At 73.1% G+C, this 57,671-nt stretch carries 44 protein-coding genes (2 of these 44 running past the window's edge); 19 read left to right on the plus strand and 25 right to left on the minus strand.

Annotation, left to right across the window (positions count from 1 at the left end; genetic code table 11):
- The 3 genes in view from BLV96_RS45115 to BLV96_RS45125 are tightly spaced (at most 23 nt apart) and all read left to right on the plus strand, a layout consistent with a single transcriptional unit that may run on beyond the window.
- On the plus strand, nucleotides 1–89 hold the final stretch of the coding sequence (locus BLV96_RS45115; protein WP_086670748.1) for a dihydrofolate reductase family protein. Its footprint begins 631 nt before the window's first position; 89 of the gene's 720 nt are visible here — the last part of the coding sequence; the start codon falls outside the window, past its left edge; it ends in the stop codon at nucleotides 87–89.
- Nucleotides 90–112: 23 nt separating this feature from the next.
- Nucleotides 113–466 (plus strand): YciI family protein, encoded by a 354-nt coding sequence (locus BLV96_RS45120; RefSeq protein WP_244180960.1) that lies wholly within the window; start codon nucleotides 113–115, stop codon nucleotides 464–466.
- Nucleotides 463–1,665 (plus strand): RNA polymerase sigma factor, encoded by a 1,203-nt coding sequence (locus BLV96_RS45125; RefSeq protein ID WP_086670744.1) that lies wholly within the window; start codon nucleotides 463–465, stop codon nucleotides 1,663–1,665. The genes BLV96_RS45120 and BLV96_RS45125 overlap by 4 nt, the downstream gene beginning before the upstream one ends.
- A gap of 141 nt (nucleotides 1,666–1,806) precedes the next feature.
- Here the strand turns inward: BLV96_RS45125 and BLV96_RS45130 are convergent, their stop codons facing one another.
- Together BLV96_RS45130 and BLV96_RS45135 are read right to left on the minus strand one after the other, a co-directional pair.
- A complete protein-coding gene (locus BLV96_RS45130; protein WP_086670741.1) occupies nucleotides 1,807–2,082 on the minus strand; it encodes an STAS domain-containing protein in 276 nt (91 codons plus the stop codon).
- Between the two features lie 254 nt (nucleotides 2,083–2,336).
- The gene (locus tag BLV96_RS45135; RefSeq protein ID WP_086670739.1) at nucleotides 2,337–2,759 is read right to left on the minus strand and encodes an STAS domain-containing protein; all 423 of its coding nucleotides are present in this window, start codon (nucleotides 2,757–2,759) and stop codon (nucleotides 2,337–2,339) included.
- Between the two features lie 457 nt (nucleotides 2,760–3,216).
- Here BLV96_RS45135 and BLV96_RS45140 point away from each other — a divergent pair, with 457 nt between their 5' ends.
- Entirely contained in the window at nucleotides 3,217–6,201 is a 2,985-nt protein-coding gene (locus BLV96_RS45140; protein WP_086670737.1) for a 3-keto-alpha-glucoside-1,2-lyase-like domain-containing protein, read from the plus strand.
- Between the two features lie 117 nt (nucleotides 6,202–6,318).
- Here BLV96_RS45140 and BLV96_RS45145 read toward each other — a convergent pair whose 3' ends face one another.
- From BLV96_RS45145 to BLV96_RS45160, 4 genes are read right to left on the minus strand one after another with little or no spacing between them, the layout of a single operon-like run.
- A complete protein-coding gene (locus BLV96_RS45145) occupies nucleotides 6,319–8,295 on the minus strand; it encodes a glycosyltransferase family 4 protein (protein ID WP_086670735.1) in 1,977 nt (658 codons plus the stop codon).
- The gene (locus BLV96_RS45150) at nucleotides 8,292–8,957 is read right to left on the minus strand and encodes a DUF998 domain-containing protein (RefSeq protein ID WP_244180956.1); all 666 of its coding nucleotides are present in this window, start codon (nucleotides 8,955–8,957) and stop codon (nucleotides 8,292–8,294) included. Before BLV96_RS45150 ends, BLV96_RS45145 begins: the two co-directional genes overlap by 4 nt.
- Before the next feature lie 56 nt (nucleotides 8,958–9,013).
- Nucleotides 9,014–10,396 (minus strand): HAMP domain-containing sensor histidine kinase, encoded by a 1,383-nt coding sequence (locus BLV96_RS45155; RefSeq protein WP_086670733.1) that lies wholly within the window; start codon nucleotides 10,394–10,396, stop codon nucleotides 9,014–9,016.
- On the minus strand, nucleotides 10,393–11,088 hold the full coding sequence (locus BLV96_RS45160; protein ID WP_086670731.1) for a response regulator transcription factor: 696 nt from the start codon (nucleotides 11,086–11,088) through the stop codon (nucleotides 10,393–10,395). The genes BLV96_RS45155 and BLV96_RS45160 overlap by 4 nt, the downstream gene beginning before the upstream one ends.
- A 145-nt stretch (nucleotides 11,089–11,233) precedes the next feature.
- Between BLV96_RS45160 and BLV96_RS45165 the strand changes: the two genes are divergently transcribed.
- Entirely contained in the window at nucleotides 11,234–11,680 is a 447-nt protein-coding gene (locus BLV96_RS45165; protein ID WP_086670729.1) for a DUF1707 SHOCT-like domain-containing protein, read from the plus strand.
- A 9-nt stretch (nucleotides 11,681–11,689) separates the two neighbouring features.
- Here the strand turns inward: BLV96_RS45165 and BLV96_RS45170 are convergent, their stop codons facing one another.
- The gene (locus BLV96_RS45170; protein WP_158104049.1) at nucleotides 11,690–12,526 is read right to left on the minus strand and encodes an NAD(P)H-binding protein; all 837 of its coding nucleotides are present in this window, start codon (nucleotides 12,524–12,526) and stop codon (nucleotides 11,690–11,692) included.
- A 116-nt stretch (nucleotides 12,527–12,642) separates the two neighbouring features.
- On the opposite strand from BLV96_RS45170, the gene BLV96_RS45175 reads away from it, so the two are divergent.
- From BLV96_RS45175 to BLV96_RS45190, 4 genes are all read left to right on the plus strand, one after another.
- Nucleotides 12,643–13,620: an Lrp/AsnC family transcriptional regulator gene (locus tag BLV96_RS45175; RefSeq protein ID WP_086670724.1), complete on the plus strand. Its 978-nt coding sequence runs from the start codon at nucleotides 12,643–12,645 to the stop codon at nucleotides 13,618–13,620.
- A gap of 106 nt (nucleotides 13,621–13,726) precedes the next feature.
- Nucleotides 13,727–15,187: a helix-turn-helix domain-containing protein gene (locus tag BLV96_RS45180; RefSeq protein WP_208608506.1), complete on the plus strand. Its 1,461-nt coding sequence runs from the start codon at nucleotides 13,727–13,729 to the stop codon at nucleotides 15,185–15,187.
- Nucleotides 15,188–15,327: 140 nt separating this feature from the next.
- On the plus strand, nucleotides 15,328–15,792 hold the full coding sequence (locus BLV96_RS45185) for a hypothetical protein (protein ID WP_143051137.1): 465 nt from the start codon (nucleotides 15,328–15,330) through the stop codon (nucleotides 15,790–15,792).
- Between the two features lie 88 nt (nucleotides 15,793–15,880).
- On the plus strand, nucleotides 15,881–16,273 hold the full coding sequence (locus BLV96_RS45190) for an ATP-binding protein (protein ID WP_086670720.1): 393 nt from the start codon (nucleotides 15,881–15,883) through the stop codon (nucleotides 16,271–16,273).
- Nucleotides 16,274–16,275: 2 nt separating this feature from the next.
- On the opposite strand, the gene BLV96_RS45195 is transcribed toward BLV96_RS45190, so the two are convergent.
- From BLV96_RS45195 to BLV96_RS45215, 5 genes are all read right to left on the minus strand, one after another.
- Entirely contained in the window at nucleotides 16,276–17,535 is a 1,260-nt protein-coding gene (locus BLV96_RS45195; protein WP_086670718.1) for a fatty acid desaturase family protein, read from the minus strand.
- A 17-nt stretch (nucleotides 17,536–17,552) separates the two neighbouring features.
- Nucleotides 17,553–18,650 (minus strand): ferredoxin reductase, encoded by a 1,098-nt coding sequence (locus BLV96_RS45200; protein ID WP_086670716.1) that lies wholly within the window; start codon nucleotides 18,648–18,650, stop codon nucleotides 17,553–17,555.
- A gap of 101 nt (nucleotides 18,651–18,751) precedes the next feature.
- Nucleotides 18,752–21,514 (minus strand): helix-turn-helix transcriptional regulator, encoded by a 2,763-nt coding sequence (locus BLV96_RS45205; RefSeq protein ID WP_091390388.1) that lies wholly within the window; start codon nucleotides 21,512–21,514, stop codon nucleotides 18,752–18,754.
- Between the two features lie 70 nt (nucleotides 21,515–21,584).
- The gene (locus tag BLV96_RS45210) at nucleotides 21,585–22,046 is read right to left on the minus strand and encodes a hypothetical protein (RefSeq protein ID WP_086675801.1); all 462 of its coding nucleotides are present in this window, start codon (nucleotides 22,044–22,046) and stop codon (nucleotides 21,585–21,587) included.
- Between the two features lie 31 nt (nucleotides 22,047–22,077).
- Nucleotides 22,078–22,647 (minus strand): VOC family protein, encoded by a 570-nt coding sequence (locus BLV96_RS45215; protein WP_086675802.1) that lies wholly within the window; start codon nucleotides 22,645–22,647, stop codon nucleotides 22,078–22,080.
- A gap of 206 nt (nucleotides 22,648–22,853) precedes the next feature.
- Here BLV96_RS45215 and BLV96_RS45220 point away from each other — a divergent pair, with 206 nt between their 5' ends.
- On the plus strand, nucleotides 22,854–24,077 hold the full coding sequence (locus BLV96_RS45220; RefSeq protein ID WP_167379940.1) for an FAD-dependent monooxygenase: 1,224 nt from the start codon (nucleotides 22,854–22,856) through the stop codon (nucleotides 24,075–24,077).
- Here the strand turns inward: BLV96_RS45220 and BLV96_RS45225 are convergent.
- On the minus strand, nucleotides 24,043–24,384 hold the full coding sequence (locus BLV96_RS45225; protein ID WP_086675803.1) for a hypothetical protein: 342 nt from the start codon (nucleotides 24,382–24,384) through the stop codon (nucleotides 24,043–24,045). The two genes, BLV96_RS45220 and BLV96_RS45225, sit on opposite strands and share 35 nt — an antisense overlap.
- Nucleotides 24,385–24,467: 83 nt before the next feature.
- Nucleotides 24,468–25,130, minus strand: a complete 663-nt coding sequence (locus BLV96_RS45230) for a GntR family transcriptional regulator (RefSeq protein ID WP_143051138.1) — start codon at nucleotides 25,128–25,130, stop codon at nucleotides 24,468–24,470.
- A gap of 54 nt (nucleotides 25,131–25,184) precedes the next feature.
- On the opposite strand from BLV96_RS45230, the gene BLV96_RS45235 reads away from it, so the two are divergent.
- Nucleotides 25,185–25,925, plus strand: coding sequence for an alpha/beta fold hydrolase (locus BLV96_RS45235; protein ID WP_086675805.1), 741 nt, complete (start codon nucleotides 25,185–25,187; stop codon nucleotides 25,923–25,925).
- A gap of 359 nt (nucleotides 25,926–26,284) precedes the next feature.
- On the opposite strand, the gene BLV96_RS45240 is transcribed toward BLV96_RS45235, so the two are convergent.
- The 4 genes from BLV96_RS45240 to BLV96_RS45255 form a co-directional block, all read right to left on the minus strand.
- Complete coding sequence (locus BLV96_RS45240) at nucleotides 26,285–28,363, minus strand: iron ABC transporter permease (RefSeq protein ID WP_244180957.1); 2,079 nt, start codon at nucleotides 28,361–28,363, stop codon at nucleotides 26,285–26,287.
- Nucleotides 28,363–29,340, minus strand: coding sequence for an ABC transporter substrate-binding protein (locus BLV96_RS45245; RefSeq protein WP_086675807.1), 978 nt, complete (start codon nucleotides 29,338–29,340; stop codon nucleotides 28,363–28,365). The genes BLV96_RS45240 and BLV96_RS45245 overlap by 1 nt, the downstream gene beginning before the upstream one ends.
- 31 nt (nucleotides 29,341–29,371) lie before the next feature.
- Entirely contained in the window at nucleotides 29,372–30,199 is an 828-nt protein-coding gene (locus BLV96_RS45250) for an ABC transporter ATP-binding protein (RefSeq protein WP_086675808.1), read from the minus strand.
- Between the two features lie 212 nt (nucleotides 30,200–30,411).
- Nucleotides 30,412–30,693 (minus strand): hypothetical protein, encoded by a 282-nt coding sequence (locus tag BLV96_RS45255; protein WP_425266222.1) that lies wholly within the window; start codon nucleotides 30,691–30,693, stop codon nucleotides 30,412–30,414.
- Between the two features lie 118 nt (nucleotides 30,694–30,811).
- On the opposite strand from BLV96_RS45255, the gene BLV96_RS45260 reads away from it, so the two are divergent.
- From BLV96_RS45260 to BLV96_RS45275, 4 genes are all read left to right on the plus strand, one after another.
- Nucleotides 30,812–31,249 carry a hypothetical protein gene (locus BLV96_RS45260; RefSeq protein ID WP_086675810.1) on the plus strand — a complete coding sequence of 146 codons (438 nt, stop codon included), beginning with the start codon at nucleotides 30,812–30,814 and terminating at the stop codon, nucleotides 31,247–31,249.
- A gap of 76 nt (nucleotides 31,250–31,325) precedes the next feature.
- Nucleotides 31,326–33,269 (plus strand): NPCBM/NEW2 domain-containing protein, encoded by a 1,944-nt coding sequence (locus BLV96_RS45265; protein WP_086675811.1) that lies wholly within the window; start codon nucleotides 31,326–31,328, stop codon nucleotides 33,267–33,269.
- A 73-nt stretch (nucleotides 33,270–33,342) separates the two neighbouring features.
- Entirely contained in the window at nucleotides 33,343–33,978 is a 636-nt protein-coding gene (locus tag BLV96_RS45270; RefSeq protein WP_086675812.1) for a GntR family transcriptional regulator, read from the plus strand.
- Nucleotides 33,979–34,003: 25 nt separating this feature from the next.
- On the plus strand, nucleotides 34,004–34,726 hold the full coding sequence (locus BLV96_RS45275; RefSeq protein WP_086675813.1) for an HAD-IA family hydrolase: 723 nt from the start codon (nucleotides 34,004–34,006) through the stop codon (nucleotides 34,724–34,726).
- Nucleotides 34,727–34,730: 4 nt separating this feature from the next.
- On the opposite strand, the gene BLV96_RS45280 is transcribed toward BLV96_RS45275, so the two are convergent.
- The 5 genes from BLV96_RS45280 to BLV96_RS45300 form a co-directional block, all read right to left on the minus strand.
- A complete protein-coding gene (locus BLV96_RS45280) occupies nucleotides 34,731–36,299 on the minus strand; it encodes a long-chain-fatty-acid--CoA ligase (RefSeq protein ID WP_086675814.1) in 1,569 nt (522 codons plus the stop codon).
- Nucleotides 36,300–36,450: 151 nt separating this feature from the next.
- The gene (gene mug, locus BLV96_RS45285; protein ID WP_086675815.1) at nucleotides 36,451–37,023 is read right to left on the minus strand and encodes a G/U mismatch-specific DNA glycosylase; all 573 of its coding nucleotides are present in this window, start codon (nucleotides 37,021–37,023) and stop codon (nucleotides 36,451–36,453) included.
- Between the two features lie 21 nt (nucleotides 37,024–37,044).
- Nucleotides 37,045–38,436: an SMP-30/gluconolactonase/LRE family protein gene (locus tag BLV96_RS45290; RefSeq protein WP_086675898.1), complete on the minus strand. Its 1,392-nt coding sequence runs from the start codon at nucleotides 38,434–38,436 to the stop codon at nucleotides 37,045–37,047.
- The gene (locus tag BLV96_RS45295) at nucleotides 38,433–40,232 is read right to left on the minus strand and encodes a ricin-type beta-trefoil lectin domain protein (protein WP_086675816.1); all 1,800 of its coding nucleotides are present in this window, start codon (nucleotides 40,230–40,232) and stop codon (nucleotides 38,433–38,435) included. Before BLV96_RS45295 ends, BLV96_RS45290 begins: the two co-directional genes overlap by 4 nt.
- 105 nt (nucleotides 40,233–40,337) lie before the next feature.
- On the minus strand, nucleotides 40,338–41,534 hold the full coding sequence (locus BLV96_RS45300; RefSeq protein ID WP_086675817.1) for a cytochrome P450: 1,197 nt from the start codon (nucleotides 41,532–41,534) through the stop codon (nucleotides 40,338–40,340).
- Nucleotides 41,535–41,646: 112 nt separating this feature from the next.
- Between BLV96_RS45300 and BLV96_RS45305 the strand changes: the two genes are divergently transcribed.
- Nucleotides 41,647–42,213, plus strand: a complete 567-nt coding sequence (locus BLV96_RS45305) for a TetR/AcrR family transcriptional regulator (protein WP_086675818.1) — start codon at nucleotides 41,647–41,649, stop codon at nucleotides 42,211–42,213.
- Between the two features lie 21 nt (nucleotides 42,214–42,234).
- Here the strand turns inward: BLV96_RS45305 and BLV96_RS51390 are convergent, their stop codons facing one another.
- Nucleotides 42,235–43,086, minus strand: a complete 852-nt coding sequence (locus tag BLV96_RS51390; RefSeq protein WP_086675819.1) for a PaaX family transcriptional regulator — start codon at nucleotides 43,084–43,086, stop codon at nucleotides 42,235–42,237.
- Nucleotides 43,087–43,204: 118 nt separating this feature from the next.
- On the opposite strand from BLV96_RS51390, the gene BLV96_RS45315 reads away from it, so the two are divergent.
- Nucleotides 43,205–44,506 carry an MFS transporter gene (locus BLV96_RS45315; protein ID WP_086675820.1) on the plus strand — a complete coding sequence of 434 codons (1,302 nt, stop codon included), beginning with the start codon at nucleotides 43,205–43,207 and terminating at the stop codon, nucleotides 44,504–44,506.
- Between the two features lie 3 nt (nucleotides 44,507–44,509).
- On the opposite strand, the gene BLV96_RS45320 is transcribed toward BLV96_RS45315, so the two are convergent.
- The gene (locus tag BLV96_RS45320; RefSeq protein ID WP_086675821.1) at nucleotides 44,510–45,052 is read right to left on the minus strand and encodes a cysteine hydrolase family protein; all 543 of its coding nucleotides are present in this window, start codon (nucleotides 45,050–45,052) and stop codon (nucleotides 44,510–44,512) included.
- A 769-nt stretch (nucleotides 45,053–45,821) separates the two neighbouring features.
- On the opposite strand from BLV96_RS45320, the gene BLV96_RS45325 reads away from it, so the two are divergent.
- Both BLV96_RS45325 and BLV96_RS45330 read left to right on the plus strand, forming a co-directional pair.
- Nucleotides 45,822–47,096, plus strand: coding sequence for a serine hydrolase domain-containing protein (locus BLV96_RS45325; protein WP_086675822.1), 1,275 nt, complete (start codon nucleotides 45,822–45,824; stop codon nucleotides 47,094–47,096).
- A 69-nt stretch (nucleotides 47,097–47,165) separates the two neighbouring features.
- A protein-coding gene (locus BLV96_RS45330) for a non-ribosomal peptide synthetase (RefSeq protein WP_086675823.1) crosses the window boundary here: on the plus strand, nucleotides 47,166–57,671 show its 5' portion. It continues 7,077 nt past the right edge of the window; the window shows 10,506 of its 17,583 coding nt (coding positions 1–10,506); its start codon is at nucleotides 47,166–47,168; the stop codon falls past the right edge of the window.

Genomic DNA, 57,671 nt, shown 5'->3' on the forward strand with positions numbered 1-57,671 from the left:
ACATCCGCTATACCGTCAACGGGCGGTCGAAGCTGGTGCTGGACGACCGCGGCGCCAGTGGCGACCTGGTCGCGTCGGCCGGGCAGTGAGAGAGGAACGACCCGTGAAGTACATGCTGCTGATCTACGGCAACGAGGAAGCCTTCACCTCGATCGGCGCGGAGAACCTCGCCGAGCTCATCCGCGAGACCGACGCCCTCAACCAGGAGCTCCACGAGTCCGGCGAGCTGATCGGCGCCTACGGCGTCGCCGACGAGGTGAACACCAAGATGGTCCGGGTCACCGGCGGGACCCCGGTGATCACCGACGGCCCGTACGCCGAGGCCAAGGAGTTCCTCGGCAGCTTCTCGATCGTCGACTGCGACAGCCTGGAGCGGGCCCTGGAGATCGCGGCCCGGGCGCCGTCGGCGCGGTACTGGGGCGTCGAGGTCCGGCCGCTGATGGACGAGGCCGACGTCGCGCCGTGACCGGCTGGCAGGCCGTCCGGCGGCTGGTCCCGGAGGTGCTCGGCGTGCTGGTGCGCCGCTACGGCCTCTTCGACGCCTGCGAGGACGCCGTCCAGGAGGCGCTGGCGGAGGCGGCGGCCCAGTGGCCGGTGCGGGGGTGGCCCGAAAGCCCCCGGGCGTGGCTGGTGACGGTGGCGTCGCGGCGCCTGGCCGACCAGGTGCGCAGCGACGCCGCCCGTCGCCGGCGGGAGGAGGCGGACGCCCTCCGCACCCCGCCCGCCGGCGACGTCGAAGCCGGCGACGACACCCTGACGCTGCTGTTCCTCTGCTGCCACCCGGCGCTGACGGCGTCTTCGCAGGTCGCGCTGACCCTGCGGGCCGTCGGCGGCCTGTCGACCGCAGAGATCGCGCGGGCCTTCCTGGTGCCCGAGGCGACCATGGCGCAGCGCATCAGCCGGGCCAAGCACCGCATCAAGGTGGCCGGGGCCCAGTTCGAGCTGCCGCCGCCGGCCGAGCGGGCGGACCGGCTCGGCGTCGTGCTGCAGGTGATCTACCTCGTGTTCAACGAGGGCTACACCGCCACGGCGGGGGCGCGGCTGGTGCGGGCCGAGCTGACGGCGGAGGCCATCCGGCTGGCCCGTGAGCTGCACCGGCTGGTCCCCGCCGACGGTGAGGTGGCGGGGCTGCTGGCCCTGCTGCTCCTGACCGACGCCCGCCGCGCGGCGCGCACGGCCCCGGACGGCTCGCTGGTGCCGTTGAGCGAGCAGGACCGGACGCGGTGGGACGCCGACGCGATCACCGAGGGCGTGGCTCTGGTGACCGGCGCGCTGCCGCGTGGCCCGGTCGGCCCGTACCAGCTCCAGGCCGCCATCGCCGCCGTCCACGACGAGGCGGCCACCGCCGGCGGCACCGACTGGCCGCAGATCCTGGCGCTGTACACGGTTTTGGAGCGCGTGGCCCCCAACCCGACGGTGACGCTCAACCGGGCGGTGGCGGTGGCCGAGGTGCACGGGCCGGCGGCCGGGCTGGCCGTGCTGGCGGCGCTCTCGGCCGACGAGCGCCTCTCCGCCTCCCACCACCTGGTGTCGGTGCGGGCCCACCTGCAGGAAATGGCGGGCGACCGCGAAGCGGCGCGTGCCGGTTACCGCGAGGCGGCCCGGCGCACGACGAGCGAACCCGAGCGGCGCCACCTGCTGACCCGCGCGGCGCGCCTGGGCTGACGGGATGTCAGGCGGCGGCCAGGGCGTCCGCCAGGGGTAATCCGCGGGCCGCCGAACCGCCCCGACGGTTCGACCGTGGCGTCCGCGCGGCCGGGTCGACTTGCGTGGGGCCTCCTGGGCGGCGGGCGTGTCGCCTCGCGGTCAGCGCAGGCGCGCGACCAGGGACAGCCACGCTTCGGCGTCGGCGCGGTCGCTGTGCAGCGGCAGCACGCGGTCGAGGTGCAGCAGCCGGATCGGGCGGACCACCGCGCGCTGGGTGGCGATGACGGCGCAGGGGATGCCGCGGGCGTGGGCCTCGGTGATGGCGTCGAGCAGGACCGACAGGCCGCCGGAGGAGCAGAACGCGACTTCGGCGAGGTCGAGATCGCCGGTGACCGCGACGGTGGCGGAGGTGGTGGGAGCGACGGTCCGAGTCATGGGTTGGCCTCCTCGTCGACGCGGCAAGCCGGATCGGCGAGCCTCCCCGCGCTGCGGCCGCCCGCGGCGGGTGACCGGAGTTCGGTGGTGGCTGCTGGTCTCAACCGGCCGTCAGCATGTCGGGGCCGGTTTTCGCAGTAGGTGTGCACGTCGCCGTCGGCCACGATCGTCCCTCCCGGAGTCCGCGGAAGCCGCGCCGGGTCGGTGGGAGCCGGCGGGCCGGGCGTTCGGGTAGCTGAAGACGCGCGAAGTGATCAGGAAGCCGGCCGGTGCGGGCCGCTTCCCGCCGGGCAGGGCGGGACGGCCAGCCACGCCAGCGCGTCCGGCAGCCGCTCGTGCAGGGACAACGCCTGCGTCAGCTGGAGGACCTGCACCGGCCGGGTCACGGCGGTGTGGTCCGCGACGACCGCGACCGGGACGCCGCGGACGCGGGCTTCGCCGGTGAAGTTCAGCAGCGCCCGCAGCCCGGCGGCCGCGCAGAACGTGACCCCCGAGAGGTCGACGACGACCGCTCCGCACGAGGGGTGGAGCGTTCCGCCGAGGCAGTCGGCGAACCGGGCCGTCGTGGCGGCGTCCAGTTCTCCGGCCACGGTCACCACCGCGTGCCCGGTGGCCGTCACGGTGACGGCCACCGTGAGCCGCTTCGTGACGGTGACGTGGTTGCTGCTGGTGTCCATGAAGGGTCTCCTGGCCGAAACGAGGAAAACCAGGGCAGCCGGAATGGCCGCGCGGCTCTGCTTCGCCCCGCCGGTTCGCGCGATGCGGTCTGGGGGTTCGATGCCGCGGCTGTCGGTTTCAACCGCAGCGCCTCGACCGTAGCGATCGGGAAGACCGCAGCACAAACCGCGCTGGTTTAATCAACTCATCGAGTTAGGGGTGGAACGGAACAATCATTTCTGTCCCGTGGCAGAAATCCGGACAGGCCACCGAACGGCCAATTTCGAAAGTCGTCGAACCGGCTCTTGCCGCGCCGCGCACCGGACCACTGACGGGCATTGTCTTGACGGTACTTGCGCGTCTGGACGGCGTAATTTCGCTCAAACAGGACATACTTTCGTTGACGAAGTGCAAAAGTTCTCCCTACGCTCGCCGGGCGTCAGGTAGAGACCCTGGCTCTCCCCTCGAGGAGCGAAGATGCTTCTTGCCGTCCGCGCACAATGCCGCCGCGCCCTCTTGGCCGTGACAGTACTGGTCACAGCCCTGTCGACCGTCGTCGCCGTGCCCGCGCACGCCGCCGTGCCGCCTCAGGAGCCCGGGGTGACCCTTCGGGTGTTCGACATGCAGACCGAGCTGAACAAGCTGTGCACCATCAAGCCGGGGTTGACCCCCAACGTCGACAAGCTGATGCCGACGATCAATTGGAGCAGCACCGCCGACTTCGGCGTCGGCGATTTCTTCGTCTCCGAGGTGACCGCCAACATCACCATCGCGACCGCCGGCACCCACCAGTTCCGGCTGACCAGTGACGACGGTTCCCGCCTGCGCATCGACGGGCAGACGGTGATCACCAACGACGGGTTGCACGGTTCGGCCGCGGTGACCGGCTCGGTCCAGCTGGGCACCGGCTACCACGCGCTGCGGATCGAGCACTTCGACAACGCCGGCGAGCAGCAGATCCTGCTCGAATGGCAGCCACCCGGCTCGGCGGCCTTCACGGTCGTGCCGAACTCCGTGCTCAGCACCGACGCCGGGGTCGTCCGGGTGACGTCACCGGGGAAGAAGGAGTGCGAAGGCACCGCCGACTCGCCCGGCGACGGCCTGCCGCTGACCGGCGTCCACCCCGGCTTCACGCTGACCGACCTGCGCCCGGACGGCTTCCAGCCGCAGGTGACCGGCATGGACTGGCTGCCCGACGGCCGGCTCGCCGTCGCGACCTGGGGCGGCTCGAACACCACCGCCGGCGAAGTCCAGCTGGTCAGCGGCGCCACCGGCACCACGGACCCCTCGAAGGTGCGGATTCAGCGGATCGCGAGCGGCCTGAAGGAGCCGATGGGCGTCAAGTACGTCGACGGAAAGCTGTACGTGTCGGAAAAGACGCGGCTCGTCGAACTGAACGACACCAACGGCGACGGCGTGACCGACGTCTACCGGACGGTCGCGACCTGGCCGTTCGGCGGCAACTTCCACGAGTTCGCGTTCGGCCTGCTGTACAAGGACGGCTTCTTCTACGTCAACCTGTCGGTGGCGATCGACCTCGGCGGCGCGACCACCAGCCCGCAGCCCGCGCCGGGGCGTGGTGTCACCATCAAGGTCGACAAGAACACCGGCGCCGTCTCGACGATCGCCGGTGGCCTGCGCACCCCGCACGGCATCGGCTGGGGGCCCGAAGGCGACATCTTCGTCACCGACAACCAGGGCGGCTGGCTGCCCGCGAACAAACTGGTGCGCGTCCAGCAGAACCGGTTCTTCAACCACTACACGAACCCCGCCGGCCCGTTCGACGCGCAGCCGGTGACCGCGCCGGTGGTGTGGCTGCCGCACAACGAAATCGCCAACTCGCCCAGCAACCCGGTCCAGCTGACGCAGGGCACCTTCGCCGGCCAGCTCGTCTACGGCGACGTGACCTACGGCGGCCTGCAGCGGGTCTACCTGGAGAAGGTCAACGGCGAGTACCAGGGCGCGGTGTTCCGGATGACCCAGGGCCTCGAGTCCGGCGTGAGCCGGATCAGCCTCGGCCCGGACGGCGCCCTCTACACCGGCGGCATCGACGGCGGCGGCAACTGGGGACAGCCGGGGAAGCTCGCCTACGGCCTGCAGAAGCTGACTCCCAACGGCACGAACGCCTTCGACATCCTCGCCATGCGAGCCGTGGCCGGCGGCTTCGAACTCGAATACACGCAGCCGGTGTCCGCCACGACCGCGCAGGACTTGGTGTCGAAGTACCAGGTCTCGCAGTGGCGGTACGCGCCGACCGCCGCGTACGGCGGCCCGAAGGTCGACGAACAGACGCTCGGCGTGACCGGAGCGACGGTTTCCGCCGACCGCAAGAAGGTCACGCTGCGGATCGCGGGGCTGCAAGCCGGCCGGGTCGTGCACGTCCGGTCGCCGCGGCCGTTCGCGGCCGAATCCGGCACGGCGTTGTGGAGCACGGAAGCGTGGTACACCCTCAATTCGCTGGTCGACGGGCCGCCGGCCAGTGTGACGTACGAAGCCGAGCGGGCGAGCTTGACCGGTGGCGCGGGCGTCAACACCGACCACCCGGGTTACGAAGCCACCGGGTTCGTCGACGGGTACTGGAACTCCGGCGCCGCGACGACGTTCGCGGTGAACGTGCCCACGGCGGGGACCTACAACGTCGGCCTCCGGTATTCGAACGGCCCGAACCCCAGCGCCGGCACGAAGTCCGTGAGCGTCTACGTCAACGGCACCAAGGTCCGGCAGACCCGGCTGGCCAGTACGACCACGTGGGACAGCTGGGCTCGGCAACCGGAAGCGCTGCCGTTGAACGCGGGCGCGAATGCGATTTCCTACCGGTTCGACAGCGGTGACGCCGGCAACGTCAACCTCGACAACATCACCGTCACCGCGGCCACCCGCGTCCCGTTGTTCACCGGGTCCACTTTGGACGGCTGGGAGCTGCGCTCCGGCGGTGCGGCGCCGTGGCCGGTCGCCGGCGGCTCGATGGAGGCACTCGGCGGGGACATCCGGACCCGGCAGAAGTTCGGCGACTTCAAGCTGCACGTCGAGTGGTACGAGCCGAACTACCCGCCGGAGGTGACCGGGCAGGCCCGCGGCAACAGCGGCGTGTACCTGCAGGACCGGTACGAGCTGCAGGTGCTCGACTCCTACGGCGACACCAGCCTCGCCAACGACGAGGCCGGCGCGATCTACTCGCAGAAAGCGCCGGACGTCAACGCCGCGACCGCGCCGTTGACGTGGCAGAACTACGACATCACGTTCCGGGCGGCGCGGTTCGACAGCGCCGGGACCAAGACCGACAACGCCCGGGTGACCGTCGTCTGGAACGGCGTGACCGTCCACGACGACGTCGCCATCACCGGCTCGACCGGGGGCGGCGATCCGGAAGGCCCCGGTCTCGGCGCGATCCGGCTGCAGGACCACGGTGACGCCGGGGCGAACCCGCGGTTCCGCAACGTCTGGATCGAACCGATCGGCTGACCGCACGGACGGGCGGGCGCGGATCCGCGCCCGTCCGTCCTCAGCCGGCGATCAGTGCCGCTGCCCCGCCCCGATGGGCCGGGACGCGGCGCCGGAAGAGTTTGTCGCTCCCTTCGGTCACGCCGCCCGGTTCACGGCCGCGGCCGCGGGCAGCCCGGTCAGGATCCGGTACTGCGTCTCGAAAGCCGCCAGCGCACCGTCGATGTCGTGCCGGGCGACGATCGCCCGGGACGCCTCGCCCATGCGGGCGCGGACGGCCGGGTCGGCGGCGAGGTCGGCGATCCACCGGGAGATCGTCGTGATCGATCCCGGTGCGAACAGGTAGCCGTTTTCGCCGTGGTGGACCAGGTGCGGCAGGGCGAGCGCGTCGGCCGCGACGACCGGGAGGCCCGCGGCCATCGCCTCCATCGTGGCGAGGCTCTGCAGCTCGGCCGTGCCCGGCATGCAGAACACGTCGGCCGCGGCGTAGCGGTGCACGAGGTCGGCGTCGGGGACGAAGCCGTGGAAGGTCACCCGGTCGCCGATACCCAGGTCGGCGGTGAGTTCCTGGAGTTCGTGGCGGCGGGTGCCGTCGCCGACGAGGTCCGCGCGGACGTGCGGCAGCGGGGCGAGGGCGCGCAGCAGCTGGTCGATGTTCTTCTCCGCGTCGAGGCGGCCGACGAACAGGACCGACATCGGCCGGTCGGCGGGGCGGGGCGGGGCCGCGTAGTGGGTGAGGTCGATGCCGCACGACACGACCTGGACCGGCCGGTCGAGGCCGATGCCGGCCAGGACTTCGGCCGCGCGCGGGGTGGGCGTGGTGACGATGCGGGCGTCGCGGTAGACGCGCTTGAGGTCTCGCCAGGCCCAGCGGGCGAGCGCGTTCTTGACGCGCCGCGGGAACGGCGTGTAGCCGAGGAGGTTGTCCGGCATGAAGTGGTTGGTGGCCATGCCGGGGACATCGCGCGCGGCGGCGGTTTCGAGCAGGGCGCGGCCGACGCCGAAGTGGGCTTGGACGTGCACGACGTCCGGGCGGATCCGGTCCAGGAGCTCGCCGACGGCCGGGCGGGCGCCGCCGGGGGTGCAGAAGCGGTAGTCGCGGTGGAACGGGATGGCGTGCGCGCGGAGCCGGTGGATCGTGTAGCCGTCGCGCTCTTCGGTGCGGGCCGGGCCGTCGTCGGAGGGGCAGACGACGTGGACGTCGTGGCCGCGCTCGGCGAGCCCGCGGGCCAGGCGTGCGGCGAAGAACGCGGCGCCGTTGATGTCGGGCGGGAACGTGTCGGCGCCGATCAGGACGCGAAGGCCGGTCGGGTGCACGGGTTTCTCCTCGGTTTTCGATGGGACGTGCGGGACGGCACCGGCGAGCACGCGCACACCGGCGAGAGCGACGACCGCGGCGAGAGCGGCCGCGGGCCGGGGAACCTCGCCGAAAGCCAGGGCGGCGACGGCGACGGCGGTGAGGGGATCGAGCACGGTCGTGGTGCCGACGACGACGGCGGCCGGCCCGGCGGCGTACGCGCGGTGCAGGATGACGCCGCCGGCGCCGAGCAGCAGCAGCGCCTGGCCGCCGAGGAGGATCGCGGTCGTCGGCGCCTGGGACGCGGCGGCGTGCACGACCGACGAGCCGAGTCCGAAGAGGACGGCCGCGGCGGCGGCGAGCGCGGCGCACCCGGCCCGGGCGAACCAGGCGAGCCCCGCGACGGCGAACCCGGCCACCGCAACGAGTTCGGCCGTCCCCGCGCTGATGGCGGCGGCGGGGGTGGCCGAGGCGGCGAGGGCGACGAACCCGGCCACGCCCGCCACGACGAGCACGACGGCAGTGACGACCCGGCGGGCATTCCGTCCGAAAAGGACGGTCAGGACCAGGCTGAACACGCCGAGCGGCTGGACCACCGGAAGCGGAGCCAGCGCAAGCGCGACGACGTGCAGGAGGCTGCCGCCGACCGCGAGCCCGGTGCCGGCCCACCAGCCCGGGGAGCGCAACAGCCGGGCGAGGGTGCGCAGGCCGGGGGCGCCGTCGACGGCGAGATCGGTGACTTCGGAGTGCTGCCGAACCGCGGCCACCGCGAACAGCGCGGCGGCAACGAGGGCGCAGACGATGGCGAGGGCGGTCATCGGACAGCCCGCCCGGCGTCAGCCGCCGCGGGTTCGAGCGGTGCCTGCGCCGCACCCGCCGCGCGCCGCAACGCCAGTGCCATCGTTGCCACGATCAAAAACTCCGCCAAAAGCGCCGCGCGTTCGAGCAGGCCCGCCGGGAGCCACGGGATCACCTGCGCCGTCCCGAACGCCGCCGCCGTCACGACTCCCGCCAGCGCGCCGCGCCGGATGGTCGGGGCCGCTGCCGCCCATCGGGCTTCGGCTCGCAATCGCGTGCTCAACCTCCACGCCGCCAACGGCAAGCTCGCGAACAGCACCGCCCCGCCCGCGCGGTGGATCCCGCCGGACACCGTGGGTTCCGCCGCGCTGACGTTGCTCCGGAAGACCAGCACCACCACGATCCCGGCCGTCCAGAACAGGAACAGCGTGCTCACCAGCGGGCCGCTGGGCAGGGCCGCCCGCCGCGCGGCGATCGCCAGCGCCGCCGCCGCGGCGAGCAGCAGGAGGATGGCCACCGTGAACAGCGGCCGGCCGCCGCGGTGCCAGGCGTAGTCGCTGACCGGGTCGCGCCAGGGGCTCACGTCGGCGGCGAACCCGAACGTCAGCCCCGCGATGATCGCCTGCGCGGCGGCGGCCATGACCAGCGTCAACGTCGGTGCGAGCGCGGTCCGTGTCGTCACCCTTCAGACAGTGCTGGCCGTCCGTGAGAGTTCGATGAAGATCGCGCGGGGTTTCCTTAAGAAGCGGCCGACGGGAAGACGAGGTCGAAGCGGGCGCCGCCGCTGCCGGCCCGCGAGGCCGTGGCCCGCCCGCCGTGCTGGGTGACGACCTGCTCGACGATCGCCAGCCCGAGTCCGGAACCCGGGAGCGCCCGGGCGGCGTCGGCCCGGTAGAACCGCTCGAACACGTGCGGCAGATCCGCCTCCGGGATGCCCGGCCCCTCGTCGTCGACCCGGACGCGCACCGAGTCGCCCTCGGCCGACATGGTCACCCGGACCCGGCCGCCCGCCGGGGACCACTTGGCGGCGTTGTCGAGCACGTTCAGCACCGCGCGTTCGAGGGCGGCCGGCCGGGCGAGCACGTCGGCCTCGGTCAGCTCGGCTTCGAACGTGACGTTCGGCCACCGCGACCGCGTGCGTTCGACGGCCGCGGTGACGACGTCGGCCAGCGCCAAGCGCTCCTCGGCCTCGCTCGGCCGTTCGCCGGTGGAGAGGTCGACCAGCTCGCCGATCAGCGCGGTCAGCTCGACGGCCTGGGTGTCGAGGTCGGTCAGCAGCCGGGACCGGTCGTCCGCCGAGAGCTGCCGTTCGGGGTTCGCGTCGGCGTGGATCAGCAGCTCGATGTTGTTGCGCAGGCTGGTCAACGGTGTTCGCAGCTCGTGTCCGGCGTCCTCGACCAGCCTCCGCTGCTCGTCGCGGGACCGGCTCAGCGCGCCGAGCATCGCGTTGAACGACGTCGCCAGCCGCCCGATCTCGCCCGACGCGGTGACGTCGATCGCCGCCGACAGCTCTTGCGTGCGAGCGACGTTTTCGGCGGCGGAGGTGAGGTCGTCGACCGGCTGGAGCGCCGAGCGGGCGATCGCCCGGCCGACCACCGTCGCGCCGAGCACCCCGGCGGCGGACACCACGAGCAGCCAGAAACCCAGCCGGCCCAGCGCGTCCTCGACGTCTTCGGAGTCCTGGGCGACCTGGACCGTGCCCCCGTCGGCGCGCGGGGCCGTCCACATGCGGAACCGGTCGCCCTCGACGCGGTGGACGTTGTCCGCCCGGCTGACGGAGAACGGCTCTTCCGGCAGGCGCGGCAGTTCCGGGATCGCGCCCGCGGTGCCGGTGACCGTGCCGGCCGCCGAGGTGAACTGGACGGTCAGGCCGTTGTACCGGTCGGGCCCCGGCTTGGTGGTGGTGGAGCTGAGGGTCGCGAGCGCCTCCTCCGGCGTGGCGGCCTTCGCGGCGAGCTGGGTGTAGGACTGCAGCCGGGCGTCGAACTGGTCGTAGAGGTCGGCCCGCGTGATGCCCCAGGAGATCGACGAAACCGTCACCACGGCGAGCGCGACCGCGGTGGCCACCAGGACGCCGAGCCGGGCGCGCAGGGACAGCGTCTTCCAGCGGGGCCGCCTCACAGCGGCTCCTCGCGCAGCACGTAGCCGACGCCGCGCACCGTGTGCAGCAGCCGGGGCCGGCCGTCGGCCTCCAGCTTGCGGCGCAGGTAGCTGACGTAGACGTCGAGCCCGTTGGACGCGGCCCCGAAGTCGTAACCCCAGACGTTCTCGAACATCACCGAACGGGTGAGCACGATCCGGGGATGACGCAGGAACGTCTCGAGCATCGCGAACTCGGTGCGGGTCAGGTGCAGGGCCCGGTCGCCGCGGAAGACCTCCCGGGTCGCCGGGTCGAGGGTGACGTCGGCGAACCGCAGCGCCGCGGGAGCCTGGGGTGCGGGCGGGAGGTGGTACTCGGTGCGGCGCAGCAGCGCGCGCACCCGGGCCAGCAGTTCCTGCAGGGCGAACGGCTTCACGAGGTAGTCGTCGGCACCCGCGTCGAGGCCGGCCACCCGGTCGGTGACGGCGGTCCGCGCGGTCAGCATCAAGACCGGCACGGTGTTGCCTTCCGCGCGCAGCACCCGGCACACCTCGAGGCCGCCGAGCACCGGCATGGTGACGTCGAGCAGCACGCCGTCGGGGTTCTCGTCGCGGATCAGGGCGAGCCCGGCGGCGCCGTCGCCGGCGATGGAGACGGTGTAGCCCTCGAACCGCAGCGTGCGCGACAGCGAGTCCTGCACGGCCGTCTCGTCGTCGACGATCACCAAGTGCACCCGGTGTCCTTTCCTCCCGATGACTTACCGTGACTGTAGTTGAGGTTCGCGCCGGGCCGCCGAACTCTCATCGAAGATTAACGATTACCGCGGTTTTCCGCGGTTAGCCTCGGAAGAGGTCAGATCGCGAGCGGAAGAGGAAATCATGAGCGAGAACGCGCCGGGTACGACCGCGCCCGAAGGGATCCGTTGTTCGGATGCGGAACGTGAGCAGGTCCGGGCCGCCCTCTACGCGGCGGCCGGCGAAGGCCGGCTGACGATGGCCGAGGTCGAGGAGCGGCTGGGCCGCTTGGAGGAGCTGCGCTACCGGCACGAACTGGCCGCGCTGACCACCGACCTGCCGGTCGTCGAGCAGCGCACTCCCGTGGGGTGGCGGCAGATCGTGACCGCGGCGGGAACGGCGCTGGCCGCCGAGTTCGCGGTCCTGCGCGGCCGGGCACCCGAGCCGACACCCGGCCGGCGCCGGGTGCTGCTGATCATCACCGTCCTCATCGGACTGCTGATCGCCGGGGCGATCGTCGCGAGCGCGGTGCACGGCTTCGGACCGGACGGGTTCGAAGGTCACGGACCGGAAGCCCTCGAACACCGCTGACGTGGGTGATCACGCGAACTCCCCGGCGTGCTCGGCCGCCCACTGCGCGAACGTCAGCGGCTCGCGGCCCAGAACCCGTTGTGCCGTATCGGTTTTCGGCGACTCGCCGCGCGCGGCCGCCGCGATGAACTCGACGATCGACTTCGCGATCTCGGGCGGCCCGAAACGCTCGAAGTGCTCCTGGGCCTGGGCGGGTGTCAGCTCCTCGACCCGGATGGGCTGGCCGGTGGCTTCGGCGAGGACGTCGACCTGACGCCGTTGGGAAATCAGCGCGCCGCCGGTCAGCAGATCGCTGACGCCTTCGCGACCGGGGTCGCGCAGGGCCGCCACCGCGACCGCCGCGATGTCGCGCTCGTGGATCGGCGCCGTGGCCGCTTCCGGGTGCGGCAGCCGGACCACGCCGGCGTCCCGGATCGAGGACGCCCAGCCCAACGCGTTGTTGGCCAGCACCAGCGGCCGGATCGGGGTCCACCGCAGCCCGGACGTCTCGAGGATCCGCTCGACGTCTCGGTGGTGTTCCGCCACCGCGTTCCCGCGGGCCGAGGGCAGCAGCACACTGCCGGAGGACAGCAGCACCACGTGCTCGACTCCGGCCGTCCGCGCAGCTTCGGCGAAGGCCGCGGTGCCGGACGCGGTGGCGTACAAGAACACCTGCCGCACGCCGGCCAGCGCCGCCGGCAGCGTCTCCGGTGCCGCGAGGTCGGCGGCGACCACCGGGACGCCGGCCGGCAGCGCGGCCGAGGCCGGATTCCGGACCGAAGCGCGGACCGGCTCACCCGCCCCGCTCAGCTGGTCCAGAACATGGCGGCCCACACTGCCACGGGCGCCGATCACGAGTGTCGTCACGCGGTTCTCCTTCGTTTCCGGAGCCAGCATGGGCAACCCGGGCATCGCGCATCCATCGATTGGCGCGAAACCGCGGCACACCGCCATCGAGACGCGGGAAGTGGCACCATTCCGCCATGCTCGATCTCGTCGACACGCAAGTCCTCCACGCGGTGCAGTGCTCGCCGCGGGTCACGTTCCGGCGCGTGGCGCAGCTGATCGGGGTGTCCGAGCAGACCGTGGCCCGCCGCTACCAGGCCCTCCGCCGCGATGGTGTCCTGCGGGTGCTCGGGCGGGTCGCGCCGGCGTCGCGGCGCCACGACGAGTGGGTCGCCCGGATCCGGTGCCGTCCCGACCGCGTCGACACCGTCGCCGACGCGCTCGCCCGGCGGCCCGACGTCTCGTTCGCCCACGTCACCTCCGGGGGCGCTGAGGTGATGTGCCTGGTCCGGGCCGGCGCCGGCCACGACGTGCTGCTGCAGCGGCTGCCGAAGTCCGTGTCCGTCCTCGGGGTGCGCATCGACCTGCTGCTGCACCGGTTCGGGCCGCCGGGCACCGCGGACTGGACCGGCTACGAGGGCCGCCTGACCGCGACTCAGGAGCAGGCCCTACGCGACGAGCTCCCGCCGGTCGCCGGACCGCCGGTCGAGCCGGCCGAGGAAGACGCGCCGCTGCTGGCGATGCTGGCCCAAGACGGCCGCGCCACCCACGCGCAGCTGGCCCGGGAGACCCGATGGACCCAGACCCGGGTGGCGCGCCGGCTGGAGGTGCTGGAGTCGTCCGGCACCTTGTACTACGACGTCGACCTGCTGCCCGAACGGCTCGGCTACCACTCGCACGCCACTGTGTGGCTCCGCGTCGCCCCGCGACACCTCGAAGAGGTCGGGGAAGAGCTCGCGCGCCACGACGAAGTCGCCGTGACGCTGGCGGTCAGCGGTCCGGACAACCTGATGGCGGTCGTGATCTGCCGGGATTCCGACGGTCTCTACCGCTACCTGACCACGCGCGTCGCGAAGCTCCGGGCGATCGAGGGTTACGAGGTCAGCGTCCGGGTCCGGCCGCTGAAGCAGGCGGGCTCCCTCATCGCCGGCGGCCGCCTCCTCGCCGGTGAGTAGTCCACTGTGGACGGATCGGTGGCGCGCGGTCTCCTTCCGGCCGGGAGCCGGTGCGGTAAAGTAGGGCTTCACGCGCCAGGGGGTGGTCGACGGTGGGCCAGGTCGGGTGACCGCGGCAACCGGCTCCGCGGATCGAGCCGACGACATCGTCGCGCTGACCCGGCTGTCCACCGAACCCGGCGCGGTCGGGGCGATGCTCGGCTGGCTCGCGGCGCGCACCGGCGGCACGGCCGCACTGCTCGACGTCGACGGCAGAACCCTGGCGGTGCCCGCGAACCGGCCCGCCCCGGACCCGCCGGTCCTGGCCGCCGCCGCGGCCGCGGCGGCCGAAATGCACCGGCGCGGAACGCCCTCGGCGGTGCTCGGCGGCGAGCCGGACACCATCGACGTCGTCCGCCTCGGGACCGGCGACGACGCGGCCCGGGTGCCGTACCTGGTCGTCGCGCACCGGGCGGAGCGCCGGCCCGGTGCCCTGCTCGCCGACGCCGCCCGTCTGCTGGGCCTGTGCTGGCGGGTGGCGGAGGCCGACCGGACGCGCCGCCGGGTCGCGTCGGCGATGTCGCGCAGCCGCGAGGCCGTGCTGCACCTGCTCATGATCGGCAGCCTGGCCGCCGCGCGGCGGATCGCCGCGACCCTGGGCCCGCGGCTGCCGGACGTGGCTCGCGTGGTCGTCGTGGAGTGCCCGGGCGGCGGGCGGCTGCGGATCGCCGGCGAGATCGAAAGCTTCGCGCGCGGGCGGGCGTGGATCGTGCCGTGCCCCGTCCGGCCCCACCACCTGATCGCGCTCGTCCCGCCGGAGCGGGCCCACGGTGGCCGCCCGCGGCTGGACCTGCTGATCGCCGAACGCGCGCCGGAAGCGCGGGTCGGCGCGAGCCAGGAGGTGCCGCTGCGCGAGACCGCGCTCGGCTACGAACAGGCGTTCCACGCGCTGGCCGTGGCCCGCGGCGTGCCGGGCGGGTACGCCTGCTTCGACCGGCGCACCGACCTCACGCCGTTCCTCGGCGGCCGCGGGCCCGCTTGGGCGGCGGAGTTCCTGACGCCGTGCCTGAGCCACGTCCCGGCGCGGCGGGCCGACCCCGGCGCCGAGGAACTGCTGGCCACGTTGACGTCCTGGCTCACCTTCGACAGCGGCGCCCGCCACCACCTCAAGATCCACCGCAACACGCTGTCCGCGCGCCTGCGCGTGCTCGAGGACCTGCTCGGCCTGGACCTGACCCGGGTCGCCGACCAGTCGGCCGCCTGGCTCGCCCTGCGCCTGCACGCCGCCGGTATCGCCTCCCCGGACGCCGGAGCCGGCTCGCTCGAGGACCTGCTGGCGAGCCCGGGCGCCGTCGTCTGGGCCCGGTCGCAGCTGCTTCCCCTCGACCCCGCAGGCATCGAGACGGTTCGGGCCTGGCTGCGCGCCGACACGCGGCTGCCCGCGACGGCGTCGGCCCTCGGCATCTCCGCGCCGGCCGCGCGCAAGCGGCTGGCCAGGATCGAACGGGCGCTCGGGCGGTCACTGCTGCACGCGCCCAGCGCCCGGCACGAGCTGTGGCTGGCCATGCGGGCGCTCGACGCGCTCTGAACCGCTCACTGGTCACGCGGAAACCGCTGCGGCCGCTCACTGTGCAGGCTGGGACTCGCCGCGCCGCGCGGTGGCTGGCTACCTTCGCAAGCGGCCGTCGGAGGGACGGCCCGGGGGACGGACGTACAAGGGGGAAGATCATGCCGAACGGGAGAATGTGCGCGTCGATCGGTGCGGCGCTGGTGACGGTGGTCGTGGGGGCGGCTCCGGCCGTGGCGGAAACCGGCCCGGCCGCGGCCGCGACGCCGGCGTACTGCAACAACGACGACCCCGCCGGGTTCCCGCCGGACCAGATGAGCTCGCCGCGGTCCACCTGGCTGCGCGGCGATCCGAGCTACACCGAGCTCGAGCTCCGGTACTGGGCCAAGGGCGAGTGCGCCTGGGGGCGGATCACCAACGGCGTGGTGGGCGACCAGATCTGGGTCGACCGCAAGCCGGCGAGCCAGGTCGCGAACGATCCGCACCAGCAGCTCGGCGCCACCCAGATCACCTCCGGGTCGTCGAAGTACACGTACGCGTGGGACGACCACAACTTCCTCATGCGCACGTGCGGCCGGCGGGCCGGCGGGGGCACCGACACGATCCGGTGCACGGCCTGGTTCTAGCGCGGCGCATGTTCGTGACGGGCCACGGCGGGGTAGTACCCCAGCGACGGACCACCTGCCGTGGCCAGTGACGAAAGGCGAGGCGCCGATGACGACGCACCAGCTACCCCGGTCGGACGACCAGCTCCGGGTCGTCGCGCTGGAGGTCGCCGACGATCTCGGCGACGTGGCGACCGTCCGCGCCTGGGCCGATCGCCTCCTGGCCGACCTGCCGGACGACCGGCGGCGCGTCGCGGTCTGGGTCGCCGAGGAGCTGGTCACGAACGCCCTGCTCCACGGCGAGCCGCCGCGGCAGGTCCGGCTGCTGCGGCGGCCCGGGTGGCTGTGCGTCGAAGTCGACGACGGCTGCCTGGACACGGCGTGCGTGCGCCGGTCCGGCGGTGGGGGACTGCGGGCCGTCGCCGCGGTGAGCGTCACCTGGGGCCAATGGCAGCGCAGCACCGGCAAGACCGTCTGGGCCGAGATCGTCACTCCCGTCTGAGCTCAGGCGGCGCGGGCGGGCTCTTCACCGCGGTAGGGGCCCGGCTTCGGGCGGGCCTGGCCGCCCGGGAACGCCAGGCGCAGGATCGTGCGGTGCACCGTGCCGAGCTGGCGGGACAACGGGCCGGTGTTGTACGGCAGGCCGTAGCGCCGGCAGATGTCCTTGACCCGCGGCGCGATCTCGGCGTAGCGGCTGCTGGGCATGTCCGGGAACAGGTGGTGTTCGACCTGGTAGCCGAGGTTGCCGCTCATGAGGTGGAACAGCGGCGAGCCGGTGATGTTCGCCGCGCCGACGAGCTGGCGGACGTACCAGCCGCCGCGGGTTTCGTCGCGGACCTCCTCCTGGCTGAACGTGTAGGTCTGGTCGGGGAAGTGACCGCAGAAGATGATCGAGTGCGCCCACAGGTTGCGGATGATGTTCGCGGTGAAGTCGGCCCAGAACGTCGCCGCGAACGTGCCGCCGCCCTCCTCGCGGACGGCCGCGAGCTGCGCCCGGACCGCGCCCGTGAACCGCTTGCCGCGGACGCGGTCGGCCAGGACCCGCCGCCGTGACCGGGGTTCGGGGCGCACGAGCCGTCCCACGGCGGTCGCGGCGAGCGCGCTCACCAGCGGCCAGCCGACGTAGTCCTTGAGGATCTGGTCGCGGGCCTTGCCCGAGATGCCCTTGATGTCGTGCCACACGTCCTTCAGCGGCTTCTCGCCGGCGCGGATGGCTTCGACGTCGAGGTCGTGGACCGCGACGCCCCATTCGAAGAAGGCCATCAGCAGCAGGTTGTACAGCGGCTGCGCGAGGTACGCCGGGTGCCACTTCTGGTGCGGGTCGATGCGCATGATCTCGTAGCCGAGATCCTTGTCCTTGCCGCGGATGTTCGTGTACGTGTGGTGGATGTAGTTGTGCGAGTGCTTCCACGCCGCCGCGGTCGAGGCGGTGTCCCAGTCCCAGGTGGACGAATGGATGTACGGGTCGTTCATCCAGTCCCACTGGCCGTGCAGCACGTTGTGCCCGATCTCCATGTTCTCCAGGATCTTCGCGACCGCCAGGCAGCCGGTGCCCGCCGCCCAGGCCGCCTTGGACCGGGAGCCGAGCAGCAGGGCGCGGCCGGCCACCGCGATCTGCCGGTGCAGCCGGATGACGCCCTTGATGTACCGGCGGTCGCGCTCGCCGAGGTCGCCGCGCACGTCGTCGTGGATGGCGTCGAACTCGCGGGCGAGTTCGGCGAGCTGATCCGCGCTCAGGTGGGCGAACGGGTGTGTCGGGGTCATGTTTTCCTTTCTCCGCTTCAGAGTTCGACCGTGACCCGGCCTTCGGCGCCGTGCACGCAGGTGCGCACGATCTCGTTGTGCATCTCGGTGACGGCGTTCGTGCGCAGGTCCCGGATCCGGCCTTCCCGGATCGGCAGCACGCACGTGTGGCAAACCCCGACCCGGCAGCCGAAGGGCATGTCCACGCCCGCTTCCTCGCCGGCGACGAGGATCGGCGTGCCGGGCGGGCAGTCCGCGTCGAGGTTGCGGTGGGCGAAGTGCACCGTGCCGCCGGACCCGTCGGCGCCTTCGCCGCCGACGATGGGCTGGAACCGTTCGTGGTGCAGCCGGTCGACGGCACCGCGGTCCTTCCAGTGCGCCTGCAGCGCGTCGAGCAGTTCGCCGGGGCCGCAGGCGTAGGTCTCGCGATCCGGCCAGTCCGGGCACAGGGTGTCCAGCTCGGCCGGGGTGAACCGGCCGTCGCGGCCGGTGATGCGCAGTTCGAGCCGGAACCCTTCGTGCGCTGCCTCGAGCTCGGCCAGTTCGTCGCCGAAGATGACGCCGTCGGCCTCCCGCGCCGAATGGACGTGCACGACATCGCGCAGCCCGGGACCCGGAGCCAGGTGCCGCAGCATGCTCATGACCGGCGTGATGCCGCTGCCCGCCGTGACGAACAGCAGGCCGCGGTCGAGGGAGTCCGGCAGGGTGAACGACCCTTCGACCTCGCCGAGCCGGACGAGCTCACCGGGCCGGGCCAGCCCGACCAGGTACGGCGAGACGACCCCGCCGTCGACCTCCTTGGGGGTGACCGAGATGAGCCCGTCCGCGCGGTCCGGGCTCGACGTCAGCGAGTACGCGCGCCAGTGGTGCACGCCGTCGATGACGACGCCCAGCCGCACGTACTGCCCGGGCCGGTGCCCGACCCAGTCGTAGCCGGGGCGGATCAGCACGGTGGCCGCCCCGCCGCGTTCGGGCTCGACCCGCTCGACGCGTCCGCGCAGCTCGCGGGTCGACCAGAGCGGGTTGATCAGGTCGAGGTAGTCGTCCGGCCGCAGCGGTGTGAACAGCCAGCGCAGCGCGCGCAGGGCCCGGCGCCGCAGCGGTGAGGCCGGTGGGCGCATCCCGGTTTCGGCCATCACGCACCACCTCGCGGACGGCAGGCGGGGCCGGCTTCGAAGGTGACCATGCCCATTGAGTGTACGGGCGTGCACTCAACTTGCAGGATGAACCCGCGGATTCACGCGCCGGCGCCGGCCAGGACGACGTCGCGCAGCTGGCGGCGCGAGCTGATGCCGAGCTTGGAGAAGATCTTGCGCAGGTGCCATTCCACCGTGCGGGGGCTGAGGAACAACCGGGTGCCGATCTCCGGGTTCGAATAGCCCTCCCCGGCCAGCCGCGCGATCTGGAACTCCTGGGCGGTGAGTTCACCCGCGGTCTCTACCGTGCGTTTCCGCGCGGTCTCCCCGGTGGCCTGCAGCTCGCGCCGGGCCCGGTCGGCGAACGCCTCCGCGCCCATCGCGGACAGCTGCTCGTGCGCCGTGTGCAGCTGCGCACGGGCGTCCACCCGGCGGCCCTCGCGGCGCAGCCACTCGCCGTAGAGCAGGTGGCCGCGGGCGAGGTCCACGCGCAGCGGCGTCCGGTCGAAGCACGCGATCGACTCGCGGTAGAGGCGGTCGGCGTCCGATCCGGTGCTGCCCAGCGCGCGCACGCGGGCGTCCAGCCCCAGCGCTTCCGCGGTCGGGATGGCCGAAGCGCGGTCCGCCGACCGGGCCGCCGCGGTCCGCAGCAGCTCCTCGTCCCCGGTTCGCGACGCCGCCTCGGCCAGTTCGGCGGTGACCAGGCCCGGGAACCCCACCACATCGTGCTCGAACACCTCGCGCGCGGCGGCCAGCGCGGCGTCGTGGCGGCCGAGGCCGTTGTACAGCACCGCGCGCCCGTAGCCGGCGAAGTTCACCAGCCGGAGCTGGCCGCGGGCCGACGCGTCCCGCGCCGTGTCCTCGAACAGCTCCGCCGCCGGTGCCTCCCGGCCGCGGAACGCGGCGAGCAGCACCGCGGCGTAGCCGACCGGCGCGTTGCCGGTCGCGCCGGCGATCACGCGGTCCTCCTCGGCCGAGGCCGCCGCCGCGGTCAGCTCGCCCGCCAGCACCTCGTTGACGCCGAGGAAGTTGAGCGCGAACTGCAGCTGCACGAGCGCGCCGGCGTCGCGGGCGAGCTGGACCTGACGCGTCGCGAACGCCCGCGCCGCCGCGAAGTCCGCCGCTTCCGTGGCGATCATGCCGCCGGCCCGGTTGCCCAGCAGCCAGAGCAGCCGCCCGGTGTCCTCGGTGCCGACGTCCAGCGCGTGGACCGCCGCCACCGCGTCGGACAGCAGCGGCGCGGCGGCCCGGTAACCGTCGGTCAGCCGGGTGGCCAGCGCGTCCAGAACGAGGTCGACGGCGCGGGGCGGCACGGGCGCCGGGGGAGCCGCCCGGGTGGCCTCGGCCACCGCCACGAGCTCTTCCCGGTCCGCGCCGGCCCACAGGGCCGCGGCCAGCCCCTCCAGGTACGTCTCGCGCGCCCGGTTCGCGTCGAGCGGGGTGAGCCGCTCGGCCGCCCGCAGCAGGAGCCGGGCCGCGTCGCCGCCCCGGCGCCGGTCGAACGCGATCTGTCCGCGCAGGTGCTCGGCCTGGGCGGCGCGCTCGGCGTCCGGTGGGCCGGCCGCTGCCGAGTCGAGCAGGCCGAGGGCCGCTTCGAGCGCTCCGGCGTCGCGCGTGACCGCGGCCGCCGCGAGCTCGCGGTGCGCGCGCCGGGCGGGTTCGGGCGTCAGCAGCGCCGCCTGTTCGAGGAACGCGGCCGCCGCGACCAGGCCTCCGCGTGCGCGTGCCCGGCCCGCCGAGCGTTCGAGGTCGGCCGCGACGTCTTCGTCGGGGGAGACGGTCGCCTGCCCGCGGTGCCAGGCCCGCCGGTCGGGGTCGAGGTCCGGGTCGGTCACGTCGGCCAGGGCCCGGTGCACGTCCTGGCGGTCCGGGGCCGGCGCCGACCGGTAGACCGCCGACCGCACCAGCGGGTGGCGGAACCGGATCCGGCGGCCGAACTCGATCAGCCCCGTCGCCTCGGCGGCGGCCGCGGGGTCGGCGCCGAGACCGAGCTTGCCGGCCGCGGCCCAGAGCAGGGTGGCGTCGCCGAGGGGCTCGGCGGCGGCGATGAGCAGCAGCCGCCGCGTGTCGGCGGGAAGCGGGTCCAGCTGCCGGACGAAGCACTCCTCGATGCGCCCGGCGAGCGGCAGCGTCCCCGGCCGGGCGAACCCGTCGGCGGGCCCGTCGGCCGTCCACGCGCGCGGCAGTTCCAGCAACGCCAGCGGGTTGCCGTGGGTTTCGGCGACGATCCGGGCGCGGACACGGCGGTCCACCGGTCCCTTGAGGACCGAGGCCAGCAGCGCCTCCGACTCGGCCTCGCCCAGCCCGCCGACCGGGAGGTCCGGCAGCCCGGCCAGGTCGGGTTCGTGGCCGGGTTCCCGCACCGCGAAGACCACGGCGATCCGCTCGGCGAGCAGCCGGCGGGCGGCGAAGGCGAGGACCAGCGCGGACATCCGGTCGAGCCACTGCGCGTCGTCGACCAGGCAGAGCAGCGGCTGGTCCTCGGCCACGTCGGCGAGCAGCGTCAGCACGGCGAGCCCGACCAGGAAGCGGGTCGGCCGGGGCCCGGCGCTCAGCCCGAAGGCCGTGGCGAGCGCGTCGCGCTGGGGTTCGGGCAGGCGGTCGAGCCGGTCGAAGAACGGCGCGCACAGCTGGTGCAGCCCGGCGTAGGCCAGCACCTGCTCGGATTCGACCCCGGCGGCGCGCGCGACCCGGAACCCGGGGGCTTGGGTGTGCGCGTACTCCAGCAGCGCGGTCTTGCCGATCCCGGCCTCGCCGCGCAGGACCAGCACCTGGCCCTGCCCCGACCGGGCACCGGCCAGGAGACGGTCGAGCGCCGCGCGTTCGCCGTGCCTGCCGATCAGCGCCGGCCCACGCCCCGGCATGCGAACCTCCTGCGACCGCCCGGCGACGGCCGTGCCGGGTCACCGAACCCTAGCGCAGCGGGCCGGCGCGTCACGCGTCGTCGTGGGCGCCCGCGTACCGCGCTTCGACGGCCTTGGCGGTCTTCGCCAGCTCTCCGCCGAGGACCCGCTTGCCCAGCACGCCGAGCAGGCCGCCGAGCAGCCGGCCCTTGAGGTTCTTGCCTTCCCGCACCACCTCGGCGTCGACCTGGGTGGTGCCGTCCGGCAGCCGGGTGAAGGTGTAGGTGTGGCCCGAGGCGCCGCCCCAGGTGTTGGAGTCGGTGGTCCGCATCACGACGCGGGCCGGATCGGACCAGTCGTAGCTCAGCCGCTCCCAGATGCCGCCGGATCCTTCGGTGACGTCGGCGTGGCCCGGGCCTTGATCGTGCACCTCGAGGTACTCGGTCGCGCTGCGGCCGAAGAGCTTCGCGCGCTCCGGGCCGAAATCGGTCAGTCCGGCCAGGAACTGCTCCGGTGTGGCGGTGGTCGTCTGACGCAGGTGGATGGTGGACATTTCTTCCGGTCTCCTCGGTGTGTCGCGGGTGTCAGGCTTGGTGCTCGGCCATGTACCGGGCGTACCAGGACGACCACTGCTCGTCGTACTCGCCGGTTTCCTTCTCGTGCTCGCCGTGCGCGGCCGCGGCCTCGCGCAGCGCGTCTTCGAGCTGCCGCGTCGAGCCGTAGCTCACGCCGTCGACGCGGCCGGGGAAGCGGGAGGTGATCTCCTGCAGCTGCCAGGTGTTGCCGTCGGGGTCGCTGAAGGAGGCGAAGGAGGAGTAGGTGCCGTGGTCGGGGTGCACACCCGGGGCGAAGGCTCCGGTGGCGTCACGGTGGAAGACCTCGCTGACGTCGACGCCGTGGCCGGCGAGCTCCTTGCGGGCGGCTTCGATGTCGTCGACCACGAGGTAGGTGTTGCGGACCGCCCCGGGGGCGGCGTCGGTGAGGCCGGTGCCGAAGTGGACCGACGTCGGGGATCCCGGCGGGGTCAGCTGGACGATGCGGGAGGTGCCGAAGTCGATGTCGGCGTCTTCGCGCCAGCCGAGGGTCTTGTAGAAGTGCTTGGTCCGGTCGACGTCGGTGACGGGCAGGACCACGACTTCGAGCTTCATGTCCATGATTCGGACTCCTGGGGTGTGGTGGCGGCGGGGTTCGCCGCTCTGGAATCCACAGTGCTCCGCGGCGGCCCCCGTGGCCCCAGGGAGACACCCTGGCCGACCCCCGGGCCCGGGGTGCCAGGGGCCGCGAAGCCGGGCCGGGCATTGGGCCCGAGCCCCGGCTACGATCCGGGCGTCGATCCGAAAGCGGTGAACTGGGGGAAGCAATGGGCGCTGTCAAGGTGCTGGTGACCGGGGCGAGCATCGCGGGGCCCGCGCTGGCCCACTGGCTGCGGCGGCGGGGAGCCGAGGTGACCGTCGTCGAACGGGCTCCCGGGCTGCGGCCCGGCGGGCAGGCGGTCGACGCGCGCGGCGTGACCAGGGAAGTCATCCGCCGGATGGGGCTGGACGAAGCCGTGCGCGCGGCCCGCACCGAGACCGCCGGCGCGCACACCGTGGCCGCCGACGGCACCGTGCTGGAGACCTTCAGCGCCGAGGACGACGGCGGCGACGGCTACATTTCGGAGATCGAGATCCTGCGCGGGGACCTCTCCCAGGTGCTCTACGACGACACCCACGACGGCGTCGAGTACGTCTTCGGCGACCGGATCGCCGAGCTCACTCAGGACGCCGACGGCGTCGACGTGGTCTTCGCGGGCGGCGACCGGCGCCGCTTCGACCTGGTGATCGGGGCGGACGGGCTGCACTCGGCGCTGCGGGCGATGGTCTTCGGGCCGCACGACGAGTACGTCCGCCACCTCGGGCACGTGCTGGCCTTCTACAGCGTCCCCAACGAGTTCGGGCTCGACGACCACGTGCTGGAGCACCAGGAGCCCGGGCGCTCGGCGATGCTGCGCCCGATCGGGGACGCCACCCGCGCGATGGCCATGTTCTCCTTCGTCTCACCGGACTTCGACGTCGACTACCGCGACGTCGAGGCCCAGAAGCGCCTGCTGCGCGAGCGCGTGGCCGGCCTCGGCTGGCTGACCCCGCAGCTGCTCGAGCACCTCGACGACACGCCGGACTTCTACCTCGACCAGGTCGCCCAGGTGGTGCTGGACCGCTGGTCGGACGGCCGGGTGGCGCTGCTCGGGGACGCGGCGTTCAGCTCGTCGCCGCTGTCCGGGCAGGGCACCGGACTGGCCCTGGTCGGCGCCTACCTGCTGGCCGGCGAGCTGGCGACCGCCGGCTGGGACCCGGCGCCGGCGTTCGCCGCGTACGAGAGCCGGATGCGGTCGTTCGTCGAGGCGAACCAGGAGATCGGCCGGCTGCACGCGGCCATGCGCGGCATCCCCGACCCGGACGCGGCGCCGGCCCCGGAGCCCGACATGGAAGCGCTCACCGCCCTGGTCGAGCGCGCGCTCAACGGCGTCGAGCTGCCGGACTACGCGCAGGCGCCGGACTCCGGGGTCCGGCTCAGCGCACCGCGAGGAACCAGTCGGCCGTCATGACGACCGCGTAGCCCGCCACGCCGGCCGCGACGGCCGGCCACCGGGGTGCGCCGCGGCGGGAGAGCGCCGACCCGATCGTCCAGGCGAGCAGGATCGCGGCGAGCCAGCCGATCGGCGGCAGCCAGTGGACGACGTCCCGGCCGGTCTCGGTGCACGGAAAGACCGTCTCGTCCGGCAGGCACGTGTCGGTGCTCCGCGCGGCGGCGGAGCCGAACAGGAACGCGCCGGCCCCGCCGGCGAGCGCGAGGAACCAGCCGGTGACCGCGAACCCGATGCCCCGCCGCGGGTACGGCCGGATGTCTGCCATGGGCGCCACCACCTCCGAGCCGGAGGCTATCGCCGGTCGGCCACGCCACGCGGGCTTGTTCACCGGAAGTTCGCCGGCAGTGGTCAGCGGCCCAGGCGGTGGGCGCTGTCCTCCGCGCGGTGCAGGGCGGTGAGCAGGGCCGCCCGGCCCGTGTGGTCGATGTCCTCGGTCAGGGCGTCCGTCGCGGTTTCGCCGCCGAGGTTCAGCTTGGTCACCAGCCGGCGGTGGATCGCCGCCATGCTCGCCGCGTCGAAGTCCGGGCGGACGAACGCCAGCAGCAGCCGGACTTCGTCCTCGCACCGGCGGTAGCTCTCCAGCAGGTGCTCGTTGCCCGCCGCCGCGACGATCGCCCGGTGGATCGCGCCGTGGGTCTCCGTCAGCTGCCGCCACGACGGCGTCCGCGTCGCCAGTGCTTCGAGGCGCTCCACCTCGGTGAGGACGGGGGTCAGATCCGCGCCGCGGGCCAGCGCCATGCGCAGCGCGCCGAGCTCGAGGACCTTGCGGTAGTCGAAGATCTCGTCGATGCGCGCCCGGCTCAGCGGCGCGACGACCGCGCCGCGGTGGCGTTCGTGGACGACCAGGCCGCGGTCGGTCAGCAGGCGCAGCGCCGAGCGAACCGTGTGCCGGCCGACGTCGAAGCGGTCTGCCAGCTCTTCCTCGCGGAAGCGGGTGCCGACCGGGTGCACGCCGTCGAGCAGTTCGCCGCGCACCACCTCGGCGATCCGCTCGGGTGCCGCAGGTGCCACTGTCGCCTCCCAGCTTGTCACACACGATCGCGTCAGATTGTGTCACAATGTGGCATGGAGATCGACGGAGCACCACCCGTGTTGCTGCTGCCCGGCGGCGCCGAGAGCTGTGCCGGCTTCTTCCCGGGCTTGGTCGAGGGACTCCCCGGTGTGCGCGTGATCCAGTACGACCGGCCAGGCACCGGAACGTCCACAGAGGACGGTTCACTGGCCGGCGCGGCGGCGCACCTCGGGGCGTACGTCAAGGGGCTGGACGTCGGCCCGGTCGTGGTGGTCGGGCAGAGCCTCGGCGGTGCCGTCGGCGTGCTGCTGGCGCGCGAGCACCCGGAGCTGGTCGCGGGCCTGGTCCTGCTGGACCCGACGCCGGTCAACGACCCGAAGCTGTGCGCACGCATCGAACGCATGACGCGCGTGCTCGGCCGGCTGTCGGCGGTGCCGGGGCTGGGTGCGTTGCTGGGTAAGGGATTCCGCGCGGCGGCCCGGCGCGGCGCACGCGACCTGCGCCCGGACTGCGCGGCCGCGCTCAGGCGGACGGCGAACCTCGACATCCCGACGCTGGCCCGCGCGGTGGTCGGTCTCGCCGAGGTATCGGTGCGCGAGTCCGAGCTGCCCCGGGTGCCGGCGGTCGTGGTGACGGCGGATCGCAAGCCGGGTCACGCGGTCCGCCGGGCCCACGAAAGGCTGGCGGCCGCGTTTGGTGGCCGGCTGGTGAGCTGGCCGGGGGCGACGCACAGTGTGCATCTCGATCATCCGGACGAGGTGCTGGCCACGGTGCGGGAGGTTGTTGCTCGCTGAGGGGGCGCGGATGGGGAAGCCGCGCGCCTGGTGCCGGTGGAGTCGGCTGGCTGAGGTGCTTCGGTGTTCGCGGGTGTGGTGGTGGCAGGGGAGCCGCGCGTGCCCGGCGCCGGTGAAGTTCGCGACCTGAGGCGCTTCAGCGGCCGCGGGCGTGGTGGCGGTGGAGCCGAGCGAGGTATGGCGCGTGCGTGGTGCCGGTGGAGTTGGCGACCTGGGGCGCGGGCGTGGTGGTGGCGCGGAGCCGCGTGAGGCGCGGGACTCGCCTGGCGCCGGTGAAGTTGGCCGCCTGAAGCGCCTTGGCGTCCCCCGGTGGCGGCGGGAGCCGCGCGCGTCGGCGAAACTCCCACCCTGACCGCGCCTCAGCGGGCCCGCATTCGGTGCCGGTACAGCAGCCACACGAAATACGGCGCCCCGATGATCGCCGTCATCAACCCCGCCGGGAGCTGGCCCGGGGCGATCACCGTTCTGCCCAGCGCGTCCGCCGCGCACACCAGGATCGCGCCCAGCAGCGCCGCCGCCGGCAGCAACCTGGCGTGCCTGCTGCCCACCACCGCGCGAGCCGCGTGCGGCGCCACCAAGCCAACGAAACTCAGCACCCCGATTCCCGCCACCGCCGCGCCGGTCAGCAGCACCGCGCACGACAGCAGCAGCAACCGCGACCGCCCCACCGGCACGCCCAGCACCCGCGGCGTCTCCTCGTCCAAGGACAGCAGATCGAGCTCGCGCCGCATGCGGACCAGCACCGGTGCCACCAGCAGCACCGCCAGCCCCATCGGTACCAGGTGCGTGAACGTGCGGCCGTACGTCGAGCCGCCCAGCCACGTCAGCGCCTTCGTCTCGTTCCACGGGTCGGACAGCGTGATCAGCAACGTCACCAACGCCTGCGCTGCCGCGTGCACGCCGAAGCCGATCAGCACCAGGCGTTCGCTGGTGAACCCGCCGCGCGCGGCCACCGCGAAGACCACCGTCATCGCCAGGGCGGCACCCAGGCCCGCGGACCCCGTCAACGTCCAGAACCCGACCCCGGACACCAGCGTGATCACGGCGACCGCGCCCAGCCCTGCCCCACCGACCACCCCGATCATCCCCGGTTCGGCCAGCGGGTTGCGGGCGACTGCCTGGGTGAGCGCGCCGCCCAGGGCCAGCGCCGCGCCCGCCAGCAGCGCGGCCACCACGCGGGGGACGCGCGTGTCCAGCACACCGGTCACCAGCGGGCCCGCCTGGCCGGTCACCCAGTTGACGACGTCACCCAGCAACAGCTTCGCGTCCCCGAGCAGGACCGCTCCCACGGCGACGCCGACCGCCACCAACGCCAGCACGCCCAGCACCACCCGGTACCGGAGCGCGCTCACCCCGCCGCGCGCGCCGGCCGCCGGAGGTTCGGCGGTCGCGGACGTGATCCGGGCGCCGCGGGCCAGGACCACGAGGAACAGCGCGCCGAGGATCGTCGTCACGACGCCGGTCGGCACCTCCAACGCCCGCTGCGGGCTGATGATCGTGCGCAGCAGCACGTCGGCGCCCAGCAGGAGCGCCGCCCCCAGCGCCGCGGAAACCGGGAGCAGCGCGGCGTGCCGGTGCAGGCCCGGCACCGCGGACGCCAGTAACCGGGCCAGGGCCGGCGCGGCGAGGCCGACGAACCCGATCGGACCGGCCAGCGTCACCGCCGCCGCGGCCAGCAGCACGGCCAGCCCGATCGCGGCGACGCGTGTCCGTCCGATGTGGATACCCAGGGCCCGCGCGTGGTCGTCGCCGACGTGGATGAGGTCGAGCCGCCGGGCCATCGCGAGCAACGCGGCCACCGCCACGCCGACGAGCGGGCCGAGCGTGCGGACGCCCCGCAACCCGTTCTGCTCCAGCGATCCCTCGCCCCAGGCGAACAGGCCGCGGGTTTCCTGGGAGTACAGCAACAGCAGGACCTGGGTCACCGAGACCAGCGCCAGCGCGATCGCCGTGCCCGCGAGCACCAGCCGCACGATCCCGGTGCCGCCGGTGCCGGACAGCGCGAGCACGACCGCCGCCGCGGCGAGGCCGCCCGCGAACGCGACACCGGTCGCGCCGAGCAGCGGCAGCGAGACGCCGAACGCCGCGACGGCGACCACCGCGAGGTGCGCACCGGCGTTGACGGCGAGCGTGTCCGGCGACGCCAACGTGTTGCGGGACACCGATTGCAGCACCGCGCCGGCCACGCCGAGCGCGGCCCCGACGACCAGAGCCGCGAGCAGCCGCGGCAGCCGCGACTCGAGGACCACGGCGGTCGTGTCGCCGGTCGCGCCGCCGAACACGAGCCGCAGCACGTCGAGCGCGTCCAGGTTCGCGGTGCCCTGTGTCAGGTGCACCGCCGAACCCAGCAGGAGCACGGCGGCGAGCCCGGTCCCCAGCAGGGTGAGCCGCCCGTGGCGCCGGACGGCGGCCACGGGCGGCTCGGTGAGGGTGGCCACTAGCCCTTCAGGGCGGCGACGGCGGCGTCGACGAACTGCGCCATGGACTTGGGCCCGCCGAACATCCACAGGGAGTCCGGGAAGCGGTGCACCTTGCCGCTCTTGACGAACGCGAGGTTCTGCCAGATCGCGTTGCCGGCCAGCTGCTGCTGGTACGGGTCGCCGTCGGCGTTGTTCGCGATGTACCAGAACCGCACGTCGGGCAGCTTGGTCAGGCCTTCGACGTCGGCCTGCCCGAGCCCGTAGGTGGGGTCGCCGTCCATCGGCCACGCGGTGTCCAGGCCGAGCCGCCCGAACACCGCGGACACCAGCGCGCCCTTGGTGTAGGGCCGGATGCTGACCGAGCCGGACGTGACGTAGGCGTCGGAGAACGCGACCTTCTGACCGGCGGCGCCGAGCTTCTCCACCTCGGCCTGGCCCGCAGTGAGCTTCTGCTCGAACTCGGACTTCAGCTGCGCGGCCCGGGTTTCGGTGCCGGTGGCCTTCGCGATGACGTCCAGGCCGGCGTACATCCCGGCGACCGGGTCCTTGGCGTCACCGCCGTTGATGACGAGCACCGGCACCTTCGCCTCGATCTGCTCGAGCGCGCCTTCGGTCACGCTGTCGGTGACGACCACCAGGTCCAGCCCCAGCGAACCGAGCGTGTCGAGGCTCGGCTCGCCGCGGGTGCCGATGTCCTTCGGGGTGCCGTCGAGCGGGGCGGCGCTCGCCCACTGGCCGTAACCCTTGATGTCCGACACGCCGACCGGCATGACGCCGAGCGACACGAGGTGCTCGACGGCGTTCCACTCGGTCGCCGCGACGCGCTTGGCCGGGTGCGGCAGCTTGACTTCCTTGCCCCGCGAGTCGACGACCGTGACCGGGCCGGCGCCGCTCGTGGCGGCCGCGTTGCTGGTGGGCTCCTCGGTGGTGCCGCAGGCGGCCACGAAGAACGTGGCGGCCGCGGACAGGCCGAGGAGCATCCGGGTGATCCGCATGTTTCTCCTGTTTTCGATGGGTCAGGCCAGCTCAGACCAGCGCGGTGTCGTTGAAGCGGCCGACCGCGCGGGTGTGGATCCGGCCGTCGGCCGGGTCGAGCGCCACGTCCACGCGGATGCCGTAGGCCCGCGTGAGGTTTTCGGCGGTGAGCACGTCGGCGGGGGAGCCGTCGGCGGTGACCCGGCCGGCCTCCAGCAGCAGCACCCGGTCGGCGACCGCCGCGGCCTGGTCGAGGTCGTGCAGCACCACGCCGACCCCGACGCCGTGCCGGTCGGCGAGGTCGCGGACGACGTCGAGGATCTCCACCTGGTAGCGCAGGTCGAGGAACGTCGTGGGCTCGTCGAGCAGCAGCAGCGCGGTGTCCTGGGCCAGGCAGCTCGCGAGCCAGACCCGCTGCGCCTGCCCGCCGGAGAGGGCCTGCACCGGCCGGTCGGCGAGCGCGGCCAGCCCGGTCAGCTCCAGTGCGCGCGCGACGGCCGCCGGGCCTTCGGGGTCGCGGCCGCCCCAGCGGGACCGGTGCGGGTGCCGGCCGAACTCGACCAGCTCCCGCACGCTCACCCCGCCCGGCGCGCTCCGCTGCTGCGACAGCAAGGTGATCCGCTTGGCGATGTCCTTTCCGGACAGTGCCCGCAGGTCGGCGCCGTCGGCGAAGGTGACCGACCCGGCGACCGGCGGGTGCAGCCGCGCCAGCGCGCGCAGCAGCGTCGACTTCCCGCTGCCGTTCGGGCCGATCAACGCGGTCACGGAGCCGGCGCGCAACGAGACGGACGCGGAGCGCACGACGACGTCGCGGCCGTAGGCGACATCGATCTCGCGGGCGTGGACACCGGTATCGGCGCGATGGGGGACGTCAGGCACGCGAGAACGATAAGGTCAGCCTTACCTAACTACAAGGTGGCGGACAGCACACCACCCCCTGAACCGGGCGGCCAACGCGCGAAAACGCCGCGGTCCGGTTAGCGTCCGTGGGGCAGGCCGGTGCGCCCCTCCCCCCTCGGCGCATCGGCCTGCTCCAGCCCACCTGCTTCGAGCGCATGTCGGAACGGGCCCGCGCGGCTGCGAAGCCCGCGTCACCGGTTCCCGGCGAAGAACTCCGCCGCCCACCGGTAGGCCATCGCGCAGGCCTCGGCTTCGGTGGTCCTGAGGTGTTCGACGACCTCGCCACCCACCCACAGCATCAGCGCGACCGCGCCCGGCCGGATCGGGGTCAGCCCGATGAGCCGGCTGTGCCCGTCGCGCTCGAGGACGCGTTCGGCGGTGAGCCACTGCCCGGTCGTGCCGGTGCGCGTGACCGTCCACGCCGGATCGGCGCCGAGTTCGGCCACCGATCGGGGAACGAGCTCGTCGTGCACGTCCAACCACCCCTCGTCCGGTGATCCGAAGATGAATCCCAGGTTAACAACGCCCGGTCCGGCGGGCATGATCCACTACGCTGGCCGGACCTGGGGGCCACGACCGCAGGGAGCTGTCATGCCGACCCTCACGACGGTGGCCGGCTGGACGATCACCGCGTCCGGCGACACCGCGACGTTCACGCACGCCGCCGGCGGTTTCCGGGCGCCCCGCGTGTGGAGCGGCCGCGGGCTGGCGATCGCCGAGGCCGACCTCGCGTCGATCGACAAGGCGCTGGGCGAGGTGCTGAAGCTGCCGGTCTACTGGCTGGCCCGGGCCCGGCGCCGGGACAGCGGAGCCGGGGACGCGGCGGTGTGGTCGGAGCCGCGGTACGACCCGGACGACGAGTTCGTGTACCTGGCCGGACCGTGCCGGGCCGAGGAGGCCCCGGGGTACCGGCCGGCTTCGGCGTTCGTCGTCGACCTGGTCCACCTGCGGGGGCTGCGGATCCGGATCGCCGCCTACCGCGCGGCGACCGGCGTGGAACGTCCGGGCCGGGCCGGTCGGGCAGGGTAGTTTTGCCCGTCTTGACCTCCGTCGCGCCGCGGGGCAATCCTGGGAGTCTTGTCCGCTTTTCCCGGAGGGGGAAACGATGCGACGGCTCCTCGTGCTTTTCTGCGCCCTTTTCCTGACGGTCACCGCCGTCCCCGCGTGGGCCGATCCGGCGCCCGACCCGGTTCCCGGCGAGAGACCCCCGCTGGGGATCACCTGGGCGACTGGGGATCCCTACTGCCTCTACCAGCTCGGCGAGGACGCCGTGAAGGCCGCGGCCGACCAGCTCGTCTCCTCCGGGCTGCGGGACGCCGGTTACGAATACGTCATGCTCGGCGACTGCTGGCAGGCCGCCCAGCGCGACGCCGCCGGCAAGCTCACGCCCCGCCCGAGCTTCTCCTCCGACATCCCGGCGCTGGTCGGCTACGTCCACGAACGCGGGCTCAAGATCGGGTTCTACAGCGGCACGGGCGCGAAGACCTGCAGTGCCTACCCGGCGGCCGGCTCGCTCGACCACGAGGACATCGACGCGCAGACCTTCGCCGCCTGGGGCGCGGACTACCTGCGCTACGACACCTGTTACAGCGTCAACGGTGACGCGCCCGCGCGCGTGAAGAAGATGGCCGACGCCCTCAAGCGCACCGGCCGGCCGATCACCCTCGAGGTCGACGACTACGACCGCGACCAGAGCCCGTGGCTGTGGGCCCGGGCGTCCGGCGCGCAGGTCTGGCGCACCTACCAGAACGCGACCTTCGGCTTCGGCTACTCGACCGGCAGCCTCGACAAGCAGTACGGCCTGGCCGGCTACAACGGCCCGGGCGGCTGGAACATGCCCGGCTCCTTCACCTTCAGCTACCTCGACACCGCCGAGCGCCAGGCCAAACTGGGGCTGTGGGCCGTGCTCAACGCGCCGCTGGTGGCCGACATGGCGCTCGCGGCCGACGTCACGCTCCCGGCCGCCGAAATGAGCAACCCCGACATCATCGCCGTCGACCGGGACTGGGCGGGCGTCGGCGGGCACAAGGTCCGCGACACCGGCTGGACCGAGGTGTGGACGAAACCGATGTCCGACGGCTCGGCCGTGCTCGTGCTGTTCAACCGCGGCGAGCTGGCCGCCCCGATCACGACGTCCGTGGCCGACGCCGGGCTCCCCGCCGCGGCCGGGTACCGCGTGCGCGACCTGTGGACCGGCGACGAGACCGAGACGACCGGCGCGCTCGGCGGCACCGTCGGGCGGCACGCCGCCACCGTGCTGCGCGTCTGGCCCACCGCGCCGGCCGCCGCGCCGCGGACGTCGCTGACCGTCGACCTGCCCGACTCCGTGCCGCCGGCCCAGCCGGTCACCGCCACGGTCCGGTTCACCAACGCCGGTTCGACGCCGGTCACGGCCGCACACCTGCAGCTGACCGCGCCCGCGCAGTGGCAGTTCGACAGTCCCGCCGACGCGGTCACCGGCACCGTCGCCCCCGGTGCCACGTGGGAGACCGCGGTGACGCTGCACCCGGTGTCGACCGCCACCCAGCCGTTCAAGATGCCGGCCACGGTGTCGTACACGACCACGCAAGGCGCGCGCACCGCAACCGCGTCGGCCGAAGCGCCGCTCATGCTCGCGCCGAACCCGCCCTACACCAACGGGTTGCTCAACACGCAGCCGTGGATCTCCACCGAGAACGGCCTCGGCCCGGTCGAGCGCGACAGCACCGACAACGGCCACCCGCTCACGATCAACGGCAAGACCGACGCGCACGGCGGCCTGGGCGCGCACGCGCCGTCGGTCGTCCGGTACTACCTCGGCGGCAAGTGCAAGCAGTTCACCGCCACCGTGGGCGTCGACGACCGCGGTCCGGACGGGACGCTCGGGTTCCGGGTCATCGGCGACGGCGTCGAGCTGGAGGCCACGGGCGACCTGCGGCACGGCGACGCCGCGCAGCACCTGGTCGTGCCGGTGACGGGTGTGCAGGTGCTGGCGCTCGCCGTCGACGACGCGGGGGACGGCTCCGCCGGTGACTGGGGCGACTGGCTGTCGCCGTACCTCAGCTGCTGACGTCCCCGGCCGGGCCGGACGCCACGTGCCAGACTGGTGGCCTGTCCGGCCCGGCCAGGGGAAAGGGGACCGCGTGACCGTGCCTCTGCGCGGCGTCAGCACGCGCGACGCCCTCGTCGCGGAGATCCGCCGGCACATCCTCGGCGGCGACCTCAAGCCGGGGGAGCCGCTCACGGAGGTCGGCTTGGCGGCCATGTTCGGCGTCGCCCGGCCGACCGTCCGCTCGGCCCTGCAGGAACTGCTCGCCCGCAACCTCGCCGAGCGGTCGGCCGGGCGCTCGCTGCGGGTTCCGGTGTTCACCGCGGACGACGTCCGGGACCTGTTCTTCGTCCGCACGCCGCTCGAGCTCGAGGCGGTCCGGCGGATCGTCACCGAGCGGCGTCCGGTCGTCGCCGCCGAAGCCGGGCTCGCCGCGATGGAAGCCCTCGCGGCGAGCGCGAGCTGGGGTGACCGGGTCGACGCGCACACGCGGTTCCACGTCGCGCTGATCGGCTGCGCGGGCAGCCCGCGGCTCGACCGGCTCTACCCGGCGATGCAGGAGGAGATGCAGCTCTGCCTGGCCCAGCTCAGCGACTCCTACCCGCGGGCGGGCGACCTCGCGGCGGAGCACCGGACGCTGCTGGACGCGGTGCGCTCCGGCGACGAAGAACGCGCGGTCACGGCGATGCGTGAGCACCTGCGGCACGCGCTGGACGGGCTGGTCGGCTGACGGCCATTGTTATACTGTCATACACATGACGGACCTGACGAGCTTCAAGGCGCTCAGCTTCGACTGCTACGGCACTCTGATCGACTGGGAGGCCGGCATCGCCGCCGTCCTGGCGCCGTGGGCCGCCGAGCGGGGCCTCGGTCTCTCCGACGAGGAACTGCTGGTCGCCTACGCGGACCACGAGGCCGCCGTCGAACGGGAAGCGCCGGCCACGCTCTATTCGGACGTCCTGGCGGAAGCGTTCCGCCGCACGGGTGCCGGCCTCGGGGCCGACGTGGGCGACGACTGGGCCCGCCGCCTGGGCGCGTCCGTGCCGGACTGGCCCGCGTTCCCGGACTCGGCCGACGCCTTGGCGCGGCTCGCCGAGCACTACCGGCTGATCATCCTGTCCAATGTGCACCGCGACGGGTTCGCGGGCAGCAACGAGCGGCTGCGGGGCACCTTCGCGGCGATCATCACGGCCGAGGACGTCGGCGCCTACAAGCCCGCCGGGAACCACTTCCGCGCGCTGGACGAGACGTTGCCGTCCTTGGGGGTCGCCCGCACGGAACTGCTGCACGTGGCGCAAAGCCTGTTCCACGACCACGTGCCGGCGAAGCGCGAAGGGCTGCCGTCGGTGTGGATCAACCGCCGCCACGACCGGCCGGGCTGGGGAGCCACGCCCGAGCCGAGCGGCGATTGGTCGTACAGCTTGGAGTTCCCGTCGATGGGTGCTTTTGCGGACGCCGTCGACCAAGCCTTCGGCTGAGACATCAGACCACAGTGGACAGAGCGGTGTAGGCGATGCCCGGTCCCGTGCGCTCCCACACGACGTCGGGGCAGTCCAAGCCCTCCGCGGAAAGCTGCCGCTTGACGACCTTGAACGTCGACGTCCGCGGCAGTTCCCGGACCGTGCGCACGTACTGGGGCACCTGCTTGGGTCCGAGGTCGGACTGGGCGGCGAGGAACCGGCCGAACTCGGCGGGGTCCAGGGGAGCGCCGCCGGTGACGACGGCGGCCATCACCCGGTCTCCGGTCACCGGGTCGGGCACGGCGTAGACGGCGGTGTCGGTGATCGCGGGGTGCCGCAGGAGGATCCGCTCGATCGGCGCCGTGCCGAGGTTCTCGCCGTCGACGCGGAGCCAGTCGCCCAGCCGGCCGGCGAAGTAGCAGAACCCGGCCGCGTCCGCGTAAGCCAGGTCGCCGGTGTGGAACCGGCCGTCGCGCAGGCGTTCCGCGTCGGCGTCGGGGTCCCGGTAGTACCCGGCGAACCAGCCGGCGCCCGCGGTGTTGACCAGCTCGCCGACGGCGTCCTCGGCGTTGACCAGCCGGCCGTCGGCGTCGAACTCGGCCGGTGGGCACGGCCGGCCGGTGTGCGGGTGCAGGATGGCGACGTCGGGCGTCGGCCGGCCGAGCGAGCCCGCCGGGGTGTCGTCCGTGCGGGCGAATCCGATGCCGCCCTCGGTGGAGCCGAACGCGTCGACGACCTTGCAGCCGAAGCGCTTCTCGAACGCGGCGAGGTCGGCGCTCGCCCCTTCGTTCCCGTAGACCAGGCGCAGCGGGTTCTCCGTGTCGTCCGGCTTCGCCGGCGTGGCGACCACATAGGACAGTGGCTTGCCGACGTAGTTGGCGTAGGTGACGCCGAACTTCCGCACGTCGGGCAGGAAGCCGGACGCGGAGAACCGCCGGCGCAGGGCGATGCCCGCGCCCGCCGCGAGCCCGACCGCCCAGCCGGCCATGATGGCGTTGGAGTGGAACATCGGCATCGAGACGTACACGGTGTCCGATGTGGACAGACGGAAACGCTCGGCCAGCATCGCGCCGGGGAAGGCGATCTTGCCGTGCGTGCAGCGGACGGCCTTCGGGTCGCCGCTGGTGCCGGAGGTGAAGATCAGCATGAGCAGGTCATCGGGCGCCGCGGGAACGGGGTCGATCGGGTCGGCCGCCGGCGGCCACGATCCCAGGTCCCGCACGGGGACGCCGCCGAGGTCCAGGTCCGCCAGCAGGGGCCGGTACTTCGGCTCGGTGAGCACGACCTGACAGTCGGCGAGCCGGACGTCCCGCGCGAGGGCGGCCCCGCGCCGGGTGGGGTTGAGCCCGACCAGCACGGCCCCGGCGAAGGCGCAGGCGCCGAGCAGGACGGAGAAGGCGGGGACGTTGTCGGCGAGGACGCCGACGTGCGGCGGCTTGCCCGGGTCCACCGTGTTCCGGAGGCCGGCGGCGAGCCGCGCCGAGGCTCGGACGTGTTCGGCCCAGGAGATGGTCTCGTCCTCGAACCTCAGGCCAGGGCGTTCGTCACCGGCGCGGGCCAGCAGGAGCTCGGTCACGGTCGGAACGCTCATCCGGGCACCTCCGGCGATCAGAAGTGAAACACGTTCTACTTCTATCACGCCGCCGGGCACGCGGTCCACAGCGCCGGTCGTGAGTGGCAATTCGGGTTAGAACCCGAATTGCCACTCACGACATCCTGGCGACCACCCGGCCGGCCGAGGCTCACCCTGCGGGCGCCGCCGGTTCCGGAAACGGGCCGTCGCCGAGCAGGCCGGACCTGTCCGGCACACCCGCCGCGAAGCGCAGCCGTGCGAACTCCACCGCCAGCGCCTCCGGCGGGTAGTGCGCGTTGAGCCCACTCGGGTTGGGCACGATCCACACCCTGGCACCCCCGATCGTCTCGGCCTGGGGACCGAGCCGGGCGCGCGGAGCCCCGAACGCCGCCCGGTACCCGGTCACCCCCAGCATCGCCAGCCACTCCGGCCGGATCGCCGCGACCCTCTCCGCCAAGTCCCGCCCGCCCGCGACCAGCTCCGAGCGGGACAGCTGCGCGGCCCGGGCCGTCGGGCGGCGCACGATGCTGGTGATCCCCAGTCCCCAGTCCAGCAGGAGCCGTTCCTCCTCCGCGCGCAGCCTCCGGGGCGTGAACCCGGACCGGTGCAGCGCGGGCCAGAACCGGTTGCCCGGCGTGTGGAAGCTGTGCCCGGCCGCCGCCGACGAGAGGCCCGGGTTGATGCCCACGAACACCACCCGCAGCCCCTCGGCGACCACGTCCGGCAGCACCTGTTCCCGCATCCCCCCATCGAACACCACCGGTCAGTACGGCCACCCGGGGACGTTCAGCCGGATGCTGTAGAGCGCGAAGTTCCCGTTGTCACCCCCGGTCGACGGCGTGCCGGAGGTGATGAACAGCGTCTTGCCGTCCGGGCCGCCGAACGCGGCGTTGGTCGCGGTGCGGCCCGCCGTGATCGTGCCGAGGGCCTGGCCCGACGGGGCGAACACGTGGACGACGCCGTCGCCGTAGGTCACCTGGTAGACGTTGCCCGCGCAGTCGATCGTGCCGCCGTCCGTGCCGCCCAGCGACGCGAAGTCGGCGCGGGCGCCGGTGCTGCCGTCGGCGTTCACCGGGTAGTGGTAGATCCGGCCGGTGGCGTTCCCGCCCACGTACAGGGTGCGGCCGTCCGGGGCCAGCTCGATGCCGTTGGGCTCGCGGATCGTGTCGTCGATCAGCGAGACGACGCCGTCGCGGACGCGGAACACCCCGGTCCGGCCGCCCATCCCGTCGGGACGGTCCGCCCGCTGGAAGTCCGGGTCGGTGAAGTACACCGTGCCGTCCGCGGCTTCGGTGACGTCGTTGGGCGAGTTGAACGCGCGGCCCTGGAAGTTCGCGGCGAGCGTCGTGCGCTGCCCGGTCGCGAGGTCGTAGCGGGAGACGCTGCGCTGGTCGTGCGTCGCGGCGATGACGGACTTGCCGTCGCGGGCCAGCGCGAGCCCGTTGCTGCCCGCGTTCGCGATGACGGTGGTGAACGCGCCCGTCGCCGGGGTGTAGCGCAGGACGTCCGACGGCTGGACGTTCTCCGGGCCCGTTCCGTCGTGCATGTTCGTCAGCAGGAGCGTCTGGCTCGCCTTGTCCCAGGTCGGCCCTTCGAGGAAGTTGAAGCCTTCGCGGATCTTGGTGGCGCTCAGCTGGGGTGACGGCAGTGGCGAGCCGAACGGGCCCGGCGGGCAGAACCCGGCGTCCGAGGTCCCGCCGGGCAGCGTCCACGCCTGGTTCGCGCCGCCCGTGCACGTCCAGAGCTGCAGCGGGGTGCCGTCCGCGCTGGAGACGCCGGTGGCGTCGAGGCACTTCCCGGACATGGGGTTGACGAGGCTGCCGGCCTGGGCGGTCCAACGCTGGGCGCCGGTGCCGTTGCAGGTCCAGACCTGCACCGCCGCGCCGTTGCCCGTCGACCCGCCCGCCACGTCGAGGCACTTGCCCGACGCGGCCACGACCGTGCCGTCGGCGGTCCACTGCTGGCCGGCGCCGCCGGTGCACGACCAGAGCCGCACCCGCGTGCCGTCGGTGCCGCCCGGGACGTCGAGGCACTTGCCGCCGAAGCCGGTGATCCGGCCGGCGCTCGCGACCCCGGAAGCGGCCGGGGCGGCGGCGACCACCCCGGCCAGGCACAGGGCGGCGACCGCGAGCCGGTGTCCGAAGTGGACGTTCACGCGGGCACCGTCCAGCGCTGGTTCGGGCCACCCGTGCACGTCCAGAGCTGGACCTGGGTGCCGTTGGCCGTGCCGCCGCCGGTCACGTCCAGGCACTTGCCGCTGCCGGCGTTGACGAGCGAGCCGTTCGCGCCGGTCGTCCACCGCTGGTTGCCGCCGCCGAAGCAGTCCCACAGCTGGACCGGCGTGCCGTCGGCGGTGCCGCTCCCGGTGACGTCGAGGCACTTGCCGAGACCGCGGACCGTGCCGTCGGTACCGAGCGTCCACTGCTGGTTCGGGCCCGACGTGCAGTCCCACAGCTGCGGCCGGGTGCCGTTGGCGGTCGAGCCGCCGGTGACGTCGAGGCACTTGCCCAGCGCCGAGACCGCGCCGGTGCGGCCGGTCGGTGGCGGCGTGGTCCCGCCGGTGCCGGGCCAGGTGAACGTCGCCATCGCGCCGCCGGGGAGGGAGTAGCCGAACGACTGGCCGCCGTAGGAGACCTGGAAGTTCTGCGTGCCACCGCTGTTGAGGGCTACGAGCACGATGGTGCCGTCGGGGTTGCGGAAGGCGACGTTCTGGATGCCGCCGTCGCCGTAGCCGGTCGAGTCGATCCGCACCGCGCCCGGCTGCACGAACTTGCTGAGGTGGCCCAGGACGTAGTACTCGGCGTTGTAGGTGACGTTGGATCCGCTGGTGGTGACGACGCCGGTGCAGTTGGTGCAGCTGCCGATCACCGGACCGTGGTTGCCGTCGAGGGCCATGTTCCACGTCGTGACGGTCTTGGCCCAGTTGCGGGTGGCGCCGATCGCGAGGTTGATCCCCTGCCAGCGCAGGGAATCGGCGAAGGTGTTGCCGGACTCGGTACCGGAGCACTCGGTGAAGAAGATGTCCTTGCCGGGCTGCGCGTTGTGCACTGTGGACTGTCCACTGGGGTTGCCGCCGTAGCAGTGCCACGCCGACCCGGCGACGTTGTTCCCGGCGCCGCTGTTGACCTGCTGGGCGTAGGTCGTGTCGTCCCAGTTGTGGTCGTAGCCCAGGATCTTGGCGTTCTGCCCGGCGGCGCGCAGCTTCGGGGCGAGGGTGTTGATGACGTTGACCTGCTGACCCGAGGACATCGGCATGCCCGGGTAGCCCGGCGGGGAGAACTTGGGCTCGTTCTGCACGCTCAGGTAGTCGATCGGCGCGCCGGCGGCGCCGTAGGCCTGGGCGAACTTGACGAGGTAGTCGGCGTAGGTGCCGACCTGGCTGTCGTTGAGGTTCCCGCCGATGAGGTTGTTGTTGTTCTTCATCCAGGCCGGGGCGCTCCACGGCGTGGCCATGATGGACAGTCGCGGGTTCAGGGACTTGGCCTGCTTGACCAGCGGCAGGATGTAGGCGTTGTCGTGGGCGACGGAGAACCGCGACAGGCTGGGGTCGGCGGCGCCGTCGTCGTAGGTGTAGAAGCTGCGCGAAAAGTCGGTCGCGCCGATCGGCTGGCGCAGGAAGCTCAGCCCCACCCCGGTGCCGGGGTTGAACAGGGCGTTCATGATTTCGTCGCGGCGCGGGGAGTTGCTGATGTTCCACGCGGCGGCGTCGGTGAACGACGCGCCGAACCCGACCATCGACTGGTACGTCGCGTTCGGGTTGACGGTGATCACCGAGCCGCTGCCGCCGCTGCCGAAGGTCACGTTCCCCTGTTGCCGCAGCAGGTTCGCGCGGTCGGGGGTGGTGAGCCAGACGGCGGCGGAGGTCGCCGCTTCGGCGGTCGCGGCCGGGACGGCGAGCGTCGCCGCCGCGACCGCGGTCGCCAGGGTGAGTCCTCGGAGCCTTGCAGCCATGCCACTCCTCACGGGTGCGGGGACAGTGGCGGCTGTCGGGAAAGGTGATCGTAAGTAATCCTAATTTTGGGTGTCAAGGCCCCGTGTTTCGGTCAGCGGGACGCATCACCACGTCACCGGCACCGACGTCACGCCGTGGATCGGGGAGAACGTCCGGAATTCGAGCCGCTCGAACGGCACCGTCAACCGCAGGTCCGGGAACCGGCGCAGCAGCGCGGGAAGCGCTATCTTCAGCTCCATCCTGGCCAGCTGCTGCCCGAGGCACTGGTGCGCGCCGAAGCCGAACGCCAAGTGCGGTACCGGTTTCCGGCGGACGTCGAGGCCGGGCTCGCCGACCAGCGCCGGGTCGTGGTTCGCCGCCAGGACCGACAGCGACAGCCACTCGTCCGCGGCGATCCGGTGGCCGTCGACTTCCACGTCCGTCGTGGCACGGCGGTCGAGGTAGGTGACGACGGACAGGTAGCGCAGCAGGTCTTCGATCGCCGGCGTCGCCACCTCGGGGTCGTCGCGGACGGCGGCCAGCTGCTCCGGGTCGCGCAGCAGGGCCAGGGTGCCGAGCGCGATCGTGTTCGACGTCGTTTCGTGGCCCGCGATGAGGAGCAGGTTGCCGAAGCCGACGAGTTCCTCGTCGGTGATCTCGTCGCCGTGCCCGGCGATCACCCCGCCGAGCAGGCCGTCGCCCGGCTCGGCGCGCAACCGGGTGACGAGCTCGGCCATGTACGCGTGCATCGCGGCGTAGTTGGCGAACTGCTCCTGCTCGGGGCGGGTGGCGTCGAGCAGGACCGCGCTGCGGTGCTGGAAGTCCGCGCGGTCGGCGTGGGGGACGCCGAGCAGGTCGCAGATCACCAGCGACGGGATGGGCAGCGCGTACGCCGGCACGAGGTCCGCGCCCGGACCGGCCGCCTCCATCGCGTCCAGGTGCTCGGTGACGATCTTTCCGATCGCCGGTTCCATCGCCCGCAGCCGGCGGACGGTGAAGGCGCCCGCCAGCAGCCGCCGCAGCCGCAGGTGTTCGGGGCCGTCGTAGCCGAGCAGGAAACCGGGCTGGTTGAACAGCGTGCGCGGCGCGTCGGGATCGGCGTTCAGGTCGGCGCCGATGTCGTCGTGCCCGAACACCGCGCGGACGTCGCCGTAGCGCGTGACGGCGCGAGCCTCCCGCTGCCCGAAGAACGGGTGGTACCGCGGGATGCGGGGCAGTTCGGGGCGTTCGCGCAGCTCGGTCAGCTCGGCGGCCGGCTCGAGCGGGCAGCCGGCGGCCCGGCGGCCGGTCGGCAGGACGGTGTACTGCGGGGAATCCGGCATGGTCTGCTCTCCGAAGGGAAGTTGTGAGACATCACGTCTCATAGATGCCGACCCTGCCACGGGGTGATCTATGAGTCAACCTGTCTCATAGATCCGCTCGTATGATGCAGCGGTGAGTTACTCGACGGACCCGCGCGCGACGCGTTCCCGGGAGGCGATCCTGGTGGCCGCCCGGGGGCTGCTGGCGAGCGAGGGGCCCGGCGCGGTCACCCACCAGCGCGTCTCCCAGGAGGCCGGCGTCGGGCGGGCCACCGTCTACCGGCACTGGCCGCGGTCCGACCAGCTGCTGCTGGACGTGATGGAGGGCGCCGACCTGCCGCTGTTCAAGGACCCCGGGACGCCGGTCCGGCCCTGGCTGCGGCGGCAGCTGCGGCAGCTGGCCGACGAGGTGCTGCCGCCCGCGGTGGCCGGCCTGTCGCTGGCCATGATGCAGTCGGCGCTCTGGGACCCGGAGCTCGCACGCCGCCGCGACGAGTCGAACGAGACGATCCGGACGCGCGTCCACGCGGCGATCCGGTCGGCCGTCGCCGGAGGGGAGCTCGAGACGGACGCCGACCCGGCGGACCTGGTGTCGATGCTGGTCGGGCCGATCGTCTACCGCACGGCGATGCAGCGCGAGGCGGTCCCGGACCGTCTCATCGAGCGGCTCCTCGACAGCGTCGGGACCTGGCGGAGCTGACCGGTTGTCCGGTGTGGACGGTCAGTCGTCGGCCTGTTCGTCGGTGATCGAGTCGAGCAGCTCGGCCGCGATGGTGCGGGCGGCGGGCCTCAGCTCGGTGCTCAAGGCGTAGAACAGTTCCTGGGCGGGCTCGGCCGGCCAGTCCGCCGGCAGGTGTTCCCGCGGCAGCCGCGGATCGGTACGGATGGTCTGCAGCCAGTCCGACTCCAGCAGCAGGTCCCGGGCGAGGACGTCCGGTGCCTGGGCCGCCGGGTCCCGCCAGCGGGCCAGGAACGCCCGGTAGTGCCCGGCCAGGCGGTCGATGTCCCACGCTTCCCGGACGATCCCGGCGACCTCGGTGGGCGGGAGTGCGCGGGCCTGGAAGACCTTGACGTGGCCGTCGGCGCCGAGGCCGTCGAGCAACGGGACCGGGTCGACCTCGCCCGGCGCGATCCACAACCCGCCCTGGAGACTGCCGAAGCCGGCCCACAGCAGCCGTGAGCGCAGGGCGTGCCGCTGGCGCTGCCACGACTCCGGCATCGAAAACCCGAGCAGCGTCCAGGTGCCGTCCCACTGCCGGTTGACCGCCCCGGCCCGCCAGATGCGCCGCTCGCCGTCGTGCAGGATCGCGCGCGACCGCTCGGTGAGACCGACGTAGACGTGCCGCCCGCGGCGCACCCGGTGGAGCAGGCCGCGCCGCGCCATGCGGCTCAGCGTGGACCGGGTCGCGTGCTCGGAGACGCCGACGCGGTCCAGCACGTCGAGCACGCTCGCCGTGGCGACGTGGATCTCGCGGTCGAGGACGTGACCGCCGAAGAAGGTGAGCAGCAGCGTCTGCGGACGCGGGGTGTCGGCGCCGATGCCCTCGGCGGCGGAGACGGCCAGATCGCTCACCGCGCGAGCATAAGCCCCGTCGGATGTTGGGCAACGTCTTGACGGTAGTCACCGAACTGCTTAACGTTCGTCGCGGCGTGACGCGGGTCACGCACGGTCGGCGACGAGGCAGGACGCGATGGCAGAAAACCTCCGCTCGCGGGCGCAGCTGCGCCGCGCGGTGCTCTCCAGCTACTTCGGCAGCGTGATCGAGTACTACGACTTCCTGCTCTACGCGACGGCCTCGGCGGTCGTGTTCACCAAGGTCTTCTTCTCGAACCTCGACCCGGTGCTCGGCACGATCGCCAGCCTCGGCACGTTCACCACCGGCTACCTGGCGCGGCCGATCGGCGGGATCGTCTTCGGGCACTTCGGCGACCGGCTGGGGCGCAAGCGGATGCTCGTGATCACGATGTCGATGATGGGCGTCGCGAGCACGCTGATCGGCGTCCTGCCGACCTACGCGCAGATCGGGGTGTGGGCGCCGGTACTGCTGATCGTGCTGCGGGTGCTGCAGGGCATCGCGGTCGGCGGCGAGTGGGGCGGCGCGGTGCTGATGTCGGCCGAGCACGCGACCAGCCGCCGCGGGCTGTGGGCGAGCTTCACCAACGCCGGGGCACCCAGCGGGATGGTGGTCTCCACGCTGCTGCTGACGCTGATGGGCGCGGTGACGACCGACGCGCAGTTCCTCGCGTGGGGCTGGCGCGTGCCGTTCCTGCTCAGCGTGGTGCTGCTCGCCATCGGCCTGTTCATCCGGCTGAAGGTCGACGAGACGCCGGTGTTCGCCGCGGTTCGCGAGCGCTCCGGCGCACCGCTGCTGGAGGTCCTGCGCCGCCACCCGAAGAACCTGCTGCTGGCGATCGGCGTCGGGTTCGGCGCGTTCGTCGCGCAGGGCACGCTCACGACGTACGTGCTCTCGTACGCCGTGCACGCGGGGTTCTCCCGCCAGACCGTGTTGAACGCGATCACGGTGTCCTCGGTCGGCGCGGTGGCCGCCATCATCGGCTACTCGGCGCTGTCGGACCGGGTGGGACGCCGTCCGGTCGTGATCGCCGGAGCGCTGGCCACCGGCGTGGTGGGGTTCCTGCTGTTCCCGCTGATCGACACCGGCAACGCGGCGCTGCTGACGCTGGCGGTGGTGCTGGGCCAGTCGGTGGCGCACCCGGCGATGTACGGACCGCTGGCGGCGCTGTACACGGAGCTGTTCTCGACGCGCACGCGGTACACGGGGGCGTCACTGGGCTACCAGATCGCGGGCCTCGGCGCGGGCCTGGGCCCGGTGGTGTTCGCGGCGGTCGCCGGCGCGGGGACGGGCGTGATCTCGGCGGTGATCGCGGGGTGCTGCCTGGTCACGGTGGCTTGCGTGCTGGTGCTGCGGGAGAGCAACCGGACCGATCTGGCGGAGCCGGCCGACCTGCCGGCGGTGAAGGCGGAAAGCTGAGGTTCACCACCGGCCGGCGCAGGAACCGACCTCGAAGCCGCGGCTCGGGAAGACCCGGTCCATGAAGAACTCGTGGACGGCCGGGTCTTCGTCCGCGCACCCGTCGGCCAGGAGGGACACGCGGTAGCCGCGGTCGGCGGCGTCGTACGCCGTCGCCGCGACCATCGCGCTGGTGGCCACCCCGGTGATGGTGACCGCGTCCACACCGCGCGCCCGGAGCACGAGGTCCAGGTCGGTGCCGGCGAAGGCACTCGCCCGGCGCTTACGCACGACGACGTCCTCGGTGAGCACCGGCAGGGCGGGCTCGATGCCGGGCGAGCCTTCGTGGAAGACGTCCGCCGCCTCGAAGAAGGACTCGAACAGGGCGTCGCCCGGTGGCAGGTCCGCGCCGTTGACGCGGAACGCGGTCTGGACGTGCACGACCAGCGCCCCGGCCGCGCGTGCCCGGGGCAGCAGCCCGGTCACCGGCGCCACCACCTGCCGCGTGAACGCGAACCGCTCGGTGATGCCGCGCTGGAGGTCTCCGACGATCAGTGCTGTGCCCATGCGTTCAGCCTGCCAGTGCACGCGAATTAGGTCACGCCGGTATTCGAACGCGCGTCGCTCGGTAAGGGCCGAAAGTCGGGAAAAGGCAGCTTCGCGTTTCGTTACAGGTCAATCGTGTGATCGTTAAAATACGGTTTCCCGCATTCTGGGAGCCTGTGACACATATGACGTCCGGTGTTCGATGCACACGAGAATGCACGTGCGATCTGCGAGCGGTTCCGGTTCTCAAAGTTGATCTTGCGGCCATCTTCGCAGTTAAGGGCACTGTTTCGGGATGTGGTGATGATCTTTTTCCGAATGAGCTCCGGTTGGCCGGTTCCGACCTCCGATTCACCCGTTTGAGAGTGGCTGGCCCTGGGAAGACTGCATCGGCGGCAACGAAGCCGTGGTGTCGGAAGTGGCAGCCGGCTCGGTGCCGGAGCGGGCGGAGGGAGACGGGCGAAAGGGCGAACCGGCCGGTCGGGGCGTCGACGGTCGTGACGCGGTTTCGTGCTGCCCATTTGTGGTATCCGGTCCCGTTGCCGGTGGTTCATGTTCCGGAATAGTGCCGGTAATGTCGCGACGGGGAGTGCCCGCGAATACGGATCGGTGACCGATCGAATCCCACTATTGGCGGTACTGACGATCACGGTACGCCCGGCAGCGTAAGTGTTCCAGCCAGGCGTGAAGATGCGGGGTAGCCGCCGGTTGACGGGGGATGGAACGGTTCGGTGCGGGGTGCGCGCAATTCCCGGCACCGGCCACACGAAGCTCGAAAGGGTTTGTTCACATGCGGTCCGAAAACGATGTCCTCGACCGGCCGGCGGGCACCCGCCCGGTGCCGGCGGCCCGGCTGGACGCGCTCCTCACGGGGCTCGCCCGCCGCTACCGCGTTCCGGGGGCCCAGCTCGCGGTGTGGCAGGGCGACGAAGCCACCGCGGTCCAGACCGGCGTCCGCCACCGCGGCCGGGGCGGGCTGATGCTCCCCGCCTCCGCGGTCCCGGTCGGCTCGATCACCAAGCTGGTCACCGCGACGCTCGCGATGGTGCTCGTCGCGGACGACGACCTCGACCTGGACGAACCCGTCGGCGACGTCCTGGGTGTCTCCGGCCTGCCCGCCGGGCTGACCACCCGGCGGCTGCTGAGCCACACCGGCGGTCTCCCGTCCGATCCGGCCGACCTCGGCGGCTCGGTGCTGAGAGAAGTGCGCGGCGCCGCGCCGGTCTGTCCACCCGGGACGGCTTTCTCCTACTCGAACCTCGGCTACGCGCTGGTCGGCTCGGTGATCGAGGAGGTGACCGGGATGGGCTGGCGCGAAGCGGCCGAGGCGATCGTCCTGCGCCCGCTGAAGATCGACCCCGTCTTCGTGGACGACCCGGGTGTCGTGTCCGGGCACGGCGGCGACCACCCGGTCGAGCAGATCCTGCCGCCCATGCTCGACCCCGCGGGAGCGCTCGCGATGAGCGCCGCCGACCTCGTCTCCCTGGGCCGGGTCCACCTCGGGAAGCCGGGCCTGCTCGACGTCGTCACCGCGGCCGACATGCACCGGCGGGTCCCGGCCGCCGAGCCGTTCGGCCTGGCCGACGGCTGGGGACTGGGCATCGCGCACTTCGGCGACGAGGGCACCGGCTGGCTCGGTCACGACGGCACGGCCGACGGCACCTCCTGCCACCTGCGGATCGACCAGGCCGGCGCCTGCGTGGTCGCCCTGACCACCAACGGCACCACCGGCGCGGACCTCTGGCACGCGCTCGCCGCCGAGCTCGCCGACCTCGGCATCGACGTCCCGTCCCGCGCGGCCCAGGTCACCGAGGCGACGCGCGCGGTCCCGGTACCGGCGGGCGACTTCGGCACCTACCGCAACGGATCCATCGAGTACGTGCTCACGGCCGACCGGCTCGTCGTCGACGGTGAGGTCTTCCCCGAGCTGGTGCTCCACGACGACCGGACGTTCACCGTCCGCGACCCCGCGACCGGCCGGGTCACCCCCTGCGGCCGGTTCCGCGGCGAACCCGGCGCCTCGGCCGCGGTCGAAATCGGCGGCCGCCTGGCCGGCCGCCGCTGACACAAGCCCTCATCCCTCCCCGCCGGTAGCGGCGGGTTCCCCTGTCGTGCCCGGAAGGTAGCGAAGACGATGACCGTGCAAGAGACGCCGGCCGAAACGGACGGCACCGCGCCGAGAACCGCCGGCTTGGCGGAGCTGTTCGCCGCACGGGCGCTTTCGGCGCCGGACGCCGTCGCCGTGGAAGGTGCCGGCGTCCGGCTGACCTACGGCGAGCTGCACGAGCGGGCCGACCGGCTCGCGGCCCACCTCGTCCGGCTGGGCCTGCGGCCGGAGGACCGGGTCGGGCTCCTGCTCGGCCGGTCGGCGGAGCTGGTCGTCGCCGAGCTGGCGGTCGTCACGGCCGGGGGCGCGTACGTGCCCCTCGACGGCCGCGCGCCGGACAGCCGGCTGCGCACCCTCCTGGCCGACGCGGGGGTGGCGGTGCTGGTGACCGATGACCCGGACCGGGCCACGGTGATCCACAGTGGACTCACCGTGCACGCGGGCGAACCGTTGCCGGACGCGGGATTCGTCGTACCGCCGGCGGATCCGGACCGGCTGGCGTACCTGATGCACACCTCGGGCTCGACCGGGACGCCCAAGGGCGTCGCCGTCCGGCACCGCGATGTCGTGGCGCTCGCCGCGGACCGCCGTTTCGCCGGCGGTGCGCACGAACGCGTCCTGCTGCACTCGCCGGTCGCCTTCGACGCGTCGACCTACGAGCTGTGGGTGCCGCTGCTGAACGGCGGCACCGTGGTGGTCGCCCCGCCCGGCGACCTCGACGTCGAGACACTGCGGACCGTCCTCATGCGACACAGCGTGACGGCGCTTTGGCTGACAGCCGGCCTGTTCCGCGTCGTCGCCCAGGAGGCGCCGGACTGCTTCCGCGGCGTGCGGGAAGTCTGGACCGGCGGGGACGTCGTCCCGCCCGAGTCCGTGCGACGCGTGCTGCGGGCGTGCCCCGGCTTGACCGTGGTCGACGGCTACGGCCCGACCGAGACGACCACGTTCGCCACCTCCCACCGGCTGCCGTCGGCGGACGCGGTCCCGGCGGCCGTGCCGATCGGCCGTCCGCTCGACGACATGCGCGCGTACGTCCTGGACGGCGACCTCGCCCCGGTCGCCGACGGCGAACCCGGCGAACTCCACCTGGCCGGTGCCGGGCTGGCCCGCGGCTACTGGGCCCGGCCCGGCGCGACGGCGGAGAAGTTCGTCGCCGACCCGGCCGGCGCGCCCGGCGACCGCATGTACCGCACCGGCGACCTGGTGCGCCGCAACGAGAACGGCGAGCTGGAGTTCCTCGGCCGGGTCGATGACCAGGTCAAGGTCCGCGGCTTCCGGGTCGAGCTGGGCGAGATCGAGACCGTGCTCGCCGCGGCCCCCGGCGTCGCCGAGGTCGTCGTGGTGGCACGCGAGGACCGGCCCGGCCTCAAGCGCCTGGTGGCCTACGTGGTGGGGGAGCCGGGCGACCTCGAAGCGGTCGCCGCCGCGGCCCTGCCCGACTACATGGTGCCCTCGGCGTTCGTCGTGCTCGACGCGCTTCCGTTGAGCGGCAACGGGAAGGTCGACCGGCGCGCCCTGCCCGCGCCGCCTGCCGAAGCCGGGGAAATCACGGAACCGCGGACGGACACCGAGCGTGCCGTCGCGGGTGTCCTGGCGGAAGTGCTGGGCGTTGAGTGTCTCGGCGTCGACGAGGACTTCTTCGCCCTCGGCGGCGACTCGATCCTGGCGGTTCAGGCGCTGTCGCGGCTGCGCCGGGAGTTCGGCGCCACGCTGTCGGCGCGGACGTTGTTCGACGCACCGACCGTGGCCGGACTGGCGAGCATCCTGGCGGAAGCGGCCCCGGGCGAGGCCGCGATTCCGGTCGCGCCGCCGTCGGACGTGATCCCGCTTTCGCCGGCCCAGCGGCGGTTGTGGTTCCTTGACGAACTGACCGGTGGCAGCGCCGAGTACAACACCGGCGTCGGGCTCCGGCTGTCCGGCCCGCTCGATGTCGACGCCTTGCGCGGGGCCCTGGCGTCGCTCTGCGCGCGGCACGAATCGCTGCGGACGACGTTCGGGGACGACGTCCAGCAGATCGCGCCCACCGGCGCAATCCCGTTACGCATCAGGGAAGAACCGCCGGACGAGGACGTGCTGAAGGCCGAGCTGAGCGAGCCGTTCGACCTGCGGACCGGCCCGCTGACCCGCGCCACGCTGTTCCCGCTCGGGCCCGATGAGCACCTGCTCCTGCTGTGCCAGCACCACATCATCACCGACGGCCGCTCGATCGGCGTGCTCACCGAAGAACTCCTCGACTTCTACGGCGGCGTGACCCCACCGCCGCTGGATCTCGGTTACCGCGACTACACGCACTGGCGCCTGGCGTCCACTTCGGACGACCAGCTCGCGTACTGGCGCGAAAACCTGACCGGCATCGAACCACTCGCCCTGCCGACGGACCGGCCCCGCCCGCCGCAGCGCACGACCGGCGGCGCGGTGCACCGGCACGACCTCCCGGCCGGCCTGGTCGGAAAGATCGCCGACGCCGGCCGCCCGCACGGCGCCACGCTCTTCATGACGCTCACCGCCGCGGTGCAGGTACTCCTCGCGGCCTACAGCGGGCAGCGCGACATCGCCGTCGGCACCGCGGTCGCCGGACGCGACCGGGCCGAATTCGAAGCCTTGACGGGATTCTTCGTCAACACGCTCGTCCTGCGGTCCGCTGTGGACGGTGACCGGCCGTTCGACGACTTCCTCGGCGAGTTCCGGGAAACCGTGCTGGCGGCGTTCGCCCACGGCGACGTCCCCTTCGACCGCGTCGTCGACGAGGTCCAGCCGGACCGCGACCCCTCCCGGACGCCGCTGGTGCAGGCCGTCGTCGTCCTGCAGACCCCCTTGGTGCGGCCCCGCGAGACCGCCGGGCTGCGGGTGACCGAGTACGACCTGCCACGCCCGTCGGCCCGGTTCGACCTGGTCGTCGAGTTCTGGCCGCACACCGACGGCCTGCGCGTGACGGTCGAGTACGCCACCGCGCTCTTCGACGCGGCCACGATCGAGCGCCTCACGCTCGGCCTGGAGACGCTGCTGACCGGGATCGCCGCCGACCCGGCGCGTCCGGTGGGCGACCTCCCGCTGCTCACCGACGCGGACCACCGCTTCCTGCTCCCGGCGAGCACAACCAACTCCGAGGGCACCGTGCCGGACCTGTTCGACCGCCGCGCCGCCCGCCACCCGGACGCGACGGCGGTGACCGGCGACGAAGAGCTGACCTACCGCGAACTGAAGAACCGAGCCGATCGGCTCGCCCGGCGGCTGATCCGGCTCGGCGTCCGCCCGGAGGACCGGGTCGGCGTCCTCATGGACCGCTCGGCCGCCCAGGTCGTCGCGGTGCTCGCCGTCCTCAAGGCCGGCGCCGCCTACCTCCCGCTGGACCTGCGGGCCCCGGCCGACCGGATGCGGCTGGTCCTCGACGGCACCCCGCTGCTGCTCACCGACGGGCACTGGCAGGACACCGCGGCCGACGTCCACCCGGCACCCTTCGTGGTCACCGACGTCGACGAGCCGGCGTCCACTTCGGACATCGTGCCGGATCCGCAGCACCTGGCCTACGTCGAATACACCTCCGGGTCCACCGGCGTCCCGAAGGGCGTGGCCGTGCGGCACGCCGACGTCACCGCGCTCGCCGCCGACCCGCGGTTCGCCGGTGGCGCCCACGAGCGGGTGCTGCTGCACTCGCCGCTCGCCTTCGACGCCTCGACCTACGAGCTGTGGGTCCCGCTGCTGAACGGCGGCACCGTCGTCGTCGCGCCGCCCGGCGACCTGGACGCCGACGCCCTCCGCCGGCTCACCGCCGAACACCGTGTCACCGCGTTGTGGCTGACCGCCGGGCTCTTCCGGCTCTTCGCCGAGGACGACCCGGAGTGTTTCGCCGGCCTGCGCGAGGTCTGGACTGGCGGCGACGTCGTCCCGCCGGCCGCCGCGCGCCGCGTCCTCGCCGGCTGCCCGGGGCTCACGGTCGTCGACGGCTACGGCCCGACCGAGACCACGACGTTCGCCTCGTCGTTCCCCATGCCGTCGGCGGACGCGGTCCCCGAGACCGTCCCGATCGGCACACCCCTGGCCGGCATGCGCGTGTACCTGCTCGACGACCGGCTGCGGCTGGTGCCGCGCGGCGCGCTCGGCGAGGTCTGCATCGCCGGCGCCGGCCTCGCTCGCGGGTACTTCGCCCGGCCGGGCGCGACCGCCGAGCGGTTCGTCGCCGACCCGTTCGGCGCGCCGGGTGACCGGATGTACCGGACCGGCGACCGCGGCCGCTGGCGCACCGACGGCACCCTCGAGTTCGCCGGCCGGGCCGACGACCAGGTGAAGATCCGCGGCTTCCGCGTCGAACCCGCCGAGGTCGAACGCGTGCTGGCCGCCCAGCCGGGGGTCGCGCAGGCCGTCGTGGCCGTGCGCGTCACCGGCGCGCGCAAGCAGCTGACCGGGTACGTCGTCCCGGTCGATAAATCCACTGTGGACACCGAAGCGCTGCGGCACGCGGTCGGCCGCACGGTGCCGGACTACATGGTGCCGTCGGCGATCGTCGTCCTGGACGCGTTGCCGCTCAACGCGAACGGCAAGGTCGACCGGCACGCCCTGCCCGAGCCGCGCTTCGAGTCCACTGCGGACCGGACACCGCGCACCGAACGGGAAGCCGTGCTCGCCGGGATCTGGGCCGACGTGCTGGGCGTCGACCGCGTCGGCGTCGAGGACAACTTCTTCGCCCTCGGCGGCGATTCGATCCTCAGCATCCAGGTCAGCGCCCGGGCCCGGCGCGCCGGCCTCGCCGTCACCACGGCCGACCTGTTCCGGCACCAGACGATCGCGGCGCTCGCCCCGGTGATCGGGGACGCCGCCGCCAGCCCGGACCGCGGGCCGGTGACCGGTGACGTCGTGCTGACGCCGATCCAGTGCTGGTTCTTCGACACCGTCGCGGTGCCGTACCGGTTCGACCAGGCGATCGCGGTCGACCTCGCGGAGAACGTCGGCGAAGTCGCTCTCGCCACGGCGCTGTCCGCGCTGACCGAGCACCACGACGCCCTGCGGATGCGGTTCGAGCCCGATGGAGACGGCTGGCGGCAGCACAACGCCCCCATCGGCGATGGGCACTCGCTGCTGAGGTGGGCGCTGTCCGGGGAGCCCGGCCGGCGCGTGCTGCACCTGGCCGCGCACCACCTGGTCGTCGACGGCGTGTCGTGGCGGCTGCTGCTCGAAGACCTCGACCGCGCCTACCACCAGGTCACTCGCGGCGAAGCCGTCGACCTCGGCTCGCGGACGACGTCGTTCCGCGACTGGGCCGGGAAGCTCTCCGCCCACGCCGAAGCGGGTGGTTTCGACGACGAACTCGGCCACTGGCAGAGCCTGCCCGAGGCGGCCCCGATCCCGGTCGACGGCCACGGCGCGAACACGGTCGGCCGGGCCCGGGAAGTCACCGTCCGGCTCACCGCCGAGGAGACGCGGGCGCTGCTGCGGCAGGTGCCCGAGGTGTACCGGACGCAGGTCAACGACGTGCTGCTGACCGCGCTCGGCCGCGTACTGGGGGAGTGGACCGGGCACGTCCCGGTGATCGACCTCGAAGGCCACGGCCGCGAAGAACTGTTCGGCGACCTCGACCTGTCCCGGACGGTCGGCTGGTTCACCAGCATGTTCCCGGTGGCCCTCGACGTGCCGGACGACTGGGGTACCGCGCTGAAGTCCGTGAAGGAGCAGCTGCGGGCGGTTCCGCGGCGTGGGATCGGCTACGGCGCCCTGCGCTACCTGACCGGGACGGCGCCGGTGATCACCCCGCCCGTCAGCTTCAACTACCTCGGCCAGTTCGACCTGCCCGGCGACCTCTACGCCGGCCTGCACCGCGAGCTGTCCCTCGACGCCGACCCCAGCGACAGCCGCCCCCACCTCCTCGAAGTCGTCGGGCGGGTCGACGGCGACACGCTCGAATTCGGCTGGCACTACGCCGAAGGCGTCCACGACGAATCCACCGTCCGCCGGCTGGCGGACGGGATGCTCGATGCGCTGCGGGCGATCGCAGAGCACTGCGCGGACCCGGCCGCGGGCGGTCGCACGCCGTCCGACTTCCCCCTCGCGCGGCTAGACCAGTCCACACTGGACACCTTGGCCGGCGACGGCCGCGCGATCGAAGACGTCTACCCGCTGACGCCGATGCAGGCCGGCATGGTCTTCCACGACCTGGCCCAGCCCGGCGAGCGCGTCTACTTCGAACAGATCTCCTTCACCCTCGACGACGTACCGGATCCGCGCCGGCTCGGGGAGGCGTTCCAGCGGGTCGTCGACCGGACCCCGGTGCTGCGCAGCCGGATCGTCTGGGACGGCGTACCCGAGCCGCTCCAGATCGTGCAGCGCACGGCGGAACTCCCGGTCACCTACGACGTCGACGAAGCCGAGTACCTCGCCGCGGACCTGGCCGAAGGGCTGGACCTGACGAAGGCGCCGCTGGCCCGGCTGGCCGTCGCGCAGGCGTCCGGCACGGCCGTGCGGGTGATCTGGACGTTCCACCACGTCCTGCTCGACGGCTGGAGTGTCTTCGGCATCCTCAACGACGTCGTCGCGCTGCTGCGCGGCGAAGAACCCCCTGCGCGGCGCCCGTTCCGCGAGTACGCGGCCTGGCTGGCCGGCCAGGACGACACCCTCGCCGAGACGTACTGGCGTGCCGGACTCGCCGGCGTGACACCCACGCCGCTGCCCGGCGAGCGGGTGTCCGGCCACGCCCACTCGGCCAGTTCCAGCGCCCGCGTCCCCCTGGAGCTCGACGACACGGGGTCGGCGGCGGTGTACGCCTTCGCCCGCCGCCACCGGCTGACCGTGAACACCCTCGTCCAAGGTGCCTGGGCCGCGTTGTTGTCCCGCTACAGCGGCGAACCCGAGGTCTGCTTCGGCGCGACGGTGTCCGGCCGCCCGGCCGAGCTGCCCGGCGCGGACGACATCCCCGGCCTGTTCATCAACACCCTCCCCGTCCGCGTCCGGCTCGACCCGGACCACGGCGTCGCCGCCTGGCTGCGCGAACTCCAGGCCGCGCAGGCGGAATCCCGGCGGTTCGGGCACGTCGGGCTGCCCCGGCTGCAGACGTGGAGCGGCACCGGCGGCAGCCTGTTCGACAGCATCGTCGTCTTCGAGAACTACCCGGTCGACGAGGTCTCCGGGCTGCGGGACGTCGTGGCGGCCGAGCGCACCAACTACCCGCTCGGGCTGGTCGCCTACCCGGGCCGCCGGCTGTCGCTGGTGCTGACCCACGACCCGGCGGTCATCGCCCCGGCGGTCGCCGCCCGGCTCGCCACCCACCTCGAAGCCCTGGTCCGGGGCATGGTCGCCGCGCCGGACGCGCCGGTCACGCGGGTGCCGATGCTGTCGGCCGCCGAAGTCCGGCAGCTGGTCAGCGACCGCAACGACACCGCGAGCCCGGTGCCGGCGGTGACCGTGCCCGAGCTGTTCGACGCCCGCGTGCGCAGTCATCCGGCCGCGGTCGCGCTGGTGACCGACGAACAGACCGTCACCTACGGCGAGCTCGACGTCCGCGCGAACCGGCTGGCCCACCGGCTCCTCGAGTTCGGCGTCCGGCCCGAAGACCGGGTCGCCGTCCTGATGGACCGTTCGCCCGCGCTGGTCGTCGCCGAGCTGGCCATCCTCAAGGCCGGGGCCGCGTACCTGCCCCTGGACCTGCGTGCTCCCGCCGACCGGCTGCGACTGCTCCTCGCCGAAGCCGGGGCGGACGTGCTCGTCACCGACGCGACCTGGCTGGCGACCGCCGAGGAAGTCCACAGTGGACCTGTCGTCACGGGCGCCGACGACCGGCCCGAAATGCCGCCGGAGGTGCGGGTCGAGGCCGATCAGCTCGCCTACGTCATCTACACGTCCGGGTCGACCGGCAAGCCCAAGGGTGTCGCCGCGCGGCACCGCGATGTCGTCACCCTGGCCGCGGACCGGCGGTTCGCCGCGCACGACCGGGTGCTGCTGCACTCGCCGCAGGCCTTCGACGCCTCGACCTACGAGCTGTGGGTCCCGTTGCTGAACGGCGGCACGGTCGTGCTCGCCCCGCCCGGCGACCTCGACGTCCACACCCTCGGCCGCGCGCTCACCACGCACGGCGTCACCGGCGCGTTCCTCACCACCGGGCTGTTCCGGCTGGTCGCCCAGGAAGCCCCCGAGGTCTTCGCCGGGCTGCGCGAGGTCTGGACCGGCGGCGACGCCGTGCCCGCGGCCGCCCTGCGCCGCGTCCAGGCCGCGTGCCCCGGCGTCCTCGTCGCCGACGTCTACGGCCCCACCGAGACCACGACCTTCGCGACCGTGCACCCGCTGCCCGGCGACATCCCCGACGTCGTTCCGATCGGGGCGCCGCTGGACAACACACGCGTCTACGTCCTCGACGGCGACCTGCGCCTCGCCCCGCCGGGCGCGCCCGGCGAGCTGCACATCGCCGGCGCCGGGCTCGCGCGCGGCTACCTCGGCCGGCCCGGCCCGACCGCCGACCGGTTCGTCGCGGACCCGTTCGGGCCGCCGGGGGAGCGGATGTACCGCACCGGCGACCTCGTGCGCTGGACCGCCGAGGGCGCGCTCGAATTCGTCGGCCGCGTCGACGAGCAGCTGAAGGTCCGCGGCTTCCGCGTCGAGCCGAGCGAAATCGAGGCGGCGCTCGGCGAGCACCCGGACGTCGTGCAGGCCGCGGTGCTGGCCCGCGCGGACGGCGGCGTCAAGCGGCTGGTCGCCTACGTCGTCGGCGAAACCGCCGGGCTGGCGGAGTTCCTCGGCCGGACGCTGCCGGACTACATGGTGCCCGCCGCGTTCGTCCGGCTGGACCGGTTCCCGGTGAACGTCAACGGCAAGCTCGACCGGAAAGCGCTACCCGCGCCGGACTTCGGCGGCCGGGAGCACGTGGCTCCGCGCACCGACCGCGAACGCGTGGTCACCGAGATCTGGGCCGAGGTGCTGGGCGTCGAGCGCGTCGGCGCGACCGACGACTTCTTCACCCTCGGCGGCGACTCGATCCTCAGCATCCAGGTCGTGTCCCGCGCCCGCCGGGCCGGCCTCGAATTGCTGCCCGGCGACCTGTTCGCCCACCGCACGCCGGCGGCGCTCGCCGCGGCGGCGCGTACCGCCACCGAGACCGCCGAGCGCGGCCCGGTCAGCGGTCCGGTGCCGCTGACGCCCATCCAGCGCTGGTTCTTCGCGACGCAGACCACGGCGCCGGACCACTTCCACCAGTTCGTCCACTTGGGACCGGACACTGTGGACGTCGGCGCGGCCCGCCAGGCCGTCGACGCGCTGCTGGCCCACCACGACGCCCTCCGGATGCGGTTCACCCACGACGAAGGCGGGTGGCACCAGGAAAACGGCGCGGTCGGCGCCGAAACCCCGCTCGTGCGCCTCGAGGTCGCCGAGCACGACGTCAAGCTCGCCGTGCACCACCTCGTCGTCGACGGCGTCTCGTGGCGCGTGCTTATCGAGGACTTCGAACGCGCCTACGAGCAGGCGCTGCGCGGCGAGCCGATCGACCTCGGCCCGCGCACGACGTCGTTCCGCGAGTGGGCGACCCGCCTCACCGAGCACGCCGAGGCCGGCGGCTTCGACGACGAACTCGCCCACTGGCGGGGCCTGCCGGAAGCGACGCCGATCCCGGTCGACGGCGAAGGCGACATGACGGTCGCCGGGATGCGATCGGTCACCGTCCGGCTGCCCGAACCCGAGACGACCGCCTTGCTGCGCGAGGTCCCGCCGGTCTACCGGACGCAGGTCAACGACGTGCTGCTGACCGCGCTCGGCCGGGTGCTGCGGGACTGGACCGGGGCGACGCCCGTCGTCGCCCTCGAAGGCCACGGCCGCGAGGACCTGTTCGCCGATGTCGACTTGTCGAGGACGGTCGGTTGGTTCACCAGCGTCTTCCCGGTGGCCCTGGACGTCCCGGACGACTGGGGCACCGCGCTCAAGGCCGTCAAGGAGCAGCTGCGCGCGGTTCCGCGCCGCGGCATCGGCTACGGCGCCCTGCGGTACCTGGCCGGCACCGCCCCGGCGATCGACCCACAGGTCAGCTTCAACTACCTCGGGCAGTTCGGTTCCGGGCGCCTCGAATCCGACGAGAGCCCGCGCTCGGCGCGGGCGCACCTGCTCGACGTCGTCGGCCGCGTCGAAGCCGGGGAACTCGAACTGACCTGGTACTACGCCGAGGGCGTCCACCAGGAACCCACAGTGGACTCCCTGGCCACCGCGATGCTCGACATGCTGCGCGAGATCGTCCGGCACTGCGCGGAACCCGGAGCCGGCGGCCGTACGCCGTCCGACTTCCCCCTGGCCAAGATCGATCAGTCCACATTGGACGAACTGGTCGGCGACGGGCGCGCGGTCGAGGACGTCTACCCGCTGACGCCGATGCAGTCCGGCATGGTCTTCCACGCGCTGTCCCAGCGCGAGGAACGCGTCTACTTCCAGCAGGTCGCCTTCGTGCTCGACGGCGTCCGCGACCCGGCAGCCCTCGAACGCGCCTGGCGGCGGGTCGTCGAGGAGACCCCGGTGCTGCGCACGCGGATCGTCTGGGAGGACGTGCCCGAGCCCGTCCAGGTCGTTCAGCGC

Source organism: Amycolatopsis pretoriensis, from assembly GCF_900107925.1.
In the GTDB taxonomy this organism is placed as follows: Bacteria; Actinomycetota; Actinomycetes; order Mycobacteriales; family Pseudonocardiaceae; genus Amycolatopsis; species Amycolatopsis pretoriensis.

Excerpts from the sequence above, each read along its gene's own strand:
- BLV96_RS45235 (WP_086675805.1), top strand. The coding sequence starts at position 25,185 with ATGGAGATCGACGGAGCACCACCCGTGTTGCTGCTGCCCGGCGGCGCC.
- BLV96_RS45325 (WP_086675822.1), top strand. The coding sequence starts at position 45,822 with ATGCGGTCCGAAAACGATGTCCTCGACCGGCCGGCGGGCACCCGCCCG.
- BLV96_RS45185 (WP_143051137.1), top strand. The coding sequence starts at position 15,328 with ATGCCGAACGGGAGAATGTGCGCGTCGATCGGTGCGGCGCTGGTGACG.
- BLV96_RS45220 (WP_167379940.1), top strand. The coding sequence starts at position 22,854 with ATGGGCGCTGTCAAGGTGCTGGTGACCGGGGCGAGCATCGCGGGGCCC.
- BLV96_RS45120 (WP_244180960.1), top strand. The coding sequence starts at position 113 with ATGCTGCTGATCTACGGCAACGAGGAAGCCTTCACCTCGATCGGCGCG.
- BLV96_RS45135 (WP_086670739.1), bottom strand. The coding sequence starts at position 2,759 with ATGGACACCAGCAGCAACCACGTCACCGTCACGAAGCGGCTCACGGTG.
- BLV96_RS45165 (WP_086670729.1), top strand. The coding sequence starts at position 11,234 with ATGAGCGAGAACGCGCCGGGTACGACCGCGCCCGAAGGGATCCGTTGT.
- BLV96_RS45130 (WP_086670741.1), bottom strand. The coding sequence starts at position 2,082 with ATGACTCGGACCGTCGCTCCCACCACCTCCGCCACCGTCGCGGTCACC.
- BLV96_RS45190 (WP_086670720.1), top strand. The coding sequence starts at position 15,881 with ATGACGACGCACCAGCTACCCCGGTCGGACGACCAGCTCCGGGTCGTC.
- BLV96_RS45275 (WP_086675813.1), top strand. The coding sequence starts at position 34,004 with ATGACGGACCTGACGAGCTTCAAGGCGCTCAGCTTCGACTGCTACGGC.
- BLV96_RS45205 (WP_091390388.1), bottom strand. The coding sequence starts at position 21,514 with ATGCCGGGGCGTGGGCCGGCGCTGATCGGCAGGCACGGCGAACGCGCG.
- BLV96_RS45200 (WP_086670716.1), bottom strand. The coding sequence starts at position 18,650 with ATGGCCGAAACCGGGATGCGCCCACCGGCCTCACCGCTGCGGCGCCGG.
- BLV96_RS45300 (WP_086675817.1), bottom strand. The coding sequence starts at position 41,534 with ATGCCGGATTCCCCGCAGTACACCGTCCTGCCGACCGGCCGCCGGGCC.
- BLV96_RS45140 (WP_086670737.1), top strand. The coding sequence starts at position 3,217 with ATGCTTCTTGCCGTCCGCGCACAATGCCGCCGCGCCCTCTTGGCCGTG.
- BLV96_RS45280 (WP_086675814.1), bottom strand. The coding sequence starts at position 36,299 with ATGAGCGTTCCGACCGTGACCGAGCTCCTGCTGGCCCGCGCCGGTGAC.
- BLV96_RS45210 (WP_086675801.1), bottom strand. The coding sequence starts at position 22,046 with ATGTCCACCATCCACCTGCGTCAGACGACCACCGCCACACCGGAGCAG.
- BLV96_RS45245 (WP_086675807.1), bottom strand. The coding sequence starts at position 29,340 with ATGCGGATCACCCGGATGCTCCTCGGCCTGTCCGCGGCCGCCACGTTC.
- BLV96_RS45315 (WP_086675820.1), top strand. The coding sequence starts at position 43,205 with ATGGCAGAAAACCTCCGCTCGCGGGCGCAGCTGCGCCGCGCGGTGCTC.
- BLV96_RS45320 (WP_086675821.1), bottom strand. The coding sequence starts at position 45,052 with ATGGGCACAGCACTGATCGTCGGAGACCTCCAGCGCGGCATCACCGAG.
- BLV96_RS45145 (WP_086670735.1), bottom strand. The coding sequence starts at position 8,295 with ATGACCGCCCTCGCCATCGTCTGCGCCCTCGTTGCCGCCGCGCTGTTC.
- BLV96_RS45260 (WP_086675810.1), top strand. The coding sequence starts at position 30,812 with ATGCCGACCCTCACGACGGTGGCCGGCTGGACGATCACCGCGTCCGGC.
- BLV96_RS45195 (WP_086670718.1), bottom strand. The coding sequence starts at position 17,535 with ATGACCCCGACACACCCGTTCGCCCACCTGAGCGCGGATCAGCTCGCC.
- mug (WP_086675815.1), bottom strand. The coding sequence starts at position 37,023 with ATGCGGGAACAGGTGCTGCCGGACGTGGTCGCCGAGGGGCTGCGGGTG.
- BLV96_RS45225 (WP_086675803.1), bottom strand. The coding sequence starts at position 24,384 with ATGGCAGACATCCGGCCGTACCCGCGGCGGGGCATCGGGTTCGCGGTC.
- BLV96_RS45295 (WP_086675816.1), bottom strand. The coding sequence starts at position 40,232 with ATGGCTGCAAGGCTCCGAGGACTCACCCTGGCGACCGCGGTCGCGGCG.
- BLV96_RS45265 (WP_086675811.1), top strand. The coding sequence starts at position 31,326 with ATGCGACGGCTCCTCGTGCTTTTCTGCGCCCTTTTCCTGACGGTCACC.
- BLV96_RS45215 (WP_086675802.1), bottom strand. The coding sequence starts at position 22,647 with ATGGACATGAAGCTCGAAGTCGTGGTCCTGCCCGTCACCGACGTCGAC.
- BLV96_RS45175 (WP_086670724.1), top strand. The coding sequence starts at position 12,643 with ATGCTCGATCTCGTCGACACGCAAGTCCTCCACGCGGTGCAGTGCTCG.